This is a genomic window from Parendozoicomonas sp. 209JJ7-1 (assembly GCF_058147085.1).
This window is the reverse complement of sequence record NZ_JBYVJU010000004.1, coordinates 114,502-172,172: the sequence shown is the minus strand read 5'-3', so window position 1 is coordinate 172,172 and position 57,671 is coordinate 114,502. Positions and strand designations below refer to the sequence as shown.

At 49.8% G+C, this 57,671-nt stretch carries 47 protein-coding genes (2 of these 47 only partly in view); 21 read left to right on the top strand and 26 right to left on the bottom strand.

Going from position 1 to position 57,671, the window contains the following annotated elements; translation table 11 throughout:
- Together ACY2RQ_RS05825 and ACY2RQ_RS05820 are read left to right on the top strand one after the other, a co-directional pair.
- A protein-coding gene (locus tag ACY2RQ_RS05825; protein ID WP_490112020.1) for a YdcF family protein crosses the window boundary here: on the top strand, positions 1 to 374 show its 3' end. The gene continues 430 nt to the left of window position 1, outside the view; the window shows 374 of its 804 coding nt (coding positions 431-804); its start codon lies off the left edge, out of view; the stop codon is at positions 372 to 374.
- 26 nt (positions 375 to 400) lie between these two features.
- Entirely contained in the window at positions 401 to 1,204 is an 804-nt protein-coding gene (locus ACY2RQ_RS05820; RefSeq protein WP_490112019.1) for a hypothetical protein, read from the top strand.
- Here ACY2RQ_RS05820 and ACY2RQ_RS05815 read toward each other — a convergent pair.
- Positions 1,170 to 1,382, bottom strand: coding sequence for a hypothetical protein (locus ACY2RQ_RS05815; RefSeq protein ID WP_490112018.1), 213 nt, complete (start codon positions 1,380 to 1,382; stop codon positions 1,170 to 1,172). The two genes, ACY2RQ_RS05820 and ACY2RQ_RS05815, sit on opposite strands and share 35 nt — an antisense overlap.
- Positions 1,383 to 1,453: 71 nt before the next feature.
- On the opposite strand from ACY2RQ_RS05815, the gene ACY2RQ_RS05810 reads away from it, so the two are divergent.
- The gene (locus ACY2RQ_RS05810) at positions 1,454 to 2,740 is read left to right on the top strand and encodes a dicarboxylate/amino acid:cation symporter (protein WP_490112017.1); all 1,287 of its coding nucleotides are present in this window, start codon (positions 1,454 to 1,456) and stop codon (positions 2,738 to 2,740) included.
- A 94-nt stretch (positions 2,741 to 2,834) separates the two neighbouring features.
- Here the strand turns inward: ACY2RQ_RS05810 and ACY2RQ_RS05805 are convergent, their stop codons facing one another.
- The 3 genes from ACY2RQ_RS05805 to ACY2RQ_RS05795 all read right to left on the bottom strand — a co-directional run bounded on the left by ACY2RQ_RS05805 (position 2,835) and on the right by ACY2RQ_RS05795 (position 6,263).
- A complete protein-coding gene (locus ACY2RQ_RS05805) occupies positions 2,835 to 4,301 on the bottom strand; it encodes an OprD family outer membrane porin (RefSeq protein ID WP_490112016.1) in 1,467 nt (488 codons plus the stop codon).
- Between the two features lie 120 nt (positions 4,302 to 4,421).
- Positions 4,422 to 5,420 carry a type II asparaginase gene (locus tag ACY2RQ_RS05800; protein ID WP_490112015.1) on the bottom strand — a complete coding sequence of 333 codons (999 nt, stop codon included), beginning with the start codon at positions 5,418 to 5,420 and terminating at the stop codon, positions 4,422 to 4,424.
- Between the two features lie 90 nt (positions 5,421 to 5,510).
- Positions 5,511 to 6,263, bottom strand: a complete 753-nt coding sequence (locus ACY2RQ_RS05795) for a hypothetical protein (protein ID WP_490112014.1) — start codon at positions 6,261 to 6,263, stop codon at positions 5,511 to 5,513.
- A gap of 520 nt (positions 6,264 to 6,783) precedes the next feature.
- Here ACY2RQ_RS05795 and ACY2RQ_RS05790 point away from each other — a divergent pair.
- Entirely contained in the window at positions 6,784 to 7,431 is a 648-nt protein-coding gene (locus ACY2RQ_RS05790; protein WP_490112013.1) for an isochorismatase family protein, read from the top strand.
- A gap of 40 nt (positions 7,432 to 7,471) precedes the next feature.
- Here the strand turns inward: ACY2RQ_RS05790 and ACY2RQ_RS05785 are convergent, their stop codons facing one another.
- From ACY2RQ_RS05785 to ACY2RQ_RS05775, 3 genes are all read right to left on the bottom strand, one after another.
- Positions 7,472 to 7,717 (bottom strand): nitrilase-related carbon-nitrogen hydrolase, encoded by a 246-nt coding sequence (locus ACY2RQ_RS05785; protein WP_490112012.1) that lies wholly within the window; start codon positions 7,715 to 7,717, stop codon positions 7,472 to 7,474.
- A 29-nt stretch (positions 7,718 to 7,746) separates the two neighbouring features.
- Positions 7,747 to 8,562 carry a hypothetical protein gene (locus ACY2RQ_RS05780; RefSeq protein WP_490112011.1) on the bottom strand — a complete coding sequence of 272 codons (816 nt, stop codon included), beginning with the start codon at positions 8,560 to 8,562 and terminating at the stop codon, positions 7,747 to 7,749.
- A 250-nt stretch (positions 8,563 to 8,812) separates the two neighbouring features.
- Entirely contained in the window at positions 8,813 to 9,124 is a 312-nt protein-coding gene (locus tag ACY2RQ_RS05775; protein WP_490112010.1) for a hypothetical protein, read from the bottom strand.
- Between the two features lie 369 nt (positions 9,125 to 9,493).
- Here ACY2RQ_RS05775 and ACY2RQ_RS05770 point away from each other — a divergent pair, with 369 nt between their 5' ends.
- Positions 9,494 to 10,141, top strand: coding sequence for an isochorismatase family protein (locus ACY2RQ_RS05770; RefSeq protein WP_490112009.1), 648 nt, complete (start codon positions 9,494 to 9,496; stop codon positions 10,139 to 10,141).
- Positions 10,142 to 10,235: 94 nt separating this feature from the next.
- On the opposite strand, the gene lnt is transcribed toward ACY2RQ_RS05770, so the two are convergent.
- The 4 genes from lnt to ACY2RQ_RS05750 are packed head-to-tail and all read right to left on the bottom strand — an operon-like array spanning position 10,236 to position 14,129.
- Complete coding sequence (gene lnt / locus ACY2RQ_RS05765; RefSeq protein WP_490112008.1) at positions 10,236 to 11,747, bottom strand: apolipoprotein N-acyltransferase; 1,512 nt, start codon at positions 11,745 to 11,747, stop codon at positions 10,236 to 10,238.
- Positions 11,748 to 11,777: 30 nt separating this feature from the next.
- Entirely contained in the window at positions 11,778 to 12,617 is an 840-nt protein-coding gene (locus tag ACY2RQ_RS05760; RefSeq protein WP_490112007.1) for a CorC family transporter, read from the bottom strand.
- A complete protein-coding gene (gene ybeY, locus ACY2RQ_RS05755; protein WP_490112006.1) occupies positions 12,610 to 13,122 on the bottom strand; it encodes an rRNA maturation RNase YbeY in 513 nt (170 codons plus the stop codon). The genes ACY2RQ_RS05760 and ybeY overlap by 8 nt, the downstream gene beginning before the upstream one ends.
- Positions 13,122 to 14,129: a PhoH family protein gene (locus ACY2RQ_RS05750; protein ID WP_490112005.1), complete on the bottom strand. Its 1,008-nt coding sequence runs from the start codon at positions 14,127 to 14,129 to the stop codon at positions 13,122 to 13,124. The genes ybeY and ACY2RQ_RS05750 overlap by 1 nt, the downstream gene beginning before the upstream one ends.
- Before the next feature lie 180 nt (positions 14,130 to 14,309).
- Between ACY2RQ_RS05750 and ACY2RQ_RS05745 the strand changes: the two genes are divergently transcribed.
- A complete protein-coding gene (locus ACY2RQ_RS05745) occupies positions 14,310 to 14,660 on the top strand; it encodes a hypothetical protein (protein WP_490112004.1) in 351 nt (116 codons plus the stop codon).
- Positions 14,661 to 14,709: 49 nt separating this feature from the next.
- Here ACY2RQ_RS05745 and ACY2RQ_RS05740 read toward each other — a convergent pair whose 3' ends face one another.
- Positions 14,710 to 15,327, bottom strand: coding sequence for a TetR/AcrR family transcriptional regulator (locus tag ACY2RQ_RS05740; protein ID WP_490112003.1), 618 nt, complete (start codon positions 15,325 to 15,327; stop codon positions 14,710 to 14,712).
- Between the two features lie 142 nt (positions 15,328 to 15,469).
- Between ACY2RQ_RS05740 and ACY2RQ_RS05735 the strand changes: the two genes are divergently transcribed.
- Both ACY2RQ_RS05735 and ACY2RQ_RS05730 read left to right on the top strand, forming a co-directional pair.
- Positions 15,470 to 16,537, top strand: coding sequence for an efflux RND transporter periplasmic adaptor subunit (locus ACY2RQ_RS05735; RefSeq protein ID WP_490112002.1), 1,068 nt, complete (start codon positions 15,470 to 15,472; stop codon positions 16,535 to 16,537).
- 5 nt (positions 16,538 to 16,542) lie between these two features.
- Entirely contained in the window at positions 16,543 to 19,584 is a 3,042-nt protein-coding gene (locus tag ACY2RQ_RS05730) for an efflux RND transporter permease subunit (protein WP_490112001.1), read from the top strand.
- A gap of 136 nt (positions 19,585 to 19,720) precedes the next feature.
- On the opposite strand, the gene miaB is transcribed toward ACY2RQ_RS05730, so the two are convergent.
- The 3 genes from miaB to ACY2RQ_RS05715 all read right to left on the bottom strand — a co-directional run bounded on the left by miaB (position 19,721) and on the right by ACY2RQ_RS05715 (position 22,820).
- Positions 19,721 to 21,091 carry a tRNA (N6-isopentenyl adenosine(37)-C2)-methylthiotransferase MiaB gene (miaB, locus tag ACY2RQ_RS05725; protein ID WP_490112000.1) on the bottom strand — a complete coding sequence of 457 codons (1,371 nt, stop codon included), beginning with the start codon at positions 21,089 to 21,091 and terminating at the stop codon, positions 19,721 to 19,723.
- 198 nt (positions 21,092 to 21,289) lie between these two features.
- Entirely contained in the window at positions 21,290 to 22,009 is a 720-nt protein-coding gene (locus ACY2RQ_RS05720; protein ID WP_490111999.1) for a hypothetical protein, read from the bottom strand.
- 223 nt (positions 22,010 to 22,232) lie between these two features.
- Entirely contained in the window at positions 22,233 to 22,820 is a 588-nt protein-coding gene (locus ACY2RQ_RS05715; RefSeq protein ID WP_490111998.1) for a hypothetical protein, read from the bottom strand.
- A 214-nt stretch (positions 22,821 to 23,034) separates the two neighbouring features.
- Here ACY2RQ_RS05715 and ACY2RQ_RS05710 point away from each other — a divergent pair, with 214 nt between their 5' ends.
- The 8 genes from ACY2RQ_RS05710 to ACY2RQ_RS05675 all read left to right on the top strand — a co-directional run bounded on the left by ACY2RQ_RS05710 (position 23,035) and on the right by ACY2RQ_RS05675 (position 37,161).
- Positions 23,035 to 23,508, top strand: a complete 474-nt coding sequence (locus tag ACY2RQ_RS05710) for a YiiD C-terminal domain-containing protein (protein WP_490111997.1) — start codon at positions 23,035 to 23,037, stop codon at positions 23,506 to 23,508.
- A 189-nt stretch (positions 23,509 to 23,697) separates the two neighbouring features.
- Complete coding sequence (locus ACY2RQ_RS05705; protein ID WP_490111996.1) at positions 23,698 to 25,398, top strand: FAD-binding oxidoreductase; 1,701 nt, start codon at positions 23,698 to 23,700, stop codon at positions 25,396 to 25,398.
- Positions 25,395 to 26,981, top strand: coding sequence for a glycerol-3-phosphate dehydrogenase/oxidase (locus ACY2RQ_RS05700; protein WP_490111995.1), 1,587 nt, complete (start codon positions 25,395 to 25,397; stop codon positions 26,979 to 26,981). Before ACY2RQ_RS05705 ends, ACY2RQ_RS05700 begins: the two co-directional genes overlap by 4 nt.
- A gap of 70 nt (positions 26,982 to 27,051) precedes the next feature.
- Positions 27,052 to 28,626 carry an FGGY-family carbohydrate kinase gene (locus ACY2RQ_RS05695; RefSeq protein WP_490111994.1) on the top strand — a complete coding sequence of 525 codons (1,575 nt, stop codon included), beginning with the start codon at positions 27,052 to 27,054 and terminating at the stop codon, positions 28,624 to 28,626.
- 2,214 nt (positions 28,627 to 30,840) lie between these two features.
- Positions 30,841 to 32,352 carry a hypothetical protein gene (locus ACY2RQ_RS05690; RefSeq protein WP_490111993.1) on the top strand — a complete coding sequence of 504 codons (1,512 nt, stop codon included), beginning with the start codon at positions 30,841 to 30,843 and terminating at the stop codon, positions 32,350 to 32,352.
- 130 nt (positions 32,353 to 32,482) lie between these two features.
- A complete protein-coding gene (locus ACY2RQ_RS05685; protein ID WP_490111992.1) occupies positions 32,483 to 32,803 on the top strand; it encodes a DUF1820 family protein in 321 nt (106 codons plus the stop codon).
- A 117-nt stretch (positions 32,804 to 32,920) separates the two neighbouring features.
- Positions 32,921 to 34,168, top strand: coding sequence for a CAP domain-containing protein (locus ACY2RQ_RS05680; RefSeq protein WP_490111991.1), 1,248 nt, complete (start codon positions 32,921 to 32,923; stop codon positions 34,166 to 34,168).
- Positions 34,169 to 34,683: 515 nt separating this feature from the next.
- The gene (locus ACY2RQ_RS05675; protein WP_490111990.1) at positions 34,684 to 37,161 is read left to right on the top strand and encodes a death domain-containing protein; all 2,478 of its coding nucleotides are present in this window, start codon (positions 34,684 to 34,686) and stop codon (positions 37,159 to 37,161) included.
- A 71-nt stretch (positions 37,162 to 37,232) separates the two neighbouring features.
- Here the strand turns inward: ACY2RQ_RS05675 and ACY2RQ_RS05670 are convergent, their stop codons facing one another.
- From ACY2RQ_RS05670 to ACY2RQ_RS05650, 5 genes are all read right to left on the bottom strand, one after another.
- Complete coding sequence (locus ACY2RQ_RS05670; RefSeq protein WP_490111989.1) at positions 37,233 to 37,916, bottom strand: phosphoglycolate phosphatase; 684 nt, start codon at positions 37,914 to 37,916, stop codon at positions 37,233 to 37,235.
- Positions 37,917 to 38,040: 124 nt separating this feature from the next.
- On the bottom strand, positions 38,041 to 38,706 hold the full coding sequence (rpe, locus tag ACY2RQ_RS05665; RefSeq protein WP_490111988.1) for a ribulose-phosphate 3-epimerase: 666 nt from the start codon (positions 38,704 to 38,706) through the stop codon (positions 38,041 to 38,043).
- Between the two features lie 56 nt (positions 38,707 to 38,762).
- Complete coding sequence (locus ACY2RQ_RS05660; RefSeq protein WP_490111987.1) at positions 38,763 to 39,878, bottom strand: diacylglycerol/lipid kinase family protein; 1,116 nt, start codon at positions 39,876 to 39,878, stop codon at positions 38,763 to 38,765.
- Positions 39,879 to 39,976: 98 nt separating this feature from the next.
- Positions 39,977 to 42,496 (bottom strand): ABC transporter permease, encoded by a 2,520-nt coding sequence (locus ACY2RQ_RS05655; protein ID WP_490111986.1) that lies wholly within the window; start codon positions 42,494 to 42,496, stop codon positions 39,977 to 39,979.
- Positions 42,493 to 43,218, bottom strand: coding sequence for an ABC transporter ATP-binding protein (locus ACY2RQ_RS05650; RefSeq protein WP_490111985.1), 726 nt, complete (start codon positions 43,216 to 43,218; stop codon positions 42,493 to 42,495). Before ACY2RQ_RS05650 ends, ACY2RQ_RS05655 begins: the two co-directional genes overlap by 4 nt.
- Here ACY2RQ_RS05650 and ACY2RQ_RS05645 point away from each other — a divergent pair.
- A complete protein-coding gene (locus tag ACY2RQ_RS05645; RefSeq protein ID WP_490111984.1) occupies positions 43,205 to 43,843 on the top strand; it encodes an arylesterase in 639 nt (212 codons plus the stop codon). The genes ACY2RQ_RS05650 and ACY2RQ_RS05645 overlap by 14 nt on opposite strands.
- A gap of 783 nt (positions 43,844 to 44,626) precedes the next feature.
- Here ACY2RQ_RS05645 and ACY2RQ_RS05640 read toward each other — a convergent pair.
- The gene (locus tag ACY2RQ_RS05640) at positions 44,627 to 45,016 is read right to left on the bottom strand and encodes a hypothetical protein (RefSeq protein WP_490111983.1); all 390 of its coding nucleotides are present in this window, start codon (positions 45,014 to 45,016) and stop codon (positions 44,627 to 44,629) included.
- A 185-nt stretch (positions 45,017 to 45,201) separates the two neighbouring features.
- Positions 45,202 to 45,591, bottom strand: a complete 390-nt coding sequence (locus tag ACY2RQ_RS05635; protein WP_490111982.1) for a hypothetical protein — start codon at positions 45,589 to 45,591, stop codon at positions 45,202 to 45,204.
- Between the two features lie 1,018 nt (positions 45,592 to 46,609).
- Here ACY2RQ_RS05635 and ACY2RQ_RS05630 point away from each other — a divergent pair.
- Entirely contained in the window at positions 46,610 to 48,076 is a 1,467-nt protein-coding gene (locus ACY2RQ_RS05630) for an FAD-dependent oxidoreductase (protein WP_490111981.1), read from the top strand.
- A 49-nt stretch (positions 48,077 to 48,125) separates the two neighbouring features.
- On the opposite strand, the gene ACY2RQ_RS05625 is transcribed toward ACY2RQ_RS05630, so the two are convergent.
- From ACY2RQ_RS05625 to ACY2RQ_RS05610, 4 genes are all read right to left on the bottom strand, one after another.
- Entirely contained in the window at positions 48,126 to 49,520 is a 1,395-nt protein-coding gene (locus ACY2RQ_RS05625) for a class I adenylate-forming enzyme family protein (protein WP_490111980.1), read from the bottom strand.
- 144 nt (positions 49,521 to 49,664) lie between these two features.
- Positions 49,665 to 50,492: a co-chaperone DjlA gene (djlA, locus tag ACY2RQ_RS05620; RefSeq protein WP_490111979.1), complete on the bottom strand. Its 828-nt coding sequence runs from the start codon at positions 50,490 to 50,492 to the stop codon at positions 49,665 to 49,667.
- 105 nt (positions 50,493 to 50,597) lie between these two features.
- Positions 50,598 to 51,314 (bottom strand): N-acetylmuramate alpha-1-phosphate uridylyltransferase MurU, encoded by a 717-nt coding sequence (gene murU, locus ACY2RQ_RS05615; protein ID WP_490111978.1) that lies wholly within the window; start codon positions 51,312 to 51,314, stop codon positions 50,598 to 50,600.
- Positions 51,287 to 52,363: an aminoglycoside phosphotransferase family protein gene (locus ACY2RQ_RS05610; RefSeq protein ID WP_490111977.1), complete on the bottom strand. Its 1,077-nt coding sequence runs from the start codon at positions 52,361 to 52,363 to the stop codon at positions 51,287 to 51,289. The genes murU and ACY2RQ_RS05610 overlap by 28 nt, the downstream gene beginning before the upstream one ends.
- A 480-nt stretch (positions 52,364 to 52,843) precedes the next feature.
- Here ACY2RQ_RS05610 and ACY2RQ_RS05605 point away from each other — a divergent pair, with 480 nt between their 5' ends.
- The 3 genes in view from ACY2RQ_RS05605 to pdxA are tightly spaced (at most 13 nt apart) and all read left to right on the top strand, a layout consistent with a single transcriptional unit that may run on beyond the window.
- Positions 52,844 to 55,708 carry an LPS-assembly protein LptD gene (locus tag ACY2RQ_RS05605; protein ID WP_490111976.1) on the top strand — a complete coding sequence of 955 codons (2,865 nt, stop codon included), beginning with the start codon at positions 52,844 to 52,846 and terminating at the stop codon, positions 55,706 to 55,708.
- A gap of 9 nt (positions 55,709 to 55,717) precedes the next feature.
- The gene (locus tag ACY2RQ_RS05600; RefSeq protein WP_490111975.1) at positions 55,718 to 57,043 is read left to right on the top strand and encodes a peptidylprolyl isomerase; all 1,326 of its coding nucleotides are present in this window, start codon (positions 55,718 to 55,720) and stop codon (positions 57,041 to 57,043) included.
- Positions 57,044 to 57,056: 13 nt separating this feature from the next.
- Positions 57,057 to 57,671, top strand: partial view of a 4-hydroxythreonine-4-phosphate dehydrogenase PdxA gene (gene pdxA, locus ACY2RQ_RS05595; RefSeq protein WP_490111974.1) — the 5' portion only. Its footprint extends 393 nt past the window's final position; the window shows 615 of its 1,008 coding nt (coding positions 1-615); the start codon lies at positions 57,057 to 57,059; the stop codon falls past the right edge of the window.

Genomic DNA, 57,671 nt, shown 5'->3' with positions numbered 1-57,671 from the left:
ACAGCCAGGGTATTGGTGTTCGCTGGGAAGAATCGGAGAGCCTGAATACCAGGGATAATGCCGCATTTTCTGCCCTCATACTGAAAAAGGAGGGTATTCATAAAGTGGTTCTGGTGACCCATGGGTGGCATATGCCAAGGTCAAAACGGGCTTTTGAAAGGGTGGGGCTTGAAGTTATACCAGCTCCAACAGCCAGTGCTGTGAGTCTCGTTTCGGACTGGCGCTACAGAGCCTGGCTGCCGGATATTCGCTGGCTGCGCAACAGCCAGCTTGCCTTGACCGAGTATATCGGTCTGTTCCGGGACAGGGTTTACTGGCATTGCCAGTGGCCCTGGGCTTCCGGTAAAAGTAATGTTATGGAAGTAAAACAATAATTGTTACCCAAAGGATGGGCTCTGCTATGTCTGTTTTCTCTAAGGTCAGTAGTGGTATTACTCTGGGATTGATGCTGGTATTTTCCCGGATCATTCTGGCCGATAGTGTTTTCCCCGATACCGAAAAACAACGGCTTCTGCAGCAAGTCTATGACCTTTCAGGTATTGAACAGCAGTTTGTTTATCTTGGGCAAACGTTCACTGAAGAAGGCCTGCGTATGGGGCGCAATGAACTGCCCGATAATGAACTGAACAGAGCCCTGCTTCAGCGTCTGGAGCAGGGACTGAAGGTAAAATATACCTCTGAACGACTGCGTACAGTTGTGCGACAGGTCATGTCCAGGGAGCTGAATCCGGGGGAATTAAAGAATATTCTTGGGATTATGAAGAACAGTGTCTGGCAGCGGGCGGTTAAACTGGAGGGGAATGCCAGCAGCCCGGAAAATATTCAGAAACTGGAAGACTATGTTTCCATTCAGCTGCAGCAGAAACTACCAAGACAGCTCCGGTTGAACCTGGTCAGAGAACTGGCCAGCAAGAATGGCTCCGTTGAACTCACTATGAATTTGATGGCGAGCGCAACACTGGCTGCGGCGGGGATTCTGATGGGGGATAAGGCTCAGATTCCGGCAGAGTTTGAACGTTCCATAAGGGAACAGATGAAGGACATGCGGGCAGAATATGAAGACCTTGTTATACGGCAGATGCTTTTTACTTACCGGTTTATGTCCGACCAGCAACTCCAGCAGTACGTTGACTTCTATGACCAGCCGGATATTCAGTCACTCAGTAAAATCATGGCTCTTTCTCTTTCAGAAGCGTTCCGCTAATACCGGACAGAGCACGCCCAGCTTCCGTTAGCAGCAGCCCCATGCTAAAAGCTGTACCAAAATTGGCCAGAGAAACCAGCTCAAAGGCTTTGAAGTTGTTGGCAAAGTGTTGCTGGCAAAGTGCTTGTCGTGCGCCATCCTGTTGAACAGTTCCTGCAGTTCCGGGAGCTGAGTTCAATCACCGATCGCCAACAGCCCCTATACTGCACTCATCGTATATAGGAGGGCAGCACCATGAGCTGGAGTCAAATGTCTCTGACAACGAAAGTCATGGTCGGTATGACCGCAGGGATTCTTACGGGATTGCTGTTAAGGCTGTTGTTTCCGGACAATGAGTTTGTCTCTGTTTATGTTGTTGAAGGGCTTTTGCTGACTTTGGGGAAAATTTTCATCATTTCTCTGAAAATGCTGGTGGTGCCACTGATTTTTGTCTCCCTGGTGTGTGGTACCTGTACCCTGAACGATGCTTCAACCCTTGGGCGACTGGGGGGGAAAACCATCGGGCTGTATCTGCTGACAACCTGCGTAGCCATTACCATCGCAATACTGGCGGCTCTTTTGGTTGGCCCGGGGGAGGGAGCCAACCTTGAAGGGGCGACGGTTTTCGAACCGAAGGAAGCGCCACCTATCGGGGATGTTCTGATCAATTTGTTTCCCAGTAACCCTATTGCTTCCATGGCCAAGGGCAATGCCCTGCAGATTATTGTGTTTGCCCTGCTTTTTGGCATGGCCATAGCCGCGGCAGGGAAAAAAGCTCAGATGATTGTTGACTTGTTTCAGAGTATGAATGAAGTGGTGATGAAACTGGTCACTCTATTGATGAATCTTGCCCCTTATGGTGTGTTCGCCTTGATGGCAAGGTTGTTCAACACCATTGAGTTCGGTGCCATTCTTAATCTGATGCAGTACTTTGTACTGGTTCTTTTTGTGCTGTTCCTTCATGTTTTTGTGACTTACTTTTTTCTGTTGAAGGTTGTTGGCGGGCTTAGTCCGAAACTGTTTATGCGGAAGATGGAAGATGCTCTGATGTTTGCATTCAGCACCTCTTCCAGCAGTGCAACCATTCCTGTCAGCCTGGAAACAGTGACCAGGCGTTGTGGTGTCAGTAACCGGATATCGTCGTTCACCGTTCCTCTGGGGGCGACGGTCAATATGGATGGCACTGCGATAATGCAAGGTGTAGCCACTGTTTTTATTGCTCAGGCCTTCTCGATAGATTTAACGCTTGGTGATTATCTGTCAGTTATTCTTACTGCGACTCTGGCTTCCATAGGTACAGCGGGGGTTCCCGGGGTTGGATTGATTATGCTGGCCATGGTGCTGCAGCAGGTGGGGTTGCCCCTGGAAGGTATCGCCCTGATTATGGGGGTGGATCGGCTGCTGGATATGGTGCGCACATCTGTAAATGTGACGGGGGATTGCACCGTAACCTGTGTTGTGGCGAAGAGCGAAGGAGAGCTGGATATGGAGGTGTTTAATAACAGGTCGGCGGGTGAGAAGGAAGAGAAGATCGATTTTCACCATATTGTTAATTGAAGAACTGTTAATTGAAGAATAAATGTTGGTTCAGTCAGGCCATCCATCTCATCCCATGGAGTGGCCTGACTATCTTTATTGCAGCAGTTATCGCTTAGAAAACTTTCACCTTGTAATCAATATAGGCACGATACTCCTTGGTCGCTTTCGCGAAGCTGGTTCCGTCGGCTTTGCGGCCTTTTGGAGAGTAATCGGCATATTTGAAGATGAATGATAAACCATCAAACATTTGGCTCTGGAATTTGTATTTCAGTACGCAGTCCACTTCTGATTCTTTAGGTTTTTCTCCACTATTACCATCCTTGAAATCATCGCCCTTGGTGTAATTAACCTCAGCGGATAATCCTGGAATGATCCGCTTGAAGTCATAGCCGATACCAGCAATCCAGGCTTTTTCATTATCGTAGATGAAATCCCCGACAATCATTGAGGTAGGAATATCAAACCCTCCGTGGGTATTCATGCCAAAGTCGTAGTAATAAACGCCAAGCTCTTTCTCGCCAGTTTTATTTTTGAATACGGCCTTTGTTTTACTGATTCCACCTAATAACGTCAGATCACCAATATCTGCGGTGATATTGAAGTGCTTAAGGTCAGCGTTTTTATTAAATGCGGATTTTCCCCAGACATACCCGATCCAGAGATTCCCATCTTTTTTCTCTTTATAATATTTACCGTTAAAGGTAATCGAAAAGCTGGGGTTTATTTTGAGCTTATAGCTGGCGTCCAGATTGTAGGTGTACAGGAAGTCTTTTGCGTGGCTGTCTTTATAGGAAAGCTTCAGTCCCATAAATTCGTAACCAATTTCGGCACCCCAGACATATTTTATCTGCTTGGCATCTCTGCTGGATGTTGTACCTGAACCTTGTTGGTCATCGGGAACATCTTTCTTTTTGAAAGATTTCAGCTTCTCAAAATTAGAGGAATTTCTCAGGGAATTTTCATCAACAGCGGCCAGACCGTAAGTCAGACCTTTATATTCTCCACCCAGGTCGAATCCCCTCCATGAGGAGGGAATTGCACGGGAACCGGAACCTGCGATAAGGCCGGTATAAATTCTTTCGCGGCCTCCTTTGAAAGAGATTAGCGGGGGCTCATTGCCGTTCTGAACCTTGGCTTTAATATAAGCTTGGCCCAGTTTACTGAAGCCGGTGTAGTTGCCACTGTCTTTTTTCAGTAAAAGGCCCCGGGCTGATTTGTCACTGGAGGAGTTGAGGTCTCCCACGGTATATATGGAAGCGTCGAAGCCGACAATATCACCGAAAAACCAATCCGACTGGAAGTTGAGTTGAACACCGAGAGCGGTAGCACCAGCATCAGGATTGGACTGTTTGGATGTACCTCTGGTTTTATCGTTTTTATCTACGAACTTGTAGGTTTTGCCATATTTATCATGAAATTCGACACCACGCACCCTGAGCTCAAGGTTGTTGCGATCCATGAAATCGGTCATCTGATCTGATAGATAATCTGCGCTGGGTTCATGGTCATCAAGGCTGTCAGCGATCGCCGGAGCAGTCAGTGTCGCAAGCCCAGACAGAAGAAATGAACGGAGTCTCATAAAACCGCAACCTGTTTGTTTGCTCAAAGAATGATTCCGTACAAGATAGATGTAGAGTCAGGACTTTGCGCACTCAAATTGCCAAATTGCGATGATCTTTATTTTATCTGTTTATGTGTACTAGTAAATTTTAAAGTGCTGGCGAATAACGCTTATATCCCGGGTTTTTGTCAGGGAAAGCTGCAGGAGAATGCGGGCCTTTTGCGGGTTAAAAAGTCCGGCGGCGATAAAGCCCAGTTCTCCGTCATTCACTTCTCCGGCTTCTGTCACCGCGCCACTCAGGGTCCGGGATGCACGCACAACAATAATGCCTTTGTCTGTTGCTTCCTTAAGGGCTTTGCCGACTTCCCTGTGAAAATTTCCATTACCGAAACCAGCATGGACTATGCCGTTATATCCGGCTTCGATAAACGCCCGTACCGCCAGGGCGCTGTCGCCGCCCGCATGGGCATAGGCTATGCCGACTTTGGGTAAAGACGTCAGGTTATCGGTATAAAATTCAGATTCTGTTGTATGCTGGCGCTGGGGGCGGCGCTGGAACTCCACCTGCTGGGTATGGATATGACCCAGAGGGCCAAAATTGGGAGCCTGGAATGTATGAATAGCGGTGGTGCATGATTTGGTCACATCCCGTGCGCCGAATACCGTGTCATTGGTCACCACCATAACGCCGCGCCCGTGGGATTCGGGAGAGACGGCTGTTGCCACGGCTTCAAACAGATTCATGGGGCCATCGGCGCTGTGGGCATTGGCGGGACGCATGGCGCCGGTAAGGATAACGGGCTTGGCGGAATGAACCGTAAGATGTAGAAACAGTGCGGTTTCTTCCATGGTATCTGTGCCATGGGTAATCACCAGGCCATCAATATCATCCCGGGCCAGCAGCTCGTTGCAGCGGCGGGCCAGGGGCAGCCAGACATGTTCGTCCATATCCTGGGAGCCAATGCTGGCTATCTGTTCGCCGGTAATATCAGCCAGGTTGCGGATTTCCGGTATGACAGACAGCAGGTCATCAACACTGATTTTGCCGGATGTATAGGAGCCGCCGGTTTCGGCGGCGGCTGATCCGGCAATAGTGCCGCCGGTGGCAAGAATAACGATGCGGGGTTTCCTGGACACGTAGTAAGGCCTTACAGAAAACAAATCATATATGCCCTGAGATATGAGCTGGTAAGTCAGGGCGGGCAGGGGCAGCCTACCGGGCAGCTCTTAATGTGGCAAGTTTTGCAGTAACCGCCTGGCCATGCACCTGCTTTCCTGGCGGTTTGTGCAGGCCGCAAGCTGAAAAATCCAGTCTTTATCCAGGCCTTCATCCAGAAACAGACGAATAAAGTTTTCAAGGTTGCGTTGGCTTTTACCTTTATTGCTTAGAAAGTGGGTCAGAGCTTTTACGGTGTTTTTCATGCTGGGGAGATCGTAATAGAACAGGTCGGTCATTGCCGAGAGTGTGGCTATTTCTGTATTGGTCAGACCCTGCTCTTTCATATATTGCACACGTGTTTCCCGCTCCCGGGAGGTAGCCGAGATACGGCAGCAGCCAAAGCAGCGAGTTACGGTTCTGAACACCGCTTTGGTTCCATTCCATAAAGGTGAGCACACTGTTTTGAACAAACCTTTTGAAGGTAGAGGAGGCGTTGATTTTTGGATCTCGCCATAAAGGCAGGACGCAAAAATCTTTAGCATGGTTGCCTGCTCCGGTTCACCATGACTCTCGAAATAACTGGCTTCTTCTATCGCCAGCATATGCAGTTGTTTCATCAGGATAACGGCATCCTGATGACTTTTCTGGCGTGCCAGGGCAATACTGTCGCTTGCATAGGTATGCAGCGCGTTGCGGACTAAAACCTGCTTAATATCCAACAGGCCGGGCAGTCGGTTCAGTAGTTTCTGATGTATCTGTCTGGCCTGGTCATCAAGCCTGGCTGTCTGACGCTGAATGTGAGCCGGAAGCAGGTAAGGCATATAAGGTGATGCACCAGGAGGGATACCGGTGCTTATGTTATGTCTTTTCCACTGGAGCCTTTTTTGCCTGGAATGACCAGGAGCCGGGCTTTCCTGGTAAAAAGGCCGCAATTGGGGTTGAAGAGGTTTTAAATAGAAGACGTTCTCCGCTGCCATAACCCTGTCCCTGAACAGTCAGTCGCTCTTATAGTTAAGAGACTGTGTCCGGGAAGCAGTTCAGCGGATGTCAGAATCACTAACGCTTTGGTTTAGAGTATTTCCGTCCAGACTAATGGAATGAAAGCTAGAAACCCCACAAACCACCTATTGGAATAATTTGAGGTACTCTATGATGTTTATGCCTTCTGGTAATGCATATTTTTTGGGTGAAGATGCTGACTGCCTGGCGTTGTAGTCATTCATGAGTGTTGAGACTGGGCAAGTCATGAAATTATATCCAGTTTAGGGGTCTGCTATGAGGCCGGCTGTTGGACAAGCTCTTTTTATTATGATTCTTTTGCTCTTCAAATCCTCTCAGGCTATGAGTGGCGCAGAGGAGACAATCCGTTATATCAACCAGCTGCTGGAGGAGGGAAAAACAGTTTCAATACTTGTTATTGATATGCAGACAGGCTACGAGCATACTTGGGTTTCCCCCGAAAAAGAGCAGGTAATTACTGAGGAAGAGAAAGTTCTCAACCACTTTAAAGATAACTCTTCTGTTATTTTTGTGGATGTGCGTTGGGCGGGGCAGGGGACAACCATTCCTTCTCTTAAGCAAGTGATGAAGGAGAAAATACTTGGGAGCGTTTTCTTCAAAAAACAAATGAATGCTTTTTCTACTTCTTCTGTTCCTGCGGGAAAGAATGAACTGGAGGTCTGGGAAACACGCCTGGAAGGACACCTGGGGCAATCTCTCAGAGAGAAAGGCGTTTCTGAGGTTGTACCTATGGGGTGTTTCTCTATTGAGTGTGTCTATAGTACGGCTACAGGCGCTTCCAAAGCAAAATTCAATGTCCATATTGATGAAGACTTAATGATTGTTCAGGATGCGAGCCTACTGGCGTTTTATTCAAGCGCCGAGCAAAAATCCAGAACTTATGTGGCCTGGAGGAGCTTGAAGGCAAAATTCCCTCAGATAAGGCTTATCACTGAAGAGAGTTCCAGACAGGAGGCTTGCGCCTTGTGACACACGAGTCGTTATTCACCTTCTGGTACAGGATAAGAGGTCAGAAGGCTTTCCTTTTGCGGCTAACTGCCTGAAAGACCGGGAATTCATGAGTGTGTTCTTCTCCCTGGTAGTGGGGAATGCTACTCAGTACTTCACCTTTCGGGCTGATAAGCGCTGTGATACCGTCGTTAGTTACCCGCAGCTGGTAACGCCCGGTTTCCAGTGAGCGCATACGCACCATTTGGAAGTGCTGCTCAGGGGCAATGGAAGTACCAAACCAAGTGTCGTTAGAAACCGTAAGCAAAGCTTCTTTATCAACTGCCTGTTAGATGCTTAAACTAAACTCTGCTCACTTATTTCTTCGAGTGTTTGCAGTACATAATCTGAGGGAGGATTTGCAAAAATAGTAAACAAGCGCCTTTCCGAATCTAATTTTTTTATTCTTGCGGACTCTAATAAAAAAATATCATTAACTTTATGCAATGAGAGTGTTTTATGATTATCAAATATGAATCCAGAGTTTTCTCTATAATCAAATGTTTTTATTGTGTCTTCGATAGGAAGTTCGCTGCGATGATTTTTTTCTTCTGCAAAGCTTAATGAACCACCAGTAAATCCAGATTCTCCTTGATTGAAAGGAGATATAAGAACTGTCATTGTTAAAGGACAGTTGTCTCTATGCCATGGCATATCTCTTATTTGTGTTTGGTCAGAATTTAGCGAATATCTTAGGACTGCACAAGATACTTCAACTGTAACATTCTTCCAGTTAAGCTTGCGCCCCATTTTTTTAAATCCTTCCTTGCAAAGCGCATTTAATGCTTTTGAATTTGGTAAACAATCATGATCAAAGCTAGTTGTATCAGAAAGATCTCCACGTGCATTAAACATCACTTTTGCATGATACGGCGCACTAGAATTTCTGTGTTGTGTGAAGATGGTAGATTTTATAAGGTTTCCGCGATTATAGTAATCATAAGTCGGCAGTCGATCTATCTCATAATGAGCCAAAGCCAAAGTAGTAGAAGAAAATACATTCTCAACTTTTACAACGAATCTTCCAAAACTATTTCGATGTGTTGCTGATGCTTCATTCACCACAGAAGATGTTTGTCTGCTTATATCTTGTTCACAAAGTGCTAAATGCATATTTTTAATACCCTTATAATTCTGCTTTATTTTTATTAGGCAAAGTATTGCCAGTTTGGTTCCTACTATCTCTAAAAAAGACAGTTCTAAAAAAGACAGCTATGCAAGCGCATCTAACAAAAAAATCCAGGTGATGCCTATGGCACACCTGATGCGAGCGTTCTGCGACAAAATCCGGATAAACGACTTCGTAACAGATATAGGCAGCCACAGGCAATCCATTCACTGTAATGCCCGGTTGGTCCGATACTCACTGGCTGAAGGAAGACATGGGAAGGTCAAAAAAGGCGATCAGTCCCCGCAGCAGTGATTCAAAGGGAACGAACTCTCCAAAAGGCATAACCTTTTGTTTGAAGTATTCTCCTTTTGCTTCACCCAGACCAATCAGGCTGTTGTAGTAGGGTTTTCTCTCTCCCGGTGCTGAACTGTCATACCAGGGCATGCCAAGAACAAGGGCTGTATTCGAACGCTTTGCCTGTTCATTCAGGTTGGACATCATATCGGGCAGTTCTGGTAGATGGTCGGGTTTCCACTTAAGGTTCTGGGAAACATTGCCCTGCACAGCTGCACAGCTGACCCTGAACAGTCAGTCGCTCTTATAGTTAAGTGACTGTGTCCGGGAAGCAGTTCAGTGGATGTCAGAATCACTAACGCTTTGGTTTAGATATTCCCTTCCAGACTAATGGAATGAAAGCTAGAAAGCATACAAACCATCTATTGGAATAATTTGAGGTAATCTATGATGTTTATGCCTTCTGGTAATGCATATTTTTTGGGTGAAGTCGCTGACTGCCTGGCGTTGTAGCCATTCACGAGTGTGGTGATTGGGCAAGTCATGAAATTATATCCAGTTTAGGGGTTTGCTATGAGGCCGGCTGTTGGACAAGCTCTTTTTATTATGATTCTTTTGCTCTTCAAATCCTCTCAGGCTATGAGTGGCGCAGAGGAGACAATCCGTTATATCAACCAGCTGCTGGATGAGGGAAAAACAGTTTCAATACTTGTTATTGATATGCAGACAGATTTCGAGCCTTACTGGGTTTCCTCCGAAAAAGAGCAGGTAATAGCTGAGGAAGTGGAAGTTCTCAGCCATTTTAAAGATAATTCTTCTGTTATTTTTGTAGATGTGCGTTGGGAAGGGCAGGGGACAACCATTACTTCTCTCAAGCAGGAGATAAAGGAGAGCAAGTTTAGGAGCGTTTTCTTTAAAGAACAAGAGAATGCGTTTGTGACTTCTTCCGTTCCTGCGGGAAGTTATGAGCTGGAGGAGTGGGAAGAACGCCTGGAAGGACGCCTGGGGAGATATCTCGCGGAGAAAGGCGTTTCTGAAATTGTACCTATGGGATGTTTCTCTGGGCAGTGTGTCTATAAAACGGCTACAGGCGCTATCAAAGAAAAGTTCAATGTCCATATTGATGAAGATTTAATGATTGTTCAGGATGTGAATCGACTGAGACTGTATTCACCTGCCTTTGAGGAGAACAAGACTTATTTGGCCTGGAGGCGTTTGAAGAGAGAATTCCCTCAGGTAAAGTTGATCACAGAAGAGCTTTCCGAACAGGAGGTTTGCTCCTTGTGACAAACGAATAGTTATTCACCTCCTGATACAGGATAAAAGGTCAGGAGGCTTTCCTTTTGCGGCTAACTGCCTGAAAGCCTGAATGCCCGGGAATTCATGAGTGTGTTCTTCTTTCTGGTCGTTTTAGGGAGAGCAGCACAAAAACCAGAGCAAGCAAAAGAATGGGCCAGGAACCAAAGCGCATAAACGGTGTGGTGCCGGTCATCATTGGCAGTTCTCCGGTAAGAACACCGCTCTGGTAACGGGAAATAGTGCTCAGCACTTCACCCTTCGGGCTGACAAGGGCTGTGATACCGTCGTTTGTTACCCGCAGCTGGTAGCGACCGGTTTCCAGTGAGCGCATACGCACCATTTGGAAGTGCTGCTCAGGGCCAATGGAAGTACCAAACCAAGTGTCGTTAGAAACTGTAAGCAAAGCTTTCTTATCAACTGCCTGTTCTGCGACAAAGTCCGGATAAACGACTTCGTAACAGATATAGGCAGCCACAGGCAATCCATCCACTGTAATGCCCGGTTGGTCCGATACTCCCTGGCTGAAGGAAGACATGGGAAGATCAAAAAAGGCGATCAGTCCCCGCAGCAGTGATCCAAAGGGAACAAACTCTCCAAAAGGCACAAGCTTTTGTTTGAAGTATTCTCCTTTTGCTTCACCCAGGCCAATCAGGCTGTTGTAGTAGGGCTTTCTCTCTCCCGGTGCTGAACTGTCATACCAGGGCATGCCAAGAACAAGGGCCGTATTTGAACGCTTTGCCTGTTCATTCAGGCTGTACATCACATCGGGCAGGTTCTGGTAGAAGGTTGGGATAGCGTTTTCCGGCCAGAACAGCAGGTCTTTATTCCACTGATCTGCGGAAAGCCTGGTGTATTTATTGATAGTGCTTTCGAGATGGCCGGGTTTCCATTTAAGATCCTGGGAAACATTGCCCTGTACCGCCGCAAAACTCAGGGGAGGTTGATCGGTGGGTGTCGTCCAGTTCTGGCTTTGTAATGGAATGGTGGCTACGGCTGTTACCAGAAAGACAGCTGCAAGAATAATCTGGGATTTTGAGCGGTCAATAAACAGAGCCGCAAGGCTGACAGAAACACCAGTCAGTACAAGGCTAAGGCCATAAACTCCGGCAACAGGAGCCAAGCCGGCCAGAGGCGTATCCAGAAGGGTATAGCCTGAAAAGAGCCAGGGAAAACCTGTCAGGAACCAGCTGCGGAACCACTCTCCCAATACCCATAAACCGGTAAACAGCAGAACTTTCTTCCAGGTGCTTTGTTCTTCAGAAAGTCGGCTGAATATCATCGCCGCAGGCATGATAAAAATCACAGCGAGGAAAAAAACAAAGAGCCCGGTCAGGAAAATCGCCAGCGGTACAGATGCACTGCCAAACTCATGGATACTGACATAAACCCAGGATGCCCCGGCACCAAACAGACCAATGCCGTAACAAAGTCCCCGCCATACCGCCTGACGAACAGACAGCTTGTTCAGCAGCAGGAAATAAAGTCCGGCGCTGACCGGCATCAGGGGCCAGTAATTAAAGGGGCTGAAGGCCAGGGTGGCAAGGGCACCGGCCAGCCCGGCCATAAGGTGAGCGGGCCAGAGGGTTTTATCCATAAACGGTTCGTTATCTGTTCTTAGGTTGTGTTAGTTGCTGGTGACCCGCAGCAGACGTATACGACGATTGTCAGCATTCAGAATCTGGAATGAGAAATTATCGATGGAGACAGTCTCATTACGCTTGGGCAGATGCCCGAACTTCTGCATCACAATACCGCCGATGGTGTCGAACTCGTCGTCGCTGAACTCGGTCTTGAAGTGTTCGTTGAAGTCTTCGATCGGTGTCAGAGCCTTAACTACAAACTCGTTATTGCTCAGAGGCTTGATGTAGCTGTCTTCTTCGACATCATATTCATCCTCGATATCACCAACGATCTGTTCCAGAACATCTTCAATGGTCACCAGGCCGGCAACACCACCATATTCGTCGATTACTATGGCCATATGATTACGGTTGCTGCGGAAATCATTCAGCAGAACATTCAGCCGTTTGCTTTCAGGGACAACGGTGGCCGGGCGCAGGTGATCTTTGATACTGAATTTTTTGCGGTTGTTTTCCAGAATCAGGGGCAGCAGGTCTTTGGCCAGCAGAATACCCAGGACTTCATCCTTGCTGTCTCCGATGACCGGGAAGCGGGAATGTGCGGCTTCTATAACATTGGGCAGGAACTCTTCCGGTGTGTGCTCTGCGTCTATGCACACCATCTGGGAGCGGGGAATCATGATTTCCCTTACCTGCATATCAGAAACCTGCAGTGCGCCTTCAATAATGCGGAGAGCTTCAGCGTCCAGCAGGTCACTGTGTTCGGCATCACGGAGCTGTTCAAGCAGCTCATCTCGGGTCTGGGGATCGCCGGAGAAAACTTGCTTCAGTTTCTCCAGCCAGGTTCGGTTGGGTGTACCGTTGCCCGGGTGATCGTCAGCCATGGTCTTCTGTTTTGTCCTCTGAATGCATATCGGGTGAGTGTTCCTGCAGATGCAGATAAGGGTCGCCATAACCCAGTGACATCATTATCTCTGTTTCGAGGGCTTCCATGGCCTCAGCTTCTGCGTTATCGATGTGGTCGTAACCCAGTAAATGCAGTGTGCCATGTATTACCATATGCGCCCAGTGTGACAGCAGTATTTTTTGCTGTTCGGTGGCTTCCCTGGCCACGACCGGCGCGCAGATCACCAGATCACCCAACAGGGGCAGGCCAAGTTCGGGGGGAAGGTCAGAAGGGAAGGACAGAACATTGGTGGCGTAATCCTTGTTCCGCCACTGCAGGTTCAGCTCCTGGCCTTCTTCCATATCAACTATACGAATGCTGACTTCTGCTTTATCCCGCTCATTACGAACAGCGGCAGAGGCCCACAGACAGAGCTGTTCTTCTGTGGGCAGATTGGAGTATTCACTGGCTACCTGCAGGTCAACAACAGTTTGGGCAGACATCAGTTCTGTTCCTGTTTACGCTTCTCTTCCTGCTGCTTCTGTTCTTGAAAGCTCTCGTGCAGCTCGTAGGCTTCCACAATGCGCTGCACCAGAGGATGACGGACAACATCCCGGGAGCTGAACTTGGTTATGCCAATACCGTTTACACCTTCCAGCACTTCCATGGCATGGCGCAGGCCGGAGCGGGTGTTGCGGGGCAGGTCGACCTGGGTAATATCACCGGTGATGACTGCGGTAGAACCAAAGCCGATACGGGTCAGGAACATCTTCATCTGTTCCATTGTCGTGTTCTGGGATTCATCGAGAATAATAAACGCGTTGTTCAGGGTTCGACCACGCATATAGGCGAGGGGAGCCACTTCAATCACGTTTTTCTCAATCAGGCGGGTGACCCGGTCAAAGCCAATCATCTCATACAGGGCATCGTAAAGAGGGCGCAGGTAAGGGTCGATCTTCTGGGCCAGATCACCGGGCAGGAAGCCCAGCTTTTCACCGGCTTCTACCGCCGGACGTACCAGAAGGATTCTCTCAATCTCATCCTGTTCCAGGGTCTGAACCGCGCAGGCGACAGCCAGATAGGTTTTACCGGTACCCGCCGGGCCAATACCGAAGTTGATATCGTTCTGCAGAATGGTGCGGACATAGTCCTGCTGGTTTTTACCCCGCGGACGAATCAGACCTTTGCGGGTGCGAATGGTGACCTCGGGCGTTTCCGTTTCCGGTCTCGCAGACTCCATACCGGACTCCTGCAGATGCAGGTGAACGATATCCGGACTCAGGCTGCGGGAAGCTGTTTCCTCGTAAAGGCTACGCAGAATCTCTTCGCCGGCCTGCATGGGTTCTTCGTCCCCGGATAGCAGGAAGTGCTGGCCCCGGCTGCTGATACGAATACCCAGCCGGTTTTCAATCTGTTTGAGGTGTTCGTTGAACTGGCCGCAAAGTTCCGCGATGCGACGGGCGTCGGTAGGCTCCAGGTCGAACTGGAGGGTATCTGGTTGTACGTTCAAAATGGAGTAATCAGCCTTTGTGGCGGTTCTGTTCAGTATATGGGGCATGAGAGGTATATATTGGGACGCTGGCCGGGAAAAGCAAGGTTTGGATTTGCGCTCAGCGGCCTGGAGCCATTTATTAATGAGTATAAACTCTTAGAGGCTCTCGTCGGTTTTCTGATGATTCAGCGGTATTCAATGAATTCTTTCGGGCACGCACTGGGAATTATAACCGTCACCTGTACAGGCATGGCGGCTCTTTCCTTCAGCACAGTTTCCTCCGGAACAGGCTCCTCCAGTACAGGCACGCTGGACTATGATGATGCTCTCTGTGGAGATCGGGTCTATGCCTATGCCATCTGTGGAGGACTGCATTTCAAGTGTTGTTATCAAGAGCATTATGGCATACACGGTTATACCCTGATAGCCGATGATCGTCCTGCAGAAGTCAAAAAACTTCACCCTGACTTAGTGAATGCTTTTGGTGGAGGGGTTAACGTCTATTCTGGCTGCGCCGATGGAACTCTTAAGAAGCGCTCCGGGCGATAACCTGAGTTGCTGGTATTTCAAAGACAATCAGGGGCTATTTCAAAGACTGTCAGGGGCGCTTACCTTCCAGGCTCATGCGCAGGGATTCTTTCAGATCAAAGACCTGGCCTTCCGGTGTTTCCTTATCCAGCAGACCATCAATCAGCAGAGAGGCGTGGCCGTGAATCTGTGCCCAGTAGTTCTTGGCAAGGAACCAGGCCGGATAAGCATCGGTCATTTTGCCCTGGGCGATGGCCCGCTCAACGATACCCACAAGAGCGGCAAACGCGGATGGGGGAACGCCGCACATAAATTCTGGCTTGCGCCATTCATTCAGGGTTGGGCCAAACATCAGGCGATAGAGTTCCGGGTTGCAGCGGGCGAACTCCACATAGTTTTCCGCCGCCATCATCAAAGCTTCATCTCCGGCTTCGATCGTTTCAGCTGCGGTGTTTACTGAACGTTCCAGTCGCCGGAAGCCTTCTACGGCCATAGCGACCAGCAGCAGGTTCTTGTTGGGGAAATGTCGGTAGGGGGCTGTCTGGGAGACACCGGCTTCCCTGGCCAGGGCCCGCAGGCTGATGCCCTCTGGACCGGCTGTTTTCAGCTTGTCAAAAGCTGCTTCCAGCAGGGTCTGGCGGAGATTGCCGTGGTGGTAGGATTGTTCAGCCGGGGTGGATTCAACCATGGAGCAATATGGACTCGTTACTTTTACGCAATTGTGTAAATAGATGTGTGATCTGTCAATATTGTTGACAGTGCACACATTCCTTCTTAGAGTCGAATAACAAGAAATATAAATACCAATATCTGCGGATTCAAATAACACTATGCGTGCACTGTTTTCCTCTTTTTCCCTGTTTATGGCCTGCACATTTTTAATCGCAGGTATTGTGCAGCCCCCCGTTGTTCAGGCTCAGACTCCTCAGATCCGCCCGGTTGAAGTGACCACTGTGCAGTACCAGGACGCAGCCCGACCCATACAGGTCAGCGCGGTTCTGGCCTACAAAGCCAAGCAGAAACTTTCATTCAAGGTTGGTGGCCCAGTGGAGGAAATCCTGGTTGAGGAAGGGGATGCCGTAGAGAAAGGACAGGTTCTGGCTCGCCTGGATACAGAAGAAGTTCAGGCAAGAGTCAGGGAAGCTGAGGCTCGCCATAACAATGCCATGCGTAATGTTGAGCGCCTGAAAAAGCTCTACAGGAAGAAAGTGGTTTCACTGGATCAGTTGCAGGATGCGGAAACCGAGATGGATGTGGTGGAATCCCAGCTACGGGTTGCAAGATTTAATCTGCGTTACTCTACCATCAAAGCTCCTGGCAATGGGCGTATTGCCAGCCGTATGATCGAAACCAGTGAACTGGTAGCCCCCAATCAGACGGCTTTCCTGTTGGCGGATGAGGCCCGTGGCTGGGTGATGAAAACCGGACTGTCTGACAGTAAAGTGGTGAGGGTCAGTAATGGTGACCCTGTGTCTGTACGTTTTGACCCCTGGCCTTTGCAGAGTTTTGAAGGCCGTGTCAGCCAGATAGCCGAAGCCGCAGATGGTCGTACCGGACTGTTTGCCGTTGAGATTGCTCTTGATCCTGCTGAACAGCGACTGAGGGATGGTTATATTGGCCGTATCACCATCATGCCCAATAAAACAGAACGTGTTGTAAAACTTCCGGCACTGGCGCTGGTGTCTGCGTTCAGTTCCCTGGGCACTGTGTATGTGCTGGGAAATAATAATATTGTCTCTGGCCGTCAGGTGCACCTGCATTATCTGGAAGGGGGCGATGTGGCAGTATCCGGCAATATTCACGACGGTGAGCAGGTAGTTACCACGGGTGCGGCGTTTTTGAAAGATGGTGACCGGGTTCGCATTGTTGGCCGGACTATTAGCCAGGTTGAGGGGTAAATACAATGCAGTTACCCCGTATTGCGATTAATAATTTCCAATTCACCCTGGTTGTTATCCTGCTGCTGATTTTCCTAGGCTTTGTTTCTCTGTTTACCATGCCCCGTTCTGAAGACCCGCAGTTTGAGTTTCCTGCGTCTATGGTGCGTGTTGTTTATCCCGGAACCAACCCGGTGGATATGGAAAAGCTTGTTCTTGATCCCATCGAAGAAGCGATCAAGGAACTGGATGACATTAAAGAATTGAAAGGTGATGTAGAGGATGGCCTTGCCGTTATACAGGTGGAGTTTCTCTACGGTTCTGATCCTGATGATAAATACGACGATGTTGTTTCGGAAGTGTCCCGGATCAGGGACAGGCTTCCGGAAGGTATTCAGTTTCTCTCTGTGGATAAGATCTCCCCATCAGATGTCAATATCCTGCAGATCGCTTTAATATCGGAAACTGCGTCCTATATGGAGCTGAAAACCCGGGCGGAGGTTCTGGAAAAGGAGCTGGAACGGGTAAAGGGAGTCAAGCGGGTTGATGTGGATGCTTACCCGGAACAACAGGTTCATATCCGGGCAGACTTGCTGAAAATGCAGGCCCTCAACATAGGGTTGGAAGATCTGTTAAATGCCGTGCGCGCTTCCAGCGTAAACCTCCCCGGTGGCCACGCCCTGGCAGGTGAACGAAGGTTGACAGTGCGCACCAGTGGCGATTTTCGGGATCTGGATCAAATACGTCGTTCAGCCGTTGTCTCAACTCCCGGCAATATTATTTATGTAGAAGACATTGCCTCTGTTTCTCTTGGGGATGCCCTGCCCTCTTATGAAGCCCGATATAACGGCCAGCGTTCCGTTTTTGTATCTGTTGTGCAGCGCACGGGCAGTAATATTCTGTCGGTGCTGGATAGTCTTGATGAGGCTGTGAACAAATACAGCCTGACTCTGCCCATTGATATGAGCATCGCTTATGTCCACGACCAGGGACTCAGTGTTGAAAAACGACTGAACGACTTTATGAACAGCCTGTTACTGGGGCTGGCGCTGGTGGCTGCTATCACACTGATTGCTCTGGGCGTGCGTTCAGCCTTTGTGATAGTGATGGTGATTCCCATGTCGGTGGTTATTGCCCTGGGCTGGGTGGATCTTGCCGGGTTTGGTCTGCAGCAGATGTCTATTGTTGGGCTGGTAATCGCCCTGGGTCTGCTGGTGGACAATGCCATTGTGGTGACCGAGAACGTGGGGCGCTTTCTCCGTGCCGGCCATGACCGGCATACCGCCGCAGTGGAAGGGGCGAGCCAGGTGGGCTGGGCTGTGGCCAGCGGTACCGTGACCACTATTCTGGCATTTCTGCCCATATTGCTGTTGCAGACCGGCGCGGGAACCTTTATCCGTTCCATGCCGGTGACAGTGGTGCTGACTCTTCTGGCTTCCCTGCTGATTGCCCTCAGTTTGAGTCCGTTAATGGCCAGCCGCCTGTTTCCTGACAAACCCGGAAAGCAGCCAAGGGTTATGCAGGCGATTGAATCCCTGGCCCATGGGCCTTACGCCCGGGTATTGAGGGGAGCACTCAATCGGCCGCTGCTGGTGCTGGCAATCTCTGTTGCGATGTTTGTTGGCAGCCTGATGCTCTTGCCTTTGGTGGGGGTAAGCATGTTTCCGAAAGCCGATAAGGCCATGGTGCTGATTAATATTGATGCTCCGGAAAGCGCCAGCTTTGACCGTACCCGTCTGCTGGCTCTGCAGGTTGAGGATATTGTCAGCCGGGATGAAGCGGTGACGTCTGTTACCACCAATATCGGCAAGGGTAACCCCCGCATATTCTATAACGAAATTCCCAAACGACAGGTGCCATCTTATGGACAGCTGGTTGTACAGCTGACTTCCGGCCATGACCAGTTCCGGGGAGAGTTTATAACCCGTATGCGGGAGCAGCTGAATGATTTCCCGGGAGCCAAGGTCACTGTAAAAGAGCTGCTCCAGGGACCTCCCTATGAAGCGCCGGTCTCCATTCGTGTGCTGAGTGACGATCTTAATCTTCTGCGCAGGCAGGCGGCCCTTGTCACCCAGATAATAGAAGGGGTAGACGGCACTGTGAGTGTGGATAACCCTATGGCCCGCCGGAAGATTGATCTTCATGTAAATATCAACCGGGAAAAAGCGGCCATGCTGGGTGTGCCCATCAATGCCATTGACCAGGCTATCCGTGCCAGTCTTGTGGGCATTAATACCGGCCAGTTCCGTGGAAAAGACGGCAAAGATCATCCAATTCTGGTGAGAGCCCAGGGGCAGGACCGTCCCCAGGTTGATGATTTCCAGAATATGATGGTACGCTCGGTAAATGGTGCTCTTGTTCCCCTGACCCAGCTTGCCAGCTTTGAGATGAAAGATGCTCTGGCCCGTGTTCAACATACTATGACAGAGCGTATGTCCCGAATCACAGCCGATGTTGAACCGGGTTATCAGGCAGAAAAGGTGACCAACACGATTATCGCTGAGCTGGATAAACTGGAGTGGCCGGAAGGTTCTTATTATCAGGTTGGCGGAGAACAGGAGAAGCGTAAAGAATCCTTTGGAGGTATGGGACAGGTGATCCTGGTGGCGCTTATGGGCATCTTTGCTGTGCTGGTGCTGCAGTTCCGTTCATTCACTCAGCCGGCCATTATTTTCGCTGCGATTCCCTTTGCCATGACGGGATCTGTTCTGGCTCTGCTCTTTACTGGATACAGCTTCTCCTTTACCGCACTGGTGGGATTAACATCACTGGTGGGGATTGTGGTGAATAACTCCATTATTCTTGTGGATTATTCTAACCATCTGCGTCAAAACGGTCGTACCTTGAAAGAGGCTGTCATGGAGTCGGCGATTACCCGCCTGCTGCCCATTATTCTGACAACCCTGACCACCATTGGTGGACTGCTGCCGTTGACCATGAGCGGCTCCTCCATGTGGTCTCCTATGGGCTGGAGTATTATTGGCGGGTTGGTTGTCTCAACTCTGCTGACGCTGTTTGTTGTGCCCGTGCTCTACCTGATGTTTACCCGTAAGGAACTGGTGACATAGGGGCGTTTGTTGCAGAAGCATGCTCTTCAAAAGCATGTTTTCAAAAGCATGCTCTTCAAAAGTATGGTTTGAAACTGAAGTTACCCCGCTACGAGTGTTCATAGCGGGGTAACTTCAGTTAATACAGTTTTACTTGTTAACCGGCAGCCTTGTGGTTCCAGTTATCACTGAGTTCTGAGGAGACAAGTTCACCCCGCAGGCTGTGGGGAAGGGCTTCACCAATGGTGACATCGGCAAAGTGACCGATCAGCCGCGGATCAGCACAGCGAAAGTTCACTACCCGGTTACATTCAGTACGCCCTTGAAGCTGACCCGGGTCTTTCCTGGAATAGCCGGTCACCAGAATGCGCTGGGTAGAACTAACCAGACGACGGCTGATTTGCATAACCTGCTGTTCAATACGGGTCTGCAGGATTTTCAGGCGCTGCTTCTTGGTTTCTTCAGTAACATCATCCGGGTAATCAACAGCGGGCGTTCCGGGACGCTTGCTGTAGATAAAGCTGAAGGAGGCATCGAAGCCCACTTCGGCAATCAGGTTCATGGTGTCTTCAAAATTCTGGTCGGTTTCACCGGGGAAGCCGACGATAAAGTCAGAAGACATTTTCAGCTCAGGGCGAATCGCTTTCAGACGATGCACCTTCTCAAGATACTCTTCAGCGGTATGGTCACGCTTCATGGCCGCAAGAATCTTATCAGAGCCGCTCTGTACCGGCAGGTGCAGGTGGCTGACCAGCTCAGGTACATCGCCATAGACGTTGATCAGGCTGTCCGAGAACTCCATGGGGTGGGATGTGGTAAAGCGAATACGGTCAATGCCGTCTATGGCGGCCACAAAAGTAATCAGCTCTGCCAGATCAGCAGTACCACCTTCATCCCGGGCGCCCTGGTAAGCATTTACGTTCTGGCCCAGCAGATTGATTTCCCGTACACCCTGTTCAGCCAGGCCAATACATTCCGCCAGCACATCATCAAAAGGCCGGCTGACCTCTTCACCTCGGGTGTAAGGCACAATGCAGAAAGTGCAGTACTTGCTGCAGCCTTCCATGATGGAAACAAACGCCGTGGGACCGTCCACACTGGGTTCGGGCAGGTTGTCGAATTTCTCGATTTCAGGGAAGGTGACATCCACCATCGGAATGCCGCTGGCCTTGGTGGCGTCGATCATTTCCGGGATTCTGTGCAGGGTCTGGGGGCCGAAAACCATATCTACATGGCCAGCACGCTTGCGGATTGCCTCACCTTCCTGACTGGCTACGCAGCCGCCTACGCCAATTATCAGATCGGGGTTTTCTTCCTTAAGCTTTTTCCAGCGACCAAGCTGGTGGAACAGTTTTTCCTGGGCCTTTTCCCGCACGGAGCAGGTATTAACCAGCAGGACATCGGCTTCCTCAGGGGTATCCGTCAGTTCCAGTTCGTGGGTTTCCCCGAGCAGGTCTGCCATACGGGCAGAATCGTACTCGTTCATCTGGCAGCCGTGGGTCTTGATAAAAAGCTTCTTTGTAGCCATGCGCTGTCGTTGTCACCTGTGATCTGTGCTGGTGAGGCGGTTTGTCAGTGTTTGCTAACTTTTGGCCTGCACACGAAATGAACGCATTATAATCGTCGCTCCGCCGAGTGCATAGCCGGGTTTTGACGGAAGCTTGTGTGTGGCTTTGCGCTGCCCTTCACGCAAGGGCTGCGACCTGTCGACTCACTCTTTATTGCCTCACTCTTCCTTGCCACTGCAGTGGTTGTTTTTATCGCAATGCAGCGAGATAGACAGATCTCCTGTGCTGTCTGAACCGGGGTTATAATCTATGAAAACTTCACCTTGCCCAGCCCCTGTTATTTCCAATGTCACTTGATGCAGCAAACCATAATGTGTGTTGATGATACGATCGTAGTAAAGGTCGATAAGGTAAGAATGTTTCTGCATGCAGTCACTCAAGACTCTTTGGCAGTCATTCAGAACATTTCCGCAGTATAGTAATTTATTATTATATTTAAAGGTTTTAACCCCGTGTATACAAGCGTTTTTAGCGACCTGGCAGACTTGAGGCTGGGGGCATATTTTATCAAAACCTTTTGGAACCAAAGAAAAAGTGACATCGTTGGCAAGGATATTTTTATCATGGCCTGATGCATTGAAAACAATCTCTGTGGTTTGACCTGTCGGGATATCAATCACGCTATTCTTCAGGCAGGTGCTTGAGCCGTCACAATGATGCCCATTCACAGAAATAATACTGGTATAAGTGCCGTTATGGATATCTGTGAGTTCATAATCAGAGTATTGCCCTTTTTCAACATATAACTGCAGAGTCAATTTGTAAGGATAAGGTGCCTTTTCTTTGGCAGGATCAGCCAAGTCGCTGCCAAAAGAGCAAGAAGAGAAAAGCAGGCATCCGGCGAGAAAACCAGATGTGCCTGTTGGTGTCAGTTTCATAAAAACAGCGCCATTATTTTAGAACGATAGATAAGGAACCGGAAGTTTAGCTTAAGATGGTTTCATTGAGGTCTTTGGCTTTGGCAGTTTTTCATGGGTCAGTAGAATGACTCTGCCCACTACCGTTGTCCTGATTACAAGCAGGGAGAGAGTTATAAAACCTGTTACGGAAAATGATAATAAAAGACACAGCCTGACAAGTCAGGCTGTGTAAAAGTGAAGGTTACTGGGTAGGGTCGAGAATAACTGTATTGTCGTTTAATAACGGTGTGTCGCCTGTCAGTTTGATCTCGCCGTTCAACCGGTTGTTATCCCATTTGAAGTGAATCCTGCCCCCAATGCCTTTGGGAACAGAATCAGCTGTTGTCCAGCTGTATGAGAGTTCGCTGTGGGTGCAGGACTTGCCCTTTGTGTGGTGGCCATGTGGGCCGTGTGATTTGTGAGGGGGGTGAGGAGAGTGGCCTCTTTTTCCTCGCCTGTGCTGCTTTTGGGGGGTCCTGATATCAGCGGCAAGATAGACTTTTGTTCCCGAGGTGATACGCAGAATCGGTACACCCTTAACCATCCAGAGTGTGACTTTGTACTGGTCATCGTCACCAAGGATGCCTGACAGGAAGTACCGGTTATCGGGAATATAACAGGGAGGAGGAGGTGGGCGTTTGTGGCGGTCATCTGACCCGTCTGGAGGGTGGCCGCATCCATGACGCCCTCTGTCACAGGCCTGGGACTGTGATGGTGACAGCAATCCGGCGAAAAATACACAGACTAATGCTAATGGGAAAAACCCGGATAAAACTTTGACTGTTTTCATACTGCGTCCCTGCTGTTGCTATTCACAGGGACAGTATAGTTATCCGGTAATCAGGCAGGCTGTCATGGTTGAATAATGGTTGAATAAAGAACCTGCCATAAAAATTGATGTTTTCTATCAGTTGAATTTTCCGGGGTTTGTGTCTTGATATAAGTCGTTTATCAATGAAGTACACGATGGTGTCACAGTAAGGCACAAGAATAAGAGGTCAGGTATGTCAGTATCGGAAAAAAGCTCTTCTGCCCAGGGTGTGCCAGAGCATTTGTTGAAACAGTTTGCGGAAGAAAAAATTGATTTTGTCCGCAGAGCCGGACTGAAACTTATTGAAGCCCGCCTCGGTTATGTGAAGTGCCAGATGCCAACAGCAGGAAATGAAAACCATATTGGAACCATGTACGCGGGGGCGTTGTTTACTCTGGCGGAGATTCCCGGTGGGGTTTTGGCTTTCGCCTCTTTCGACAGCGGTCGCTTTTACCCGATATTAAAAGGCATGACGATCAAATATGTGAAGCCTGCGATGGGGGATATTGTCTTTGAAATCACCCTTTCTGAAGAGGAAGTTGCCGAAATCTCATCCCGGGCGGAACAAAATGGCAAGGCCGATTTTACTTTGACCGGTGAGCTGAAAAACAGTGAGGGTGTCACTGTCGCTGTCACTGAAGGTCTGTACCAGATACGCTCCCGGTAAGTAAAAGACGCTTCCAGGACATAAACAGGTTACGGCTAAAAGATTTATATGGCCGAAAATGACTGCCGAAATTTACTGGCTGTCAGTGACAGTTGAGCAGTTTTCGCTAGAATGCTCCGCAGAATAAACAAAACCTTCGGCACGGGTGCAGTCTGCTGGTGGCCGGGTTATAAAACTGCGGAGTTATTTATGCGTTACTGGAATAGCTGGGGCCAGGAGAGTACTGAAAAACCACATCTGACGGAAACCGCCCTGGGCTTTCTGAAAGGTGTGGTGGGTGATGGCAATAAGTTACCTCAGGCCACTCTGGAAGAGGTGTGTGCCGCTGTTCCTGAATCACGCCTTCCAGATCATCCTCTTATTGATAAAACCCCTGAAATCCGCATACGTCACGCCCGTGGCCAGTCTTTCCCAGACTGGGTGGCCATGAAAAGCGGGCAGTTTGGTACTTTTCCGGATGGCGTTGCCTGTCCGGAAACCCCGGAAGAGATACGGGAGCTAATGAGCTTCGCCAAAGAACAGGATGTGATTGTTGTTCCCTATGGCGGGGGTACAAGTGTTGCCGGGCATATTACTCCGCCAAAACAGAGCAAACCTGTTTTAACTGTCAGTCTTGAACGCATGACCCGGATGCTTAACCTGGATGAAGAGAGCCAGATTGCTACCTTTGGCCCGGGAACACCTGGCCCAATGGTAGAGGCCCAGCTGGCCGCCAGGGGCTATATGCTTGGACACTTCCCCCAGTCTTTTGAGCTTTCCACTATCGGTGGCTGGGTTGCCAGCCGTTCCAGCGGACAGCAGTCCCTCCGGTACGGGCGCATTGAGCAGATGTTTGCCGGTGGTCGTTTGGAAACCTGTGATGGCACCATGGAGATTCCACCCATTCCGGCCTCCTCCGCCGGGCCTGATCTGCGGGAGATGATTCTGGGGTCGGAAGGGCGCTTTGGCATTATTTCAGAAGTGAAGGTGCGGGTGACCCGCGCCCCTGAAAGGGAAGACTTTATTGTGGTGTTCTTCCCCGATTGGGAAAACGCTTTCTGTTTTGCCCGTGAGTCTACCCAGCAGAAAATCCAGCTTTCAATGATGCGGGTCTCCAACCCCGTGGAGACTTGGAGCCAGCTTAAGCTTGCCGGCCATGATGGCACTGTTGGCTGGATAGAGCGTTACCTGAACTTCCGGGGCGTGGGCGAAGGCAAGAGCATGGTGACTTTTGGCATAACTGGTACCAAAGCCCAGGTAAAAGCCGCCCGGAAACAGGTACGCAGGCTGTTGCGCCAGTACAAGGGCGTGGGGATGACCGGAATAGGGCCAAAGGCCGGGCGTCTCTGGGAAGTAGGGCGGTTCCGGTATCCCTACCTGCGGGAGAACTTCTGGCAGCACGGTTATGCCGTGGACACTTTGGAAACCAGCGTAAACTGGAGCAAAGTGGATGCCGCTATGGGGGATATTGAAAATGCTCTGAAAGGCGCGCTGGTGGATGAAGGTGAGAAGGTGCATGCCTTTACCCATATTTCCCACGTGTATACACAAGGCTCAAGCATTTATACCTCCTACCTGTTCCGCTTTGGCAAAACCCATGAAGAGACCCTGGCACGCTGGAAAAAACTCAAGCATGCCGCGTCCATGGCTGTTGTAAAACATGGCGGTACCATCAGTCACCAGCATGGTGTTGGCCGGGATCACGCCCCTTATATGCCTTTTGAAAAAGGTCCCCTGGGCATGGCCGCTCTGCGTAGCCTTGGGCAGTGCTTTGATCCGGATCAGCGTATGAACCCCGGTGCTCTCTTTGATTCAACCAGAGATGAAGCTTCCAGCAAAAGCGGGCAAAACCCTGAAACAGAACAGGGACACGAAACTGTATCCACAGGCGTGCCGGAGCGGGAAGTATGAGTCGACTGTCCGGTATTCAAAACCAACAATGGGATATTATCGTTGTCGGAGGTGGTATTACCGGAGCGGGCATTCTTCGGGAAGCAGCTCGCAGCGACCTGCGGGTGCTGCTGCTGGAACAGAGAGATTTTGCCTGGGGAACATCCAGCCGTTCGTCCAAAATGGTCCATGGCGGTTTGAGATATATCTCCCAGGGTCAGATACGGGTTACCCGTGAATGTGTACACGAGCGTGAACGTCTGCTCAGGGAAGCCCCGGGGCTGGTGAAACCGGGCAGTTTTGCCATGCCCCATTATAAGGGTAAGTTTCCTGGGCCTTTTATTTTCGGAGTTTTGTTGAAGTTTTATGACTTCCTGTCCGGAAAGCGTGCCCACAGATTCAGTCACAAGTTTGAAGTGGATACCCGCTATATTCCTGGCCTGCGTCAGCCTGGTTTGCAGGGGGCAACACTGTTTTTTGATGGTATTGTTGACGACGCGAGACTTGTACTCCGCATCCTTGATGAAGCCCGTCTGGATGGCGGTGAAATGCTGAACTATTGTCAGGTTAAAGAGCTGATAAAAGACAATGACAAGGTGTGTGGTGCCCGTGTTGAGGATGCACTCACGGGGGAACGTTTTGAGCTGAAAGCGAAAGTTGTTATCAATGCCACAGGTGCCTGGACAGATACCCTGCGTCAACAGACCGGAGAAAAAGCTGTAGTTCGGCCTCTCAGGGGCAGCCATCTGGTTCTTCCCCAATGGCGGCTGCCTGTAGCCCAGGCCTGCTGTTTTATGCACCCCGACGATGGCCGTCCGGTCTTTGTGTTCCCCTGGGAAGGCAGTACCGTGGTTGGCACCACAGACCTCGACCACACCGAAGGCCTGGATGATGATCCGGTCATCAGTGAGCAGGAGATTGAATATCTGCTCAAAGCCACTAACAGTGAATTCCCTTCCGGCCATATTCAGCGCAGCGATGTGGTGTCCACATGGTCCGGGGTCAGGCCGGTGATCAGCAGTGGCCGTGACATCAATCCTTCCAAAGAGAATCGTGAGCATGCCATCTGGGATAACCAGGGGCTGATTACTGTCTGTGGTGGCAAGCTGACCACATTCCGTTTGATTGCCCGGGAGGCACTGAATAAAGCTGCCCGTCATTTGCCGGAAAATTCCCTGCTGAACGTCCCGGGTGAAGCTACCTTATTCAGCTCGGTTGAAGAGAGTGATATTTCTGACCCACGCTTTCTTGCGCTGGAAACGGGCCAGAAACAGCGTCTGCAGGGGCGGTTTGGCAGTCGGCTGAAAACTGTTCTGGAAAAAGCCGCAGATCATGATTTTCAGAAAGTGGGAACAACCGAGTTCCTCTGGCTGGAACTGCGCTGGGCTGTTGCTGAAGAGCAGGTTGAGCATCTGGATGATCTTCTGCTGCGCCGTACCCGTGTTGGTAACCTGCTTCCGGAAGGGGCGAAGGTTTACCTGGATCGTGTCGAAACACTGGTTTCTGAAGAACTCGGGTGGGACGGGCAGCGTTGGCAGAACGAGCGCGAGCGTTATATGACTCTCTGGAAACAGGCATACAGTCTGGCAGATGGGACTCCCTGAAGCCTTCGCAGATACTTTCTGTAGGGCTCTTTGAGTAGCCCTCTGAAGCTATTGCAGTCGGAGTATAAAAATGCCAAATAATAAAAATAAGGATCTTATTCTCGCCATTGATAACGGCACCCAAAGTGTTCGGGCACTGTTGTTTGATTTGCGGGGGCATGTGGTCTGCAGCAGCAAGATTGAACTTGAGCCTTATTTCTCCCGTCACCCCGGCTGGGCGGAACAGGACCCGGAGTATTACTGGACTTCCCTTTGCTGTGCCTGTGAGAAACTGTGGGAAAAGGCCGAGGCTGAAGAACCGGGTATCAGACAGCGCGTGAAAGGCGTGACTCTCACCACTCAGCGCGGAACTTATGTCTGCGTGGATGAGCATGGGCAGGCTGTGCGCCCCGCTGTTATCTGGCTGGACCAGCGCAGGGCCAATACCGATGAATCCTTTGGCGGTTTCTGGCAGCCGCTGATTTCCATATCCGGAATGAAAGGGCTGGCCAACTATTTCCGCAGTAAAAGCTATTCCCGCTGGATTGCCCAGAATGAACCGGAGGTATGGGCCAGAACCCGGCACTTTCTTCTGCTTTCCGGTTGGCACACTTTCAAGTTGACAGATGAATACAAAGATTCCGTTGGTGGTACCGTTGGCTATCTGCCATTTAATTACCGCAGGCTCGACTGGGCTCCAGCCTGGGACTGGATGTGGAGGGCGACCTGCATCAGGCGGGAACAGTTATCCGAGCTTGTGAAGCCGGGAGGGACATTGGGCTTAATTACCCCGGAAGCAGCCAGAGCTACGGGTATTCCTGAAGGACTGCCGGTTATTGCCGCAGGGGCGGATAAAGCCTGTGAAGTGATTGGTTCCGGCTGCTACGGAGACAATACGGCCAGCCTGAGTTATGGCACGACAGCCACGATTAATGTGGTTCACGATAAGTTCCGGGAACCCCAGATGTTTATGCCCCCCTGGCCTGCGGCAGTACCCGACAGCTGGAACAGTGAGTTTATGGTGTTCCGGGGTTACTGGATGGTGAGCTGGTTTAAAAATCAGTTTGGTCACCATGAACAAACCCTTGCGGCACAAAGGGGCATGGTTCCGGAAGCGTTGTTTGAAGATCTTCTGGATCAGGCACCGGCCGGCTCCATGGGATTGATGCTGCAACCCTACTGGTCGCCTGGTTTAAAAAATCAGGAAGCGAAAGGCGGCATTATTGGGTTTGGTGATGTGCACGATCGTGCCTATGTATACCGGGCCATTGTTGAGGGGCTGGCCTACGCCCTGCGGGAAGGGAAAGAGAAACTGGAAAAGAAAGGGCGGATAAAACTGCAGAAACTTATGGTTTCCGGAGGTGGTTCCCAGAGCGATGGCGCTTTGCAACTGACGGCTGATATTTTCAACCTTCCGGTTACACGTCCCCATACAACAGAAACATCCGGGCTTGGCGCGGCCATTAACGCTGCTGTCGGGCTGGGGTATTACCCTGACTATGGGACTGCTATTGCAGCTATGACCCGCCCGGGTAAAACATTTGAGCCTGATCCTGATAATGCGCGCTTATATGAACGCCTCTATTCCGAGGTATACCTGAAAATGTATAAACAGCTGCAGCCTCTTTACCGGAAAATCCGGGATATTACCGGCTACCCGGAATAACCTCTCAATTAAAGAGTTGCATTCCCAGACACGTTCTATACTCCTCCTGCTTTGGTTCAGGGGGTACGCATGAAGCATGTTTGTTTGATTAGCGTTGTAATCCTGTCTTTGTTCAGCCCATATCTGCAGGCTGGAATTGACAGGAATTATAATCTGACGTTTCTGCATCCTAATGAAGATCTTAAATGCGTTCACTGTAATAACTATGCTCTGAAGCCTTACCTTATAGGGTGTGGAAAACACCATTGGCTGTGTGAACAATGCCTGGATTCATACCGGGTCACCCATGGCCTCAGCAAGTGTGGAGAAGTGCTTGGGAAGGAACTGGTTACATGTCAAAGCTGTGATAAGGAAAAAATGCATGAAATCGAGTCCTTTGCGGGGATGCAAAGGTATCGTTTGTACCGGAATAGCCTGGAAACTCCAGCACATTTACGTAAATTACTTAATAAATTCAACCCATTGCTTCACGCCGAGAAAGTAAAGTGTTCTGGTGATAATTGCCGATGGTCGGGCGTTTACAGGAATTACAGCGATCATGAAAAAGAGTGCCCGTTCAAATCAACACAGCCATGCACAGAGTGTGGTAATAATTATCTTCAAGGCAATCAGGGGTTGCATGCGGATGCGCATTCTTCATTAATAAAATGCCCCGCCTGTAATAAACCGATCGCAGTCCGTGACGCTGGCGGGCATTTACTTTTTGATTGCCAGTACAGTGGAGAAAAAGATCCTGAACATAAGGAAGTTACAGCCTCCCGGTTTTTCAGAGATAACCTTTTTTCCCCTTCATTAATAAGGAGCAGGTTCCGCTCCGGAGGTAAGCTGCCGCTATACCCTCATCACCCAACACCTGTTCTGGCCTGTAAAAATCGTTGTGGCAATTTTGCTGATGGTACCAAAGCAGGTTCTGCCGGTGAGTCATCCTTTATAGAGTGTCCATATTGTTATAGTGGAGAAGAGCCATTCTCTGGTTTTTCTGAAGATACTGTAGATAATCTCAGGCCCATAATGCACTGGTCCCAGAAAATGGCCAGTTATCCTATACCTGAGGCTGTGCAAAACAGTGAGATGTTTCAGGACAGAGGTGCCTGGTACTGGTTAATTGATAATACGGGAGTGGAAAAGAGAAAGATCAGAACAAGTGGCATCATTGAACACCAGAATATTCGCTTTTCCATGAAGTTGACACCAGATGGCAATAACCCGGAGTTAGCTCATCTGCAATTCATACCCGATCTATCCCAGGCCCCGGATGTTTCCAAAGTCAGGCATTTGCACCTTCTGTTGACTTTGGGAGGGACAGAAAAAGATTCGGGTAATGGGCAAATACCGCTTCTGTTGAGAGTGGGTGGAGATAAACTGCAAGGCTGGCTTAATAAAGGAGAGGTGCTGTCCTTCCCGGTGCCTAACAGGTCAATGATGATTCTGCCGATGACCGGAAAAGGAAGAGTACGGTTTGAGTCCCAGGGGAAAGGCGAGCAACAGATAATATGGACTGTTGAACATGCCAGTCAGTATTTTCTGAACACAATATTAAATGATTCTCCAGATGAATTCCTGCTAATGGAGAGTCCCAGATTCAATACGAGCTCCAGAAATAATCCACAGGGGGCTTTTCTCAGATTAAAAAAAGCAGGGGACTGGATTAAGCTGGATATGACAGGGGATGTTCTTGATACCGATACTCTGAATATAAAGAACTCATACTCTGTTGTTGTCAGCTATGGAGAGAATAAATGGCAATTCTTCTATCAGCCCTTTTTGGAAAATTCAGAACCTCAGGCTGATGTTATCAATAAGTTAACCCTGCTGGACATTATGAAAAAAGGGAGTGATAACGACAGGTTAACTGTTACCCTGTTTCCTGTTTCTCCAGGCGTTAACCTGGAAACTGGTAAAGCGGAATGGGAAATAGGTCCATCTGAGTGGCTATTTCCTGCCGGTGTAAACCAACCCGGAGCTGCTCCTTTGCAAGTGTTGTACTCCTGGCCCTTCAATATTCATGGAAGAAGGTTTAATGGCAAGGTTACTGTAGATACACAGAGCCAGGAACTGTCCGATTTAACGTTTGCCCTTTCAAAGGGACAATCAGAGCTTTCTGTTAAACGTTGGAAAGCTTCTCTGGCAGGGCGCGGTACTATTGATGTAAATAACCTGTCGACCCTGAAACCTGATACAGGGGTACGCAGCAGTGCTGTTGTTAACAGGAAAATGTTAGGGAAAAAACGAACATCCGCTCAACTGGCTTTGACTCTGGGGAAAGAGCCCAGACAGGCAGAGATGGTGAAAGGTAAAGCAGTGCCCGAACCTCTGGAACAAAAGAGCATCCAATCACAATCAGTCACAGAAGGGGCGAGCTCTGATGCCCTGTTATTATCAACCACCGGGGGGCAACTGCAGAAAAACGGTGGCAGGAAAGAAGTGCTTTCCAGGTCGGAGTTAACGCCATTTACTGATGTTGTGCCTCCAGAGAATGACCGATGGGTATGGAGACCCGGAACTATGACTACAGATGAAGATTATAAATCCGGACATATGGCGTTTGGCCACCGTCGGGTCTATTTTTCTGCAGCGAAAACCTCCACCGCTGAGGCATTGTTGAAAATTCATTCAGAGAAATTCTCACGACAGACTCCACCTGCTCTCATGCTTTATCTGCGAACCACCAAAAAAGGTCGGAAGGAAATTGAGTTCTTCCCCACTATTACCGAAAATAAGATTGGATCGTGGGAAGCGGGTACTCCCGTTGTACACCAGCTCGCTGATTTTGATGAGTTATCTGTCGTTCCTCTGTCCGGGATTGGTCAGGTTTCCACTAATCGTATTGGCCGTTCCGGTGAAGTGGAGTTGAGCTGGGTTATTGAGAATGTCAGTAATTATATCGGGTATCTTCCAAGGCATAACCGTCAGTCATTGCTGACCAGCCCGGTCATAAACGGCCTGGTTGGCAACCGGAAATTCTTTGAACTTGCTCAAACGCAAGAATTCCTTACGCTGAACGTTCTCGAAGATGATGGAAGTGAGGTAAAAAATATATCATTACCTGGATCATATATGCTCACCGTCACTTTTGCCGGGCAGATCTGGAGGCAGTTTGTATCTGGAAGTGCATTGTCTTCAGGGCAAGATGAACAGCAGGTACCAATGAGTACTATTAAACATTGCCTCAGCGTTATAGGAATACTTAAAGACAGGATGAGTTTAACGCTGACTCCGATAGTAAACAAAATAATAACCACAGATTCGAATACAAAAGTTGTCTGGCAAGTGGGAAAAACCAGTTTGCTGTTCCCTGATGGGGTTGATGTTAATCAGCCAGACTCTGGAAGAAATGGAGAAGTTGAATTAATTTCTCCTGCCTTTATGTTGGAAGATGGAATGTTTTCGGGAATTGTTACCCTTGATGTAAAAAACAGAACACTAAAGGATATAAAAATCCACAGAGTTGGAATGGGAAAAGGAAAGTCTGACTATGCCATAAATATGAAAACCAGCATTCCAAAGTCTAAACCAGAAGAGCGCTTAGTAAGCGGTGGAGGCATTTGGGAAGTGAATAAAGCCAGAAAGGCATTGCCAGCGGAGCTGGTGGTTGAGTTTTCCCTGGCAGAATCTGGCCTAATTGAAGAAATGACAGAGTTACAACAAGAGCTAAAGCAATTGGGGGTCGGTGATTCCTCAGGGGAGGACGGGGCATCTGAGGTTGAAGAGACGACAGAATTGTAATTTCGCATTTATGACATGACATTGGTGGCATCCTCCTGATGCGGGAAATGACCGGTCGAATGGGGTTTCTGAAGATCGGGAATGGTATGATGTCGGGATTAATATTTTCTGATGGATTGATCAGTACCATATGTCAGCCAAGAAAACCTTTCGGGTCATTTTCCACAATCAGGGCGAAGTCTTTGAAGTGTTTGTCCGCAATGTGTACCAGAGCGATATGTATGGCTTTGTTGAAGTGGAAGAGTACCTCTTCGGCGAGCGTTCCAGCCTGCTTGTGGACCCTTCGGAAGAAAAACTGAAAAGCACCTTTGATGGGGTAAAGAGAAGTTATATTCCCATGCAGGCGATTATCCGCATTGATGAAGTGGAGAAGGAAGGTACGGGTAAGGTTTCCGCAGCCAGTGCTGACAAGGTGACTCCGTTTCCCATGCCCCCAGGTTCGGAAAAATAACAATTCTGTATAGCCTCTGGAACTTTTTTTTGAGCTGTTTTTGGAACTCACACACCGGGATTTGTCTATATTCTACCGTTAGATTGATGATTTCCGGTGACAGGGTGTTCCAAACAGGTGTTCCAAACAATTCGCTTTTATTTATTACTGATCTTCTTTTTTATTGCTGGAATGGTCCAGGCAAATCCTGGCCTGGACCTGATCAATAAGGCCCGCCTTGAGAATGGCCTGAAAGCTTTTACCTTGCAGGAACAGCTTATCAGGGCAGCAGAAGCCCATGCCCATTATATGGCCCGGCATCTGGATTCCGGTCACTATGAAAAGGAAGGCAAAGAGCTGTTTACCGGCAGAACCTGGGTAGACCGGGCTGTTCACGCAGGTTATCCTGCCCGGCTGGTGGCAGAAAATCTGTCTTACGGCCAGGAGGACTGGGCTGGTTCTGCGGAGGGGCTGCTGGGTGCTATTTACCATCGGATCAATTTTCTGCGCTTTGACGCGGATGAAATCGGTATGGCCCTGGCTGTTGGTCCTCCCCTGGAGCAGGACCGGGAAAAGCCACACTATTTCAGCTTTCTGATGGGCAGTTCGCGGCTCCGTGAACTATGCCAGGGAACAACACGCTGGTGGGGCGTGGCGGGTATGTGCGCCGACACGGATTTCACTGTCAGCCGTACAGACTACGAGCAGACTTCTACCCTGCTGGAACGCCAGGGGCCTGACCTGGTGATCTACCCCTGGGAAGGCCAGGATGGTGTTCTGCCTGTTTATATTAATGATGAATACCCCGACCCATGGCCGGGGATGTCTTTGACAGGTCAGCCGGTTTCCGTTCACTTCAATCCCCATCGTTATAAGAATAAAGGGATTCGTATTACCCGTTTCACCCTCACAAATAATCGTCACCGTGAAACAGAGCTGTTGCCTCGGCGGGATAAATTATCGGACAGCCAGAACAGCATTTTTAACGAGTACAGTTTTGCCTGGTTTCCCCGGGAGCCACTTGAGTGGGGGGAACGTTATCATGCCCATCTCGAGTATACAGTTAATGGTCAGTCTTATGTGCGTACATGGTCGTTTCATACCCAGGCAGCCGGGTCAGGAAGGGTTATAACGCTGAAGAAGGCGAACAGCCATATACGGCTGGAGCCTGGCAAAGAGTATGTGCTGGTTTTTTCGACATCTCTGAGTGTGGATAAAATCAGACAGGTATTCCTTGAGTACGAAGGAAATAATACAGAGATGGGTATACTGGGCTTTAATAATATTCGACTGGTTCCAAGAGGCCCGGGTACATTAACGGTAATTTTGAAGAATGGGGTGAAATACACCGTCCGAATTAATACACAATCACTACCGTCTGGTTAAAAATAAAGAATTACTGTGTTACCAGTTTCAGAAAAGCATGATCTGGGTGAATTCCTCACACTCTATAGTGAAAGTGAAGAGCAATAATGCCGCTCACAATTCTTCGCCTGGCGCCGGCTGACTGGTTTTACCTTTTGTTTCCCTGGCAAAAACTCCTCAAATGAGGAATTTTTCTTTCTCTTCTCAAGCTATCTCCTATATTAAAACACTGCCCATTCTTCATAAGCTGGCACCACTATCTGCTTTATCAAGGCTCTGAACCTTTCTCCCTGATTATTGAAGACTCGCTTTCAGCCAAACCTGCTACCCTTCATGGGCTTTTTCAGGAACGGACCACTCGTTCGTTGTACAAAGGTTGTACAAAGAAAGACTAACGACAGGAAAACACTTTTTACATTGTTCAGCGCTTTAAGGTGATTGATATGAATAAGCCTTCAAAACTTCCACTTTTCCGGTGGAAGTTTTTTATTTTGATAATGTCTTTATGCTTGTCAGAAATATCGAGCGTGCAGGCCATGCCGCCCAAAAAGAGCAATCTTCAGTCTGCCAGTAAACTGATTCAACAATGGGATTCTTATGAAGTGCTCTCAGATAACCCTCACATGGCGGGAGTGCTTGAATACGCTATTAATGATCTGGACGAAAATAACACGGCTTATCTGATTTCCCAGCTCAGTGATGAGCGTCAACAGGTGGTCATGAAAGCTCTGATAGCTCGAAACAGCAGCCAGTTTATCGAAAAGGTTAAAAAACACCTGCCAAAACATGATAAAAGCAACAGGATTGACTGGAGCATTATGTGGGCAACGGCGCTCTCCCGGAGTGACTCAGCGAGCGCGGAACCCATGGAGTCCAGCTCGGACTCAGGTAACGAAGAAGATGGTGAAATTCCCACCCTGAGTCCTTCATCATCCAGTTACTCCAGACATTCAGCGCAGCCTGACGAGAGCGAAAGTTCTGGTGAAAGTGACGATGATAGCGAGGGTATGGATACTAACTCATCGGCACATCCCTTCCGCCAACATAAACGTGCCCGGGGGGGAGATAGAACCGTAGTACACCAGCACCAGCACTATCATGCCCACACAGGGCTGTCGGCCGCGACCCCCGCAGTGTTACTGGCTACAAACACAGTGCCAGGGAAAAAAACCTCCAGGGCAATCCGTAAAACCAAAAAGCCATATCAACTTCCAGAAACTGAAGAAACTCTGGCTGACCCGAAATACCTCGAAGAATATTCAGAACGTCAAAAGGAAATAAACGATCTTATAGGTGCCTGCAGCGATGTTTTCCATGGGCTGGACCCAATAGGTCAGCAGATAACAGGCAGAATGAACAGGGAGACCATTCTTGCCCTTGCCAGCCTGAACATCGCCAGTCTGGTTGATCTTACAACCACAGCAACAGGGTTTAATCTTCTCAGTATGGTACCCGTATTTACCCTGTATAATGAGGACAGCCCATTCTCAAGTCTTCAAAGTCAGCTGAAAGAGTTTCACAGAATATTGACTTCCAGCCATGGTTTTAATTCATTAGGAAATCATACTGACAGCCTGATTCCTTTGCTGCTTATTCAACAAGGGCGGGTTATGCAGGAGAAAGAGCTGCCTAACCCCAATATGGAATCTTTGAGATACGTTGCACAAAGAATTAATCAGGAAGATGAAGATCTCTGGTCATTCCTCTATCAGATTTTAAATCAGTTAAATCTCAAACCTCAACGAATGAACACGAAAGCCCAATATCGTGCGGCAGAGAATGCTCTGGCTGAACTTGGAGGAATGAACAAAATCCGTTTCTCAAACCCAGAAGGTCTGGCTGAAGTTATTGCCGCAAACATTAACAGTTCAAATAAAAAGCAGCCAGTTTCTGCCTCAAAAATAAAAGCCAGTAAATATCTTGAATTAATAGGCAAACTGGAAAAAGCTGGTGTTTCCAATCCTCACCTTGAAGTTGCAGTTGCAGTATTCTCTCTCAAAAACCCTGTAATCATACCTGAAGATATGGGGCAGTTCTCTCAGCAGCAGCTTAGAGATCTTGATCAGTTTGCAATGGCTCCTCCCGAACAGGCTTACAGACAAGCCTTCAGTCGAGCCACTGCCAAAGACTTGCAGGAGCACATGAAAGTGGAAGCCCTGGTTCAGGTACTTCTTCGGCGCAGCCAGTTTCTACCTCCTGAATTAATGAACCTCTATGCAAGAACATATACAGAAAGTGCAACAACTGCCTCTGGCAGTGGTCATAAACGAAGAATAGAAACCGAAGAATCTTCAATGGATTACCAACAGGGGTTTCCTCAGCCTGTTACTCATTACAGGCAACCCCTGGCTGCCGAACCTTATAGACCTCAACGAGGCTCTGGAGAATTACAATTAAGCGACCTGTCTGTCATTCTGGCACGGCTAAAAAATGTAAGTAACTGGAAGACTTTTGCTCTCTATCTAGGTGTCCCTTACGATCAGTTGAATAAAATTGAGGCTCAGAGGCAGCTGAATTCAGAGCTATGCATGATAGATGCTGTTGATTACTGGCTCAGAAACTCCAAAAAACCTACTACCTGGGAGAATATTGCGCGAGCACTCGATAAAGTTGATGAACGCAGCCTTGCTGTTCAAATCAGAGACAGGGCAAGTATCTCACAGCCGATAGCAGGATCTCCTTTCCAGCAAAGGCCCTCTATTCAGCTTATGAAAAACTTAACCGATGAATACGGAAAAAACCTGGGCATCTTTATCAGGCTGACAAGTAATATAAGCACTTTTGGTATATTTCTTCTGAATGATGATAATGGGGTTCGAGTCGAGACAATTACCCGAAATTACCGATATGACGGAATGGAGAAACAGGTGGAAGCTATTGTAGGAGCCTGGATTAACGACGGCGGCCCAAATGTCACCTGGAATTTCCTGATGGAGTGTGCCAGAAATTCTCAACTTGGAGCTTTAGTCGATGAGATGCGGGAGGCTGTCCCCAAACTCTATCCTCGCCAGTAACACCTTCATGATTATTGATTAATAGTACTTAGAAGCCGGGCTCATCCCGGCTTCTTTTTTGTATACCCCGCTTAGCAAAGTAACTCTGTAAGGGAATCAACAAGCAAATCAGGGGAAAATGCGTGAATCGGTTCACCATGATTATACCCATAAGGCACCGCCGCACAGAGCACTCCCGCTGCCCGGGCCGCAGCAATATCATGGCGGGAATCCCCTACCATCAGGGTTTGCTCCGGGCCAACCTGAAAATTCTTCATAATATGCAACAATGGCTCAGGGTCCGGCTTGCGTTGTTCCAGGGTATCCCCACACACAACCATGGAAAAATAATCGTCAAGGTTCAGGTGCTTTAATAATGAACCGGTAAAGCGTTCACTTTTATTGGTGACCACAGCCAGGGTAATGCCCTGCTCTTTTAAACCTCGCAGAGCCTCTTCAACGCCAGCATAAAGTACGCTGTACTGGCCGCAGGCCAGGTCATAGGTTTTGTGAAAAATATCCCTGGCTTTCTGGTACACAATATTGTCCGAATCCGTATCCAGCCCTGCGTCAGCAAGGGCACGCTGAATAAGCACAGGAACACCATTGCCGATCCATAACCGGACTTTATCAGCACCTGCTACAGGTTTACCCAGGGACTGAAGCATCTGGTCTGTGGCAACAGCCAGGTCGGGTACACTGTTCACCAGGGTACCGTCCAGGTCAAACATAATCAGCCGGGGCATACTGCCCGCAAATAAATTCTGCAGCACCATTTTTCTCTCCCTGGTAAACCTGTTCGGGATTTTTTTGTTAAGAGGAAACCGTACCGATGAACGTGGGGGAATATCAGGTCGCAGGGAAAATGCCCCCTGCGAAAAGGGAAAATATCTATCAGTATCAGCGAATCAGCTCTGCCCGCATACTATCAATCACGGTCTTGTAGTCCTCGGCATTGTAGATGGCAGAACCGGCAACAAAGGTATCCACGCCGGCATCGGCGATCTCGCGGATATTCTGTACGCCCACGCCACCGTCGATCTCCAGGCGAATATCCAGACCGCTGTCATCAATCATCTTGCGCACCTCACGGGCCTTGGCCAGGGTGGACGGAATAAACTTCTGGCCGCCAAACCCCGGGTTGACCGACATCAGCAGAATCATATCCAGTCGGTCCATCACATATCCAAGGCAGTCAGGGGTAGTGGCCGGATTCAGCACCAGGCCCGCCTTGGCACCGCCATCACGGATCATTTGCAGACTGCGGTCTACATGTTCGCTGGCTTCCGCATGGAAGGTGATATAGCTGGCTCCCGCTTCCAGAAAAGACTGAATCAGGCCATCCACCGGGCTTACCATCAGATGCACATCGATAGGCGCGGTAATGCCATAGTTACGCAGGGATTTACACACCATGGGACCAAATGTCAGGTTGGGCACATAGTGATTGTCCATCACGTCAAAGTGAATCATATCGGCACCGGCATCCAGCACGGCCTGAGTTTCTTCACCCAGGCGGGCAAAGTCAGCGGACAGAATACTGGGGGCGATCTGCAAGTCTTTCATGGTTTTTATCACGAGCGGAAAAAACCTGATTGTAACCGGTTGCTGCCCGGTACACATCACTGAACAGCAGCTTTACCCATAAAGGTAAACACCTTCGGGTGCCACTCTATAGTTGCCGGTGCCAGGAAAAACGGCTCGCCGTCTATCTGCATAACGGATGATTCCCCTTCAGATCCTTCCTTTTTCCTGACCTGCAATTTTGAGAACTCTATGCGCCGGAAGTCACAAGGGGGAAGCCCAAGCGACAATGCAGTGAGGTTCGCAAACTCCCGAAAGCGGCCCAGACCACACCCGTAAATCAGGGTTCCTTCACTATTGCCTGGTTTTTGCTTCGGATTGAATTTCACGCCATTACCCGCAAAGGGTCCGCATGTCGCAATCAATATATTTACCCAACCCCCAGAGGACTCACCCACCCCATCAATATCAAATTCCAGGGACTCAGGATGACCATATATACAGGCCGCGATTGTTGCCGTTGGGTACATCAGGAATCTGGGCCACCCCTTCACCATCCTGCTGACAGGCTGGTTCGTGTCGTGCAGATATTTCATCCAGCCGGCACGGGCACCAACACCAAAATCTACCTCATCGAGTGCCCATCGCTTGATTTGCTTACCTGCCCCTCCACCACTCGACACTCGCCTGGACGCAGACACTTTATAAGCACCATAAGCCACAGGGGTACCATCCTTTAATATCCGGATAGCTTCCATAATATGCCCCTTACTGATACCGATATTTCTGGCGATATCATTGCCTGAACCACTGGGGATTATTCCAAAAACAACATCGGGTTTATCATCAAGTTCTTGCACCATTTCACTGATGGTGCCATCTCCACCGACCCCGGCAATCAGCAGCTTTTCATCGGCGTTTTCCTTCTGTTGATGCCACTTTTGATAATATTCACAAGCAAAATCACTGGCATTACCCGGCCCGGTGGTTTTATGAACGGTATAGGGAATCATTCCTGGCTCAGAGGTCTCTTTCCCTGGCACAAACCCAGACATCTTCAACAGGCTTTCAATCCCTGGCCATGCTGTTTTGCAACGCCCATGACAACTGCCTTCATTGACAATAAACAGAGCTTCTGAAAAGCCTCCAAAAACCAGAAATGGAAATATCAGAAGGAACAACCCAACGACACAAAAGCATCTTACGAGCGACATGAATTCCCCCTGCAAAACAACCATATTCAATGGCCGAACAACATAGCAGGGGGAAAAATAGCAGGAGGAAAGGGCTCTTTCCTGAAAATGATTTTAAATCAAATCTCCTGCAGCGCCGCCGTAGGTGCCTGACTGATAACACGGCGCACCCCCAGCCAGCCAGAAATACCCAGCACCAGGGCTCCCGTCAGGGGAAGAGCCAGCCAGAGCCAGAGTACGGGTTGCCATGACAGCTCAAATACTCTTGTATTCAGCCAGTAGCTGCACAGTTCCGTTCCTGCAGCGGCCAGAAAACCAGCAAGAGCGCCAAACATTAAAAACTCACCGGCCTGCATAACCATCAACTGTCTGCGTGTTCCGCCGAGAGAACGAATCAATGCCCCTTCCTGCAGTCGCTGGTCGATACCGGACTCAATGACCGCCGCCATGACCAGAAGACCAGCCAACAGCAGTGCGCCCAGCATCGCTTCCACTGCCAGAGAGGACTGTTCAACCATTTTGCGCACCTGTGAAATCACCGCATCCAGGTCCAGTAAAGTGATTGAAGGGAATTGCCGAATCAGCTCATTCAGTTCCACCTTACGTTCAGGCTCCAGATAGAAACTGTTCAGCCAGGTCGCAGGCAAATCCCGCATCGCAGCTTCAGGCATCACCATATAGAAATTGGGCTGGAATGACTCCCATTGCACTTGGCGAATACTGGTGACTTCCTGGGTAAAGGAGCGCCCGTTCACCATAAAGGTCAGCTGGTCACCTATCCTGATTTTCAGATGCTCCGCCAGCTCCTGCTCTACAGAGAGGCCCTTGTCACTGCCCTCAGGCCACCACTCCCCCTGAACCAGGGTATTGCTCTTTGGCAACTGTTCAGACCAGGTCAGATTCAGCTCCCGATTCAGAGCATTATGACCACGCTCATCTTTGGATACCGCTTCTCGCACCGCAACACCATTAACCTCAACCAGACGACCACGGATCACTGGATACAGCTCGGTTGCATCAATATTATTCTGCTCCAGAAACTCTCTGTAGCCTTTTAATTCCGATGGCTGAATATTGATAGCGAAGTAATTCGGCGTTTGTGTCGGCAGCTCATTTTGCCAGCGTGACAGCAGATCGGTACGCAACACCAGCACCACGGCCATAGCCAGGAAGGTCAGAGTAAAGGCGAGCAGTTGAGCTGATGAACTGCCCCGTTCCTGCACGATCCGTTTCAGCCCCAGTCTCCAGTGGTAAGAGAGCATACGACTACCGCTCATACGATCCATCAGCTTCAGCATGCCTCGCAGCCCAAGAGTGATTACTGTCAGCACCACTCCAGAGGCCAGCACCAGAATCAGGGTCATTATCAGCTCACCGGTGTAGTACCACAGCAGAAAAACCATAGCGGCAAGAGAGAAGCCGTATACCAGCCAGGCAGAAACGGGAGCCGGAACCAGTTCTCGACGCAAGACCCTTAAAGGCGACACCTGCTGCAGCCGTAGCAGAGGGGCAAGACCAAAACCCACCAGAGTAATAAAGCCTGTAGAACCACCCACCAGTACTGGCATCAGCCCGGGCTCCGGCAGCCAGGCCGGCAGCACACCTTTTAGCAGCGCAACAAATCCCGCCTGCAGCAGCCAGCCCAGGAGCATACCCGGCAGAGTCACCAGCACGGCCACTATCAGAAGTTCACCCGCCAGTAGGTTCAACACTCGCCGGCGGCTGGCACCCAGGCAACGCATCACCGCACTGGCATCAAAACGACGCTCTACAAACCGTCGCGTGGCCATTGCCACAGCAACACCTGCCAGCAGCACAGCAGCCATACTTCCCAAACCGAGAAACTGCCGCAGACGTTTAACTGAATTACGCAGTTCACGGCGATCGTCGTCCGCCCGCACCAGTTTTTCGCTGGTATTGAGTTTGTCCTTGCTCCAGTTCTGGAATGCCTTCAGTTGCGCAGGTTCACCCGCCATCAGGGTTTTCCAGCTTACCCGGCTGCCGGGTTGAATCACTTTGGTGCGCTCAACATCGGCCATATTGAACATTAGCCGTGGGGAAAGACTATAGAAGTTACCACCCCGATCCGTTTCCAGGGTTATAGCCCGAGTGATGGTCAGCTCTGTTTCTCCCAGAAAAACCTTGTCGCCTATAGCAACACCCAGCAAAGGGAACAGCCTTGGTTCCAGCCAGGCCTCGCCGACCGCAGGTACTTCGGCAGTTACAACATCCTGAGTGAAAGGTCGGGGAGATGTTCGAATGTGTCCTCGCAGCGGGTAGTTGTTCTCAACCGCCTTGGCAGAGACCAGTTGCATCTCATCTCCAGCCAGCACCACTGACGGAAATTCCAGTATACGAGACAACTCAATCTGCTGATCTCTGGCGTGCTTCAGAACCGGCTCCTGTACGGGCCTGGGGCTGCGAATCACCATATCCGCTCCCATCACCTCGGCCACCTGCTGTCCCATAGCCAGTTGCAGGCGATCGCTGAACAGCGCGATTGCTGTACTGACAGAAACCGCCATCAGCAGTGCCAGCACCAGCAGCCAAAGCTCCCCGGTACGCCAGTCCCTCAGCAGAAAACGCCAGGAGAGAGTAGCTGTACCTTTTGATCCATTCATGGCTTTCAACCGGCTCATGGCTGCTGCTCCAGACGACCACCATGCAGATGCAGCATCCTGTTACAACGTTTGGCCAGAGTCAGGTCATGGGTTACCAGCACCAGGGTGGTTCCCTGCTCCCGGTTTACTTCAAACAGCAGATCAATAATTTTCTCACCGGTTTTCTCGTCCAGGTTGCCGGTGGGTTCATCGGCAAACAGAATATTGGGTTCACCGGCAAAGGCCCGGGCAATGGCCACCCGCTGCTGTTCACCGCCGGACAGTTGTCGTGGATAGTGTTCCAGACGCTTTTCCAGTCCTACACGATTCAATAAGTTCTCCGCCCGCTGTACCGGTTTATCCCGTCCGGCCAGTTCCAGAGGCAGCATAACGTTTTCCAGTGCAGTCAGATTGGGAAGCAGCTGAAAGGATTGAAAGACAAAGCCGGTATACTCCCCTCGAATCCGGGCACGCTGGTCTTCATCCAGAGTATCAATACGCTCTCCCGCCAGAGCCACCTCGCCGCTGCTGGGAAGGTCCAGCCCCGCCAGAATTCCCAGCAGGGTGGACTTGCCAGAGCCAGACATGCCCAGTATTGCGACGGCTTCGCCCCTCTTGATCTGCAGATCAAGCCCCGACAAGATAGTGAGCGCACCATTCCCGGTCTGTACTGTCTTTTCCAGCCCTCTGGCTGTGACGACATCACCGGATGAAGAAGAATCGGAGAGCCCTGTGGTTAAAAAATCTGTGGTTGAATGCATACGTCGCCGTTTAATGTTGTTACTGGTCTTATTATTTCTGTCCGTTAACAGCTGGGCTGCCACTTCCCGGACAGTGATGATTTATGGTGACAGCCTCAGCGCGGCTTATGGTCTTGAGCTGAGCCAGGGCTGGGTGTCACTGCTTGAAACCAAACTACGTCAGAGCCACCCCCAGTGGCAAGTGGTGAATCTCAGCATCAGCGGCGAAACCACGGCAGGCGGCCTGAGTCGTTTACCGGCAGCCCTGGATCAGCACAGACCGGATCTGGTGCTGCTGGAGTTGGGTGCCAATGATGGCTTACGGGGAATCTCCCTGAAAACCATTCAAGCCAATATGGACAACATGATTAAGATGCTAAAGCAGAGGGAGATTCCCACGCTCGTGCTGGAGATGCAGATCCCCCCAAACTACGGGCCAGTCTATACCAAACGCTTTAACGGGATTTATCATTCACTGGCGAAGCAATACGGCGCTGAAATACTGCCATTCTTCCTGAATGGAATAGCTGGACAGCCAGAACTGAACCAGCCGGATGGCATTCATCCAACAGCAAAAGCCCAATCCAAAATACTGGACAATATCTGGCCTCATCTCCAGCCTTTACTAAGGAGCGTTGACAATTAACCATCACACTATACTCCTCGTCGAAGCTGCAAGAAACAGAGACAGTATGTAAGAAAAGGGATCTTGTAGAACGCTTGTTTCAGAAGCTGAAACAGTTTCGATGAGTAGCTACCAGATACGAAAGGTTAGGTCACAACTATCTGAGTATGCTGCAAATAGCAGTTTCCTTGATTTAATTAATTATCAACGCTCCCTCACCACCGGCTTCAATCGGTGGTTGCATTCCATGCCTCACAGTGAGTAGCGTCACATTTTAAGCCCACTCTGTATTTTACAGCTCCGTAATAAATTTGTTTTCCAGAAGCGGGATTAAAAATAGTGACATTGATATCCGGTGTCGAATCCGAAGGTACTCTAAATGGCTGCATTGTGCTTGGGTGTATCGAAATCTTCTGATCCCGGTAACCAACTATATGAAAAGTCACAAGTATATCGCTATGCTCGGACATGTTATAGAAAGGAAGACAGGATTTATACTCGTGATGAGCTCGTACATCGGTCTTTTTACAGAAATCCTCCCCACTTGTCGGGACATCAGCTTGTGAAAAAAGGTTATCCAATTCGCCATTTCCGAGACTGTCAATTGATAAAGGCATTTGCTCGTAGTCTGTTAGGGGAACTCCTGCAGATACAGTGAATGAGCAGAGGGAGATGACCGTTACATAACAAAGCATTCTGGTGCTGGATACCATGGCAGAGAACTCCGAAAGAGTAACTAAAGATGAAAGCCAAATGTAGTTTGTTAAAAGCTGATCAGTAATGAAGCAGCCCTCACCACCGACTTTAATCGGAGGTTGAATTCCATGCCTCACAGTGAGTAGCGTCGCATTTTAAGCCAACTTTGTTTTTTACAACGCCTTTATAAATTTGTTTTCCAGCATGGGGATTAAAAACAGTGACATTAGTACCCCCTGCTGCACCCGAACGTTCAGCAAATGCATTAGCTGTGCCTGGTGCTATCCCGTACGCTACATCCATCTGGCTAGGAAGAGCAAAAATCACGTTCATGTAGCTATTCTTGGACATGTTGTAGAAAGGGAGACAAGATTTATGCTTTTGATGATCTTGTACATCTAACTCTTTACAATATTCCTCACCACTTGCCGGGACATCAGTTTCTGCAAAGAGATTATCCAATTCGCCATTTCCGAGCCTGTCAATTGATAAAGGCATTTGCTCCCAGTCTGTTAGGGGAACCCCTGCAGATGCAGTGAATGAGCAGAGGGAGATGGCCATTACATAACAAAGCATTCTGGTGCTGGATACCATGACAGAGAACTCCGAAAACGTAACTAAAGATGAAAGCCAAATGAAGTTTGTTAAAAGCTGATCATTAATGAAGCAGCTCTCCACCGACTTTAATCGGTGGTTGCATTCCATGCCTCACAGTGAGTAGCGTCACATTTTAAGCCAACTCTGTTTTTTACAACGCCTTTATAAATTTGTTTTCCAGCATAGGGATTAAAAACAGTGACATTAGTACCCCCTGCTGCACCCAAACGTTCAGCAAATGCATCAGCTGTGCCTGGTGCTATCCCGTACCCTATATCCTTCTGGCTAGAAAGAGCAAAAATCACATTCATATAGCTATTCTTGGACATGTTGTAGAAAGGGAGGCAAGAGATCTGCTCTTGATGATCTTGTACATCTAACTCTTTACAATATTCCTCACCACTTGCCGGGACATCAGTTTCTGCAAAGAGATTATCCAATTCGCCATTTCCGAGCCTGTCAATTGATAAAGGCATTTGCTCGTAGTCTGTTAGGGGAACCCCTGCAGATGCAGTGAATGAGCAGAGGGAGATGGCCATTACATAACAAAGCATTCTGGTGCTGGATACCATGACAGAGAACTCCGAAAACGTGAATAAAGATGAAAACCGAATGTAGTTTGTTAAAAGCTGATCAGTAATGAAGCAGCCCTCACCACCGACTTTAATCGGAGGTTGAATTCCATGCCTCACAGTGGGTAGCATCGCATTTTAAGCCCACTCTGTTTTTTACAGCTCCGTTATAAATTTGTTTTCCAGAAGTGTGATTAACAATAGTGACATTGGCATCCGCCGTCGAATCCCATTGCTGTCTCCAGCCTTGGGCTGTGTTTGGGGGTATCGCATACGTTCGATGCCCGCAGGACAGATTAACAGTCAATTCCATATAGCTATTCTTGGACATGTTGTAGAAGGGGAAACAAGATTTATACATATGATGGCCTGGTACATCATAATGTTTACAATATTCCGCCCCGCTTTTTGGGGCATCAGCTTGGGCAAAGAGATTATCCCATTCACCATCATTTTCGAGCCTGAAAAAATATGAAGGCATTTGCTCACAGTCGGTTAGGGGAACCCCTGCAGATGCAGTGAATGAGCAGAGGGAGATGAGCGTTACATAACAAAGAGTTCTGACACTGGACACCATGACAGAGAATTCCAAAAACGTGACTGATGAAACCCGAACGAAGTTTGGTAAAAGCCGCTCTGTTCACCAATATTATTTTAGCTTAAGCATATTATATGCTGCTATAAGCCTACCAACACCCTACACACACATATAAACGGCACTGTTCATTAATGAAGTGGTTGTATCTAATGACCAGCCATTTTCTCTATCAAGCGTGCTTGTGTCAGAATGAATGCAGTTGCTTAAATCCCGACGGTATACACCCGACAGTCCAGGCTCTAAATACAAAAAACTGAACCTGCAGGCAAAGGTTTTTCTGGTATCTATCCTTGATCACCAGTCTTTCCCAAAAGCTGCAAGATAATGACTACCAGAAATACACGTTATAAGCCGTCTGCCAGGCTTTACTCTCGTCGTCAGTTCAACCAAAACCTGCTGTCCACATCTGGATTACTTGCTGCAGGAATGGCTCCTGGGCTTCACGCGACCTGCAATACATCTACACTACGCAAACGCATAGTCATTGTTGGTGGAGGCAGCAGCGGGATATTTATCGCCTGGCTGCTCAGCGGTACCCATGATGTCACCCTGCTGGAAAAAAAACCAAATCTGGGTGGTCAGGTCACTACAATTCCCATTACCACCGGGGGATTTACCTTCCCGGTTGATATCGGTGCTCAATACTGCTGCCCTGGTGCTTACCCTAACTATTTTCGTCTGCTTGAGGCTGTTGGTATTGAAGAAAAAGACAAGTTCAGGTTTTTCCTTGATTTCGCTATACAGCAGGCAGGCCAGCCAGCCACTTTCCATACCCCAACCTGGCATCACCTGATCAATCCATTGAATTTCAAAAACGATGAATACCTCTGGGCTCTGCTCCAGTTCACCTATAAGTGCTACGAAATGACCAGAAGCCCGACAAACCCTGGGCTCAATATCAGCCAGTGGCTGGCAACAACTGGTATTAGCCGTCAGGCACAGAGAGATCTTATTCTTCCGGTTATAGCTTCAGTAGGAGGAGGGTGTCTGGACACAATCGGCCAGGAGGATGCCCATACATTGATTACCTACATAGGCCACCTGCTGCCGGCAGCTTTTCTCGGACATATGGTGCTTTTCCAGTATGGCATGGGGGGAATTCTGGAAAGAGTCCGTAAACAGTCAAATTGTCACTTTGAAACAAATGCTGTCGTTTCGGCAATCAACAGAACGGGGGCGCACTGGATTATTCACACAACAGCCGGAGGACAGTACATTGCCGATGACATTATTATTTCTACGAGCCCGCGAGATACAACCGCAATTCACGGAATACCCAAAACTGTTCTGACGCATCTGGGCAACGTAAATTACGTCTGCACCCCAACGGTAATCCATAGTGATACCAGCCTGATGCCTCCATCTCGAAAGGAGTGGGCTTTTACCAGTCTGCAGAAGAATCATTTTGACCAGAAAATAGCTGTGACCTTCTGGCTGGGGAAGTTACCTCTCTACTCCCAGTACAATCCAAACCTTCTCAAAACATTAGTCACAGCCGGGGCAAGCATCAGCATCTCTGAAAAGAAAATCTTCAAAAGCGTGGATTTCCACCATGTTATTTATACCCCAAAAACCATGGCTGCCCGGCAGGGACTGAAGCATTATCAGGGTACAGACAATATGTGGTTTTGTCATAGCGTCATGGCGGGGTATACATCTCAGGAATCAGCACTGAACAGTGCTCTGGACATCGCACGACAATTAGCACCTGATGCTTATCGTTTAAGCTATTTTCCAACAGAGTATACAGAACAATGCCGCTACTCGGTGAGCGACACTGAATTTGCTTGAGGACTATTGATGGTCCCTGGCGATGTCCATGGCAATAGTCCTCGGTTAATTAACCCATCGAAGCAGTGAGTTGATCCCTGCGACCAACAAACCGGTAGAAGCGGGGGTTCTGCTCATCAATCACAAACAGATCGCCGGTTCCCTGGAAACCATCATGATTGCCTTCTTCATCCTGCTCGTCACCACTGGGGTAATAGCGATCAAACAGTGAAGGGCCTTTGACAAACAGTTCACCAGGGCAGCCGGGAGCGGTAATTTCATTACCAGCTTTCGGATCTACCAGGCGGGTGCTGACCATTCGTGACATACGGCTGTTCCAGCCATCCACCTGGTCATCAAAGCGGGGGAACAGCTGCTCACTCCACTGGTTGCAGCGATCTGCAGGAGTCGCCAGCAGGCTGGCACCCTCGCTGGTGCTGTAGCAGTTCAATACTACTACCTGCCCTTCCCGGGCAACGGTTTTGGCAACGTCCGCTTCCAGTGGAGAGAAGCCGGAAATCAGGCAGCGCACATTTTTCAGCCAGTCCCGGTGATCCTTCAGGGATCTGGAGAACTTTGTCATCAGCTCCGGTGGCACACCCAGACAATCAATACGTTCCTGCTGCACCTGTTCAAGAATCTGCTCTGAATTACCGGTCTGATTCAGTACCAGCCGGGCACCCGCCATCAGCCAGTTATACAGAAACGAGCCAATACCGGAAATCTCAGAAAGCGGGAAGGCACACAGCAGATTATCGCCATTACGCAGCCCAGCCCCTTCATAGATAAACGATGCCAGAGCGAACCACTGGTTATGGGTGCGGGGAATAGCCGGATGGTGCTCAACATTTCGCTTCCAGGTAAGGGTAAACACCTCGTTAGGCGACACAGGAAATGTATCCATAATCTGGCCAAGCAGGCGGATATCTTCCGGCATGACCGGACTGTCAAGGGACAGGTTAATCACATCACCGGCAGGGTCAGAGGTAAAGCTGGCAAAATGGCAGGACTCCGGCAACCAGGAGCGGGCCTGTTTCAGTAAATCCCGATGTTGATAGCGACCACCGATATACATGACAGGATTCAGCTGAAGAGCCATTTCCGCAAGGCTTGCAGAGTGCTGATCTACAGACATGGGGCACAGCAGCGCGCCAATACGGGCAATCGCAAGGTGGAGAACAACTGTTTCAACAGTATTGGGAAGCTGAGTAACCACCACCTGATCTTTTTTCAGACCGGCGGCCAGCAGCTTTGCGCTGACATCCCTGACCGCGACGAACAGATCACTGTAGGTCAGGCGGCGACAACTGCCGTCTGTGAAAGATTCCCGGTCAGGAGGGTCCACCAGGGCCAGACGCCCGGGATGAATGGCAACTGTACGTCGAAACAGACTCTCCAGGGATTCTTCTCCCCAAAACCCCCTACGCACATAAAATTCAATCGATTCACGGCTGCTGGTTTGCATAACCCGGGTACTTTTCTATTTCATTTTTTGTAAACAGACTACTCGTCCAGACTAGCTATTCGTACGCTGAACATCAACAGCAAACTACGGTAAGTACTTATTCAAACCTGACACTTTCCTGCATTCTTTTCTGTCAGAACAGCTTTACGGCTTCTGACGTTTACGATGTTGCTGGATAAGATCATAAGCGGCCTGGATTTCCTGGGTTTTCTTCTTGGCTACTTCCATCATTTCTTCCGGCAGACCTTTGGCCACAAGTTTATCCGGATGGTGTTCGCTCATCAGCTTGCGCCAGGCCCGTTTTACATCCCGATCACTTGCATCGCTGGACACCCCCAGGGTGGCATAGGCTTCCTTCAACTCATCACGACTGGAAACACTGCCCCAACCCTGCTGCTGGTAACCCCTCTGCCCGGCATGGCGTGAATAGAAAGAGCGCTGGGCCTGAAAACGCTGGTGCAGAATATCGAAGGTGAAACGGTTAACTCCCAGGTGCCGGCAGATCTCGTGGAGGGTATTCAGCTCTGCCTGGCCGATCTGCCCATCTGCCCAGGCTGCCTGCAACTGAAGCTCAAGAAACATCTGCACCAGGCTGTTGCCTGCGGTCTGGCGGAAGCGCTGCAGAACCTCGCTTACAGGCGCGCCACTCTTCCCTTGGTCAAACAGATGAATGGCCTGCTTTCTCTGCTCAGAACCAAGGCGCATCTCATTCATCAGCGTTGTAGCCAGCTGAATCTCTTCTTCATTGACCCGGCCATCGGCTTTGGCCAGTTTCCCCATGGTCAGAAATGTGGCTTCAAAAAAAGCCGTTTGGGTCTGCTGACGCTGACGACTGCTCTGCCGTCCATAAACGACTCTTGGCCCCTGGTTCTGGTTATCCAGAAAAGCGCCCACTAAGGCTCCCATAATGCCACCAAAAGGGCCGCCAAACAGAAAACCGAGGAATCCAAATAAAACTGTTCTAAACCACATACCCTGCTTATCTCTCAGGTTGTTGTTTCTCTCAAACTGTTGCTTGTCCAAAGCTTTTCTGGCCAAGATCACTTATTACTCAGGCCAACAGGAAAAACGGCCAGTTTATACGCGTCCGGCAGCCAGATCATTATCCAGTGTCTGTAATCTTTCAGGAGTACCCACATCCAGCCAGTATCCCTGAAAATGCTCACCTGTTACCCGTCCTCTGTCTATGGCGGGCCATAATACTGAAACCAGGGGGAACTCTCCGGAGTGGGTGCTGGCAAACAGTTCCGGGCTTAATACACTGACACCGGAAAAAGTCAGATGTTGCCCGACTTCCTTGACAATCCGGTTTCCTTCCAGGGCAAAATCCCCGGATGGATTGTGCTCCGGGTTGTTCACCAGCACCAGATGAGCCTGCGCCTCTTTGGGCAGTGTCAGTCGAGAAAAATCAATATTCGTAAACACATCTCCGTTAACCAGCAAAAAGGGGGCATCACCGATCAGAGGCAGAGCCTGCCGGATTCCACCTCCGGTCTCCAGGGGTTCTGATTCCCTGGACCAGCGAATTTCAATCCCCCAGCGTTCGCCACTGCCAACGGCCTGTTCGAGTTTATCACCCAGCCAGGCGTGGTTGATTACCAGCGTTTTGAAACCTGACTGAACAAGTCTCTCAATATGCCAGACAATCAGCGGTTTGCCACCGGCCGGAATCAAGGGCTTGGGAGTTTCCAATGTGAGCGGGCGCATACGGATGCCTTTGCCGGCCGCGAGAATCATGGCCACCCGGGGTTTTTGCTGCTCCATGGTCATACCCGCAGTTGATAATCCTGCCACCAGCTTTGCTGCTGCAGCCGGGGTTGCACATCCTCATGGAGCCAGCGGGCTACATCATTCAATTCCCGGTAACGCTCACAGACCCATAGCAGGTATGCGAATACCCGGGGAATATCTTTGAGGTATCCCGGCTTGCTGTCCCTTAGCCAGAGTCGGACAAAAATACCCAGCACTTTCACATGGCGCTGGGCACCCATCCAGTCAAACCATTGGTAAAGTTTATCCTGAGAAATATTTTTCAGATGTTTTGAGCCCACGGCATAAGTGTCCAGCCACTGGTAGACCTGCTTCTGGGGCCAGTCGATATAGCAGTCCCTTAGCAGAGAGACAGGGTCATAGGTCACCGGGCCCAGCACTGCGTCCTGAAAATCGATCAGCCCCAGTCCGTCGGACAACATCATGATATTGCGGGAATGGTAATCCCGGTGCACGGGAACAGATGGCTGCTCAAGAGCCGAACCAGCCAGCAGATCAAAGAAGCGCTTTATAAGATTATTCTCATCCTGGCCCAATGTTATGCCAAGGAGCTTTTCCAGACACCAGTCAGGGAAAAGCTGCATCTCCTCGTATAAGCGATTTTCGTCGTATATAGGCAGTATGTAATCGCTGGGAACAGCCGTTTGCTGCAATGCATGGAGCGCATTAAAAGCCGATTGATACAGACGCCCGGCGCTCTCTTCTGTCAGGCCGGAATACAACAGGGTGTCACCAAAATCTTCCAGCAGCATATAGCCGCGGCTTAAATCCACCGAGTGCACAGCGGGGGTTCGAACACCCTGTTCCCGCCAGCTACGGGCTATAGAGACAAAGGGTTTGCAATCCTCATGCTCCGGCGGAGCATCCACAACAATAAAACTGGCATCATTCAGGGTATGGGCACGGAAGTAGCGCCGGAAGCTGGCATCGCCAGAGACGGTTTCCAGCCCCTGCTGGGCCGGCCCGCCACCCAGGGCAGATAATCGTTCTGCGCACCAGTTATCAAGGTCCGTAAAACGGGCATCGGTCACTCCGGAATCCAAAGTCGGCTTGGGAACAGTTTTCAGGTCCATTCTCTGACAATTTTCCAATTCGTGGGCTAGCTTATACTCGTACTCGCGCGTTTGCATTGGGCGTCAGCTCTGCTTTTTGTAGTAACCCCTGCGCTCCGCAGTAAAAAGTAGCGTATATCACCCAAAGATTTAACAGGATGCACAGAATGCCTGCGTCCAGAGGCTCATTCTTTTATAAAATAGCCGCACGCACTTTTATATGAGTATGGTATAGGGGTTCAGCTCCGCAAAACAGGCAAAAATATTCTGTAAGCAGTGTTATATCTACCCGCACTCTGGTGACTGACCCTTATATTGCAGTATCATTCGGTTCTTTTGGCGGGTCCAGGCTCACGCCAGAGCGGTAACTATACCGGTCAGAGCATGACTCAAGATATGAAGTACCCTTGGGGCTTTAATTAAGGTTTTAGCTCGGAGGGAGTCTTGCAGGACGCGACGGGGTCACTAACAGAAGCCGACGGGAAGGCCGGATACACACCGATGGCAAAAAATATTTTTATACTGAAAAACACGCTTCCTCTGGTTATCACCACCGGTTTTCTTGCCGGCTCTCTGGTGACATCAGCCAGTGCGCAAGCCTCGACTCTCGCCGAGAATGCCGAGTGGCAGTGCTTACAAAGCGCTTCCGGGGATGGCTGGCAATGTAACATTATCTCCAGAAAATCCGGGCCTGTTCCCTTTGCCCAAAGAGCTGTAACACCAGCCCCCCGCAAACCCGTGGCAAACATTCCCGTGACTGTTACCGGCCAGACCACGGCCACAGCAAGCGCTGCAGCCGCCACTGCCCAGACAGCTCCAGATGGCGCGGTTGTTTTCGTACTTCCTAGCGCAACCGGCTTGCGTTCTGCCAGTGTTGTCCAGGCTTTCACCACCCTGGACTGGCAGCCTCTGGAAAGGCTGTCCCCTGCCCGCCAGAGCAGCTACCAGGTCAATATCTGTGAAGGTGGATATGTTGAGCCTTCCCGCCCGGGCCTGGACTTTACCGGTAACCTTGATGATGCTCCGATTTTCGCTGAAGCCGACAACTCCAGCTACGAGGAAAACGGCCTGAGCACACTGACCGGCAATGTTGTTGTGCGCCAGGGCTACCGTCAGATTGAGAGTGATATTGCCCACCTTGACCGTAACACCGGTGAAGGTGATTTCAGCGGCAGTGTTGTTGTTCGTGAGCCCAACCTTCTGATAGTCGGTGATAAGGCTGACTTCAATATGGACAGTGGCCGGACGGAGATGACCAACGCAAAGTACATCTTCCATACTGATCGTATCCGGGGCGAAGCCAGTAAAATCCTGCGCCGGGAGAGTGGCATTGTGAGTATGGAAAATGCCAGTTACACCACCTGCGCACCGGGAGACTGCACCTGGCAGCTCAATGGCGAAACAGTGGAGCTGAACCCCATTACCGGTTCTGGTACCGCCACCGATACCACTGTTGACCTGTGGGGTTTACCGGTTTTCTATACCCCCTGGATTACCTTCCCCATAGATGACCGTCGTAAGTCTGGTCTGCTGTTCCCAACCCTATCCTACGACACCGGCGATACCGGCAACGGTCTGGATTACACCCAGCCCATTTACTGGAATATCGCCCCCAATATGGACGCGACCATCACGCCCCGCATTATGACCAGGCGTGGTCTGTTGATTGAGAATGAGTTCCGCTATCTGACTGAGTCCGCCAAAGGTGAAATCGGTGGTGCTTATTCCACTAAAGACAAGCTGAAGAAAAGGAACCTGAATTACGATGACAATCGCTGGTTCTACACCCTCAAGCATGAGCAGCAGCTGACCAAAAACTGGGATTACCGGATCAACTATACCGATGCCAGTGACCGGGAATACTTCGATGATTTCGGCACCAGCCTGGATGTCAAATCCCAAAGCCCCCTCTACAAAGAACTGCACACAACCTACAGGGGTGGTGACAACAGCAATCATCAATACACCGTTGAGCTGGGTACCCAGAAACTCAAAAACATGACCCAGGACGCGGACGATCCCTACAGCAAGGATATCGACTTCAACCTGAATGGCACCTGGGATAACAGCAAAGGGCTGGGCGTTAATTATGTTCTTGATTATACCGACTTCCAGCGTGACAAAGACTGGCAGTACAAAAGGCAGCGCCAGGTTAACGGCAGGGAAGATGTCCACGAAGGTGTCTGGGGCCCGGGTGTCGGAATCAATAACGCTGTAGGCCAGCGACTGTATGCTGAAACCAGTGTCAAATACCGTATTGAAAACAGCTGGTCGTTTATTGAACCGGGCGCGAAGATCCGTTCCGTTCATTATGATCTGGACCGCTTTGACCAGGTATATATCAACAGTACCGGTAAATCCAAAGGCGATGTCACCAAACCAAATACCACAGCTCCCACCTATTATCTGGACAGTGGATTGTTCTTTGAGCGTCCAACCGTTCTCGGTGGCCTGAACTTTACCCAGACCCTGGAACCAAGGGCCAGATACGTTTATACGCCCTACAAGAGCGACCAGGGCCTGAATCCTGTGTTTGATACCAGCGAATCTTCATTTACCTACAATAGCCTGTGGCGGAATGACCGGTTTAACGGCTATGACCGTATCGGCGATACCAATCAGTTGTCCCTGGGTATTACCAGCCGTTTCCTGGAAGACAACGGCTTTGAGCGTTTCCGCTTCGGTATTGGGCAGATCTTTTACTTTGAAAACCGCAAGACGCTGATTGATCCGCTTCAGGTCGATGAAGACAACCCGGACAACAACGTCGACGAAGCCAAAAAGCGTCTATTGAAAGAAAACAAAGCGTCCACATCGCCTCTGGCCACCCAGCTTGTGTGGAATGTCCGTGAAGATCTGCGTTTAACCCAGGACTGGGTGTATAACACCAGCCAAAGTCACAACCAGGAATACGGCCTGGGTATGCAGTACCGCCCCAGGGCTGGAAGCGTGATCAACGCCCGTTACCGCTACCGGGATCAGGTTGACCGCGCGGAGAAATACAAGGATGGGCCGAACAAAGGCAATAATACTGGTCGTTACGTAAACGGCAACCTGGAAGAAGCTGATTTCAGTATCGTCTGGCCCGTAACCTATAAGTGGAGTCTTATGGGTCGTTATACCTACGACATTACCAATAAACGTCATATGGAACGGACATTCGGTATTGAACGGGACGATTGCTGTTATATGATGCGTGTCATGTATCGGAACTGGATTGATCCGAACGACGACATTGATACAGCCAAAGTCGATAAAGGCATTTTCTTTGAATTCGTTCTCAAAGGACTAGGTAATGCCACCAGCAGTAAAGTGGAAGCATTCCTGAACGACATAAGCGGTTACAGCAGCCGCAAGGATATATAAGACGACATTATGACTAGCATAATGAAAAGCTTTCGAGCCATCTTTCAAACAACCCTGCTGACCGCTGCCACCACCCTGGCAGCAACGGGCATAGTAGCTGTTGCTCCCGCTGCAGCCAAAGTTATTCCCTTGGATCGTGTGGTCGCGATTGTCGATAACGACGTAATTATGGAAAGTGAGCTGGACAACCGCCTGAAGTCTGTGCGCATGCAGCTTCAAGAACGCCATACAGCTCTTCCTCCGGAACATGTACTGAAACAACAGGTGCTCGAACGCCTGATTATTGAAAATCTTCAGCTGCAGATAGCCGACAGAGCCGGTGCCCGCATTGATGACAACTCTCTCAATCAGGCCATCCGCAGCATTGCCGAACGCAACGGCATGACCCTGGAGCAGTTCCGCACGGCACTGACAGAGGACGGCATGACATACGCTGAAGCCAGGGAACAGATTCGTCGGGAAATGCTGATCAGCCGTGTGCGTCAGCGTAAGGTGATGGAACGTATACAGGTTACCGATCGGGAAGTCGAAAACTTCCGTAAATCCGCCGAGGGCCGGGCGCAGTTGTCAGTGGATTACCGTCTGGGCCACATTCTGGTCTCCCTGCCGGAAGGGGCTTCCCCAAAACAGATTCAGGCGGCCAGTGACACGGCTGAAGAAATTTACGCAGCTCTGGAAAAAGGTGCGGACTTTGCTCAGATCGCCGTCTCCCGTTCCCAGGGGCAGAACGCCCTGGAAGGTGGAGACCTTGGCTGGCGTAAAGCGGACCAGCTGCCCTCCCTGTTCGCGGAAGTGGCTGTTGGCCTGAAGAAAGGTGAAATTTCCCGCCCGATTCGCAGCCCCAGTGGTTTTCATATTATCAAGCTGACAGACAGCCGCGGGGATGAAAAAATGTACCAGGAGCAGGTGAAAGCCCGTCACATCCTGATCAAGCCCAACGAAGTCCGCAGCGACCTGGAAGCCCAGGAGCTGGCCCGCAGTCTCTATGGCCGTATTGAAGCGGGAGCTGATTTCGCCGAGCTGGCAAAAGCCTACTCCGACGACCCGGGCTCTGCCCTGAATGGGGGTGACCTTGGCTGGGCCAACCCAACGGACATGGTGCCGGCCTTTCGCGAAAAAATGCTCTCCGAGCCTGCCAATGTAGCTACCAAGCCTTTCCGCAGCAATTTTGGCTGGCACATTATGGAAGTAATGGGTAAACGACAGCAGGACATCAGCACCCAGGTTCGGGACGCCCGTATTCGTGAAATTATTGGTCAGCGTAAGTTCGCGGAAGAACTTCAGGTGTGGCTGAGAGAACTCCGTGATCAGGCGTTTGTAGAAACCAAACTGTAGGATTGTAGTTTCGATGTCCTCACATCAGATACCCCGGCTTGTTATCACCTCGGGCGAGCCGGCGGGTATTGGTCCTGACCTTTGTCTGATGCAGGCGTCACACCCCCGTGACGCCCAGCTTATTACACTGGCAGACCCGGCTTTGCTGAAGAGCCGTTCCAGACAGCTCGGTATAGACGTCAGTATAAAAACATTCAGCCCGGAGATGCCCCGTCGACCGAACAAAGCCGGTGAGCTGATTGTTGACCCGGCCAGCCTTCGGGAACAGGTAACACCCGGACATCTGGACAGCCGCAATGCCTCTTATGTGCTGGATACCTTGTCCATGGCCGTAACCGGCTGCCAGAAGAAAATATTTGACGGGATTGTCACCGCCCCCGTTCATAAGGGCGTTATCAACGAAGCGGGCCTTCCCTTCTCCGGCCATACGGAGCTTCTGGCTGAACTTACGGATACGCCCCGTGTCGTTATGATGCTGGCCACGGAAGGGCTGCGGGTAGCACTTGTCACCACTCACCTGCCCCTGGCCAAAATTCCGGAATCAATTACCCCGGAATTACTGGAAGACGTTATTACCATACTCCATGGTGATTTACGCTCTCATTTTGGCCTGAAAAATCCCCGTATT

Bases quoted from the DNA above. Each gene is read 5' to 3' on its own strand.
- ACY2RQ_RS05610 (WP_490111977.1), bottom strand. From the start codon at position 52,363: ATGGACCTGAAAACTGTTCCCAAGCCGACTTTGGATTCCGGAGTGACC.
- ACY2RQ_RS05600 (WP_490111975.1), top strand. From the start codon at position 55,718: ATGACTAGCATAATGAAAAGCTTTCGAGCCATCTTTCAAACAACCCTG.
- ACY2RQ_RS05780 (WP_490112011.1), bottom strand. From the start codon at position 8,562: ATGCATTTAGCACTTTGTGAACAAGATATAAGCAGACAAACATCTTCT.
- ACY2RQ_RS05730 (WP_490112001.1), top strand. From the start codon at position 16,543: ATGCAGTTACCCCGTATTGCGATTAATAATTTCCAATTCACCCTGGTT.
- ybeY (WP_490112006.1), bottom strand. From the start codon at position 13,122: ATGTCTGCCCAAACTGTTGTTGACCTGCAGGTAGCCAGTGAATACTCC.
- ACY2RQ_RS05705 (WP_490111996.1), top strand. From the start codon at position 23,698: ATGCGTTACTGGAATAGCTGGGGCCAGGAGAGTACTGAAAAACCACAT.
- ACY2RQ_RS05770 (WP_490112009.1), top strand. From the start codon at position 9,494: ATGAGTGGCGCAGAGGAGACAATCCGTTATATCAACCAGCTGCTGGAT.
- ACY2RQ_RS05720 (WP_490111999.1), bottom strand. From the start codon at position 22,009: ATGAAACTGACACCAACAGGCACATCTGGTTTTCTCGCCGGATGCCTG.
- lnt (WP_490112008.1), bottom strand. From the start codon at position 11,747: ATGGATAAAACCCTCTGGCCCGCTCACCTTATGGCCGGGCTGGCCGGT.
- ACY2RQ_RS05735 (WP_490112002.1), top strand. From the start codon at position 15,470: ATGCGTGCACTGTTTTCCTCTTTTTCCCTGTTTATGGCCTGCACATTT.
- ACY2RQ_RS05740 (WP_490112003.1), bottom strand. From the start codon at position 15,327: ATGGTTGAATCCACCCCGGCTGAACAATCCTACCACCACGGCAATCTC.
- ACY2RQ_RS05695 (WP_490111994.1), top strand. From the start codon at position 27,052: ATGCCAAATAATAAAAATAAGGATCTTATTCTCGCCATTGATAACGGC.
- ACY2RQ_RS05660 (WP_490111987.1), bottom strand. From the start codon at position 39,878: ATGTCGCTCGTAAGATGCTTTTGTGTCGTTGGGTTGTTCCTTCTGATA.
- ACY2RQ_RS05670 (WP_490111989.1), bottom strand. From the start codon at position 37,916: ATGGTGCTGCAGAATTTATTTGCGGGCAGTATGCCCCGGCTGATTATG.
- ACY2RQ_RS05795 (WP_490112014.1), bottom strand. From the start codon at position 6,263: ATGCCTTACCTGCTTCCGGCTCACATTCAGCGTCAGACAGCCAGGCTT.
- ACY2RQ_RS05685 (WP_490111992.1), top strand. From the start codon at position 32,483: ATGTCAGCCAAGAAAACCTTTCGGGTCATTTTCCACAATCAGGGCGAA.
- djlA (WP_490111979.1), bottom strand. From the start codon at position 50,492: ATGTGGTTTAGAACAGTTTTATTTGGATTCCTCGGTTTTCTGTTTGGC.
- ACY2RQ_RS05655 (WP_490111986.1), bottom strand. From the start codon at position 42,496: ATGAGCCGGTTGAAAGCCATGAATGGATCAAAAGGTACAGCTACTCTC.
- ACY2RQ_RS05745 (WP_490112004.1), top strand. From the start codon at position 14,310: ATGAATTCTTTCGGGCACGCACTGGGAATTATAACCGTCACCTGTACA.
- ACY2RQ_RS05820 (WP_490112019.1), top strand. From the start codon at position 401: ATGTCTGTTTTCTCTAAGGTCAGTAGTGGTATTACTCTGGGATTGATG.
- ACY2RQ_RS05690 (WP_490111993.1), top strand. From the start codon at position 30,841: ATGTTAGGGAAAAAACGAACATCCGCTCAACTGGCTTTGACTCTGGGG.
- ACY2RQ_RS05760 (WP_490112007.1), bottom strand. From the start codon at position 12,617: ATGGCTGACGATCACCCGGGCAACGGTACACCCAACCGAACCTGGCTG.
- miaB (WP_490112000.1), bottom strand. From the start codon at position 21,091: ATGGCTACAAAGAAGCTTTTTATCAAGACCCACGGCTGCCAGATGAAC.
- ACY2RQ_RS05635 (WP_490111982.1), bottom strand. From the start codon at position 45,591: ATGCCTTTATCAATTGACAGGCTCGGAAATGGCGAATTGGATAATCTC.
- ACY2RQ_RS05805 (WP_490112016.1), bottom strand. From the start codon at position 4,301: ATGAGACTCCGTTCATTTCTTCTGTCTGGGCTTGCGACACTGACTGCT.
- ACY2RQ_RS05700 (WP_490111995.1), top strand. From the start codon at position 25,395: ATGAGTCGACTGTCCGGTATTCAAAACCAACAATGGGATATTATCGTT.
- ACY2RQ_RS05640 (WP_490111983.1), bottom strand. From the start codon at position 45,016: ATGCCTTTATCAATTGACAGGCTCGGAAATGGCGAATTGGATAATCTC.
- ACY2RQ_RS05630 (WP_490111981.1), top strand. From the start codon at position 46,610: ATGACTACCAGAAATACACGTTATAAGCCGTCTGCCAGGCTTTACTCT.
- rpe (WP_490111988.1), bottom strand. From the start codon at position 38,706: ATGAAAGACTTGCAGATCGCCCCCAGTATTCTGTCCGCTGACTTTGCC.
- ACY2RQ_RS05710 (WP_490111997.1), top strand. From the start codon at position 23,035: ATGTCAGTATCGGAAAAAAGCTCTTCTGCCCAGGGTGTGCCAGAGCAT.
- ACY2RQ_RS05675 (WP_490111990.1), top strand. From the start codon at position 34,684: ATGCCGCCCAAAAAGAGCAATCTTCAGTCTGCCAGTAAACTGATTCAA.
- ACY2RQ_RS05810 (WP_490112017.1), top strand. From the start codon at position 1,454: ATGTCTCTGACAACGAAAGTCATGGTCGGTATGACCGCAGGGATTCTT.
- ACY2RQ_RS05790 (WP_490112013.1), top strand. From the start codon at position 6,784: ATGAGTGGCGCAGAGGAGACAATCCGTTATATCAACCAGCTGCTGGAG.
- ACY2RQ_RS05625 (WP_490111980.1), bottom strand. From the start codon at position 49,520: ATGCAAACCAGCAGCCGTGAATCGATTGAATTTTATGTGCGTAGGGGG.
- ACY2RQ_RS05650 (WP_490111985.1), bottom strand. From the start codon at position 43,218: ATGCATTCAACCACAGATTTTTTAACCACAGGGCTCTCCGATTCTTCT.
- ACY2RQ_RS05715 (WP_490111998.1), bottom strand. From the start codon at position 22,820: ATGAAAACAGTCAAAGTTTTATCCGGGTTTTTCCCATTAGCATTAGTC.
- ACY2RQ_RS05605 (WP_490111976.1), top strand. From the start codon at position 52,844: ATGGCAAAAAATATTTTTATACTGAAAAACACGCTTCCTCTGGTTATC.